Source organism: Pseudomonas sp. B35(2017), assembly GCF_002113645.1.
Lineage (GTDB): Bacteria > Pseudomonadota > Gammaproteobacteria > Pseudomonadales > Pseudomonadaceae > Aquipseudomonas > Aquipseudomonas ekonensis.
Genome location: NZ_NEIZ01000004.1, coordinates 279,139 through 336,809, shown reverse-complemented (window position 1 = coordinate 336,809; position 57,671 = coordinate 279,139). Strand labels below are relative to the sequence as shown.

The 57,671-nt window shown below is 66.3% G+C and carries 44 protein-coding genes (2 of these 44 only partly in view); 22 read left to right on the top strand and 22 right to left on the bottom strand.

Translation table 11 applies throughout. The features are described from left to right. Positions 1 to 2,129, bottom strand: the 5' portion of a protein-coding gene (locus tag CAG41_RS10540; RefSeq protein WP_085637783.1) for a PAS domain S-box protein. The gene continues 1,150 nt to the left of window position 1, outside the view; only the first 2,129 of its 3,279 coding nucleotides appear in the window; its start codon is at positions 2,127 to 2,129; the stop codon falls past the left edge of the window. 69 nt (positions 2,130 to 2,198) lie between these two features. Beyond that, positions 2,199 to 3,089, bottom strand: a complete 891-nt coding sequence (locus tag CAG41_RS10535) for a LysR family transcriptional regulator (RefSeq protein WP_085579547.1) — start codon at positions 3,087 to 3,089, stop codon at positions 2,199 to 2,201. Between the two features lie 141 nt (positions 3,090 to 3,230). On the opposite strand from CAG41_RS10535, the gene leuC reads away from it, so the two are divergent. The 5 genes from leuC (at position 3,231) to asd (ending at position 8,528) form a co-directional block, all read left to right on the top strand. Then, the gene (gene leuC, locus CAG41_RS10530) at positions 3,231 to 4,661 is read left to right on the top strand and encodes a 3-isopropylmalate dehydratase large subunit (RefSeq protein ID WP_085630661.1); all 1,431 of its coding nucleotides are present in this window, start codon (positions 3,231 to 3,233) and stop codon (positions 4,659 to 4,661) included. Between the two features lie 2 nt (positions 4,662 to 4,663). Next, positions 4,664 to 5,308 carry a 3-isopropylmalate dehydratase small subunit gene (gene leuD / locus CAG41_RS10525; protein WP_085579551.1) on the top strand — a complete coding sequence of 215 codons (645 nt, stop codon included), beginning with the start codon at positions 4,664 to 4,666 and terminating at the stop codon, positions 5,306 to 5,308. A gap of 133 nt (positions 5,309 to 5,441) precedes the next feature. Further along, complete coding sequence (locus tag CAG41_RS10520; protein ID WP_085706967.1) at positions 5,442 to 6,209, top strand: class I SAM-dependent methyltransferase; 768 nt, start codon at positions 5,442 to 5,444, stop codon at positions 6,207 to 6,209. Positions 6,210 to 6,266: 57 nt separating this feature from the next. Further along, positions 6,267 to 7,349 (top strand): 3-isopropylmalate dehydrogenase, encoded by a 1,083-nt coding sequence (gene leuB, locus CAG41_RS10515; protein WP_085579555.1) that lies wholly within the window; start codon positions 6,267 to 6,269, stop codon positions 7,347 to 7,349. A gap of 66 nt (positions 7,350 to 7,415) precedes the next feature. Then, positions 7,416 to 8,528: an aspartate-semialdehyde dehydrogenase gene (asd, locus tag CAG41_RS10510; protein ID WP_085579557.1), complete on the top strand. Its 1,113-nt coding sequence runs from the start codon at positions 7,416 to 7,418 to the stop codon at positions 8,526 to 8,528. 63 nt (positions 8,529 to 8,591) lie between these two features. On the opposite strand, the gene CAG41_RS10505 is transcribed toward asd, so the two are convergent. Both CAG41_RS10505 and CAG41_RS10500 read right to left on the bottom strand, forming a co-directional pair. Next, complete coding sequence (locus CAG41_RS10505) at positions 8,592 to 9,629, bottom strand: purine nucleoside permease (protein ID WP_085579559.1); 1,038 nt, start codon at positions 9,627 to 9,629, stop codon at positions 8,592 to 8,594. Between the two features lie 15 nt (positions 9,630 to 9,644). After that, positions 9,645 to 10,604 carry a nucleoside-specific channel-forming protein Tsx gene (locus CAG41_RS10500; RefSeq protein ID WP_085706966.1) on the bottom strand — a complete coding sequence of 320 codons (960 nt, stop codon included), beginning with the start codon at positions 10,602 to 10,604 and terminating at the stop codon, positions 9,645 to 9,647. A 688-nt stretch (positions 10,605 to 11,292) separates the two neighbouring features. Here CAG41_RS10500 and CAG41_RS10495 point away from each other — a divergent pair. The 3 genes from CAG41_RS10495 (at position 11,293) to mnmH (ending at position 24,140) form a co-directional block, all read left to right on the top strand. After that, the gene (locus tag CAG41_RS10495; RefSeq protein ID WP_085706965.1) at positions 11,293 to 21,807 is read left to right on the top strand and encodes an autotransporter-associated beta strand repeat-containing protein; all 10,515 of its coding nucleotides are present in this window, start codon (positions 11,293 to 11,295) and stop codon (positions 21,805 to 21,807) included. 195 nt (positions 21,808 to 22,002) lie between these two features. Continuing rightward, entirely contained in the window at positions 22,003 to 23,037 is a 1,035-nt protein-coding gene (gene selD, locus CAG41_RS10490; protein ID WP_085706964.1) for a selenide, water dikinase SelD, read from the top strand. After that, the gene (gene mnmH / locus CAG41_RS10485) at positions 23,037 to 24,140 is read left to right on the top strand and encodes a tRNA 2-selenouridine(34) synthase MnmH (protein WP_085637769.1); all 1,104 of its coding nucleotides are present in this window, start codon (positions 23,037 to 23,039) and stop codon (positions 24,138 to 24,140) included. The genes selD and mnmH overlap by 1 nt, the downstream gene beginning before the upstream one ends. Before the next feature lie 233 nt (positions 24,141 to 24,373). Here the strand turns inward: mnmH and CAG41_RS10480 are convergent, their stop codons facing one another. Further along, positions 24,374 to 25,048: a histidine phosphatase family protein gene (locus CAG41_RS10480; RefSeq protein ID WP_085630649.1), complete on the bottom strand. Its 675-nt coding sequence runs from the start codon at positions 25,046 to 25,048 to the stop codon at positions 24,374 to 24,376. A gap of 233 nt (positions 25,049 to 25,281) precedes the next feature. Between CAG41_RS10480 and CAG41_RS10475 the strand changes: the two genes are divergently transcribed. Together CAG41_RS10475 and hemB are read left to right on the top strand one after the other, a co-directional pair. After that, entirely contained in the window at positions 25,282 to 25,980 is a 699-nt protein-coding gene (locus CAG41_RS10475; protein WP_085579572.1) for a glutathione S-transferase family protein, read from the top strand. 194 nt (positions 25,981 to 26,174) lie between these two features. Continuing rightward, entirely contained in the window at positions 26,175 to 27,149 is a 975-nt protein-coding gene (gene hemB, locus CAG41_RS10470; RefSeq protein ID WP_085579574.1) for a porphobilinogen synthase, read from the top strand. Positions 27,150 to 27,368: 219 nt separating this feature from the next. On the opposite strand, the gene CAG41_RS10465 is transcribed toward hemB, so the two are convergent. After that, positions 27,369 to 28,898 (bottom strand): FAD-dependent oxidoreductase, encoded by a 1,530-nt coding sequence (locus CAG41_RS10465; RefSeq protein ID WP_085579576.1) that lies wholly within the window; start codon positions 28,896 to 28,898, stop codon positions 27,369 to 27,371. 151 nt (positions 28,899 to 29,049) lie between these two features. On the opposite strand from CAG41_RS10465, the gene CAG41_RS10460 reads away from it, so the two are divergent. After that, complete coding sequence (locus CAG41_RS10460; protein WP_085706963.1) at positions 29,050 to 30,138, top strand: DUF1615 domain-containing protein; 1,089 nt, start codon at positions 29,050 to 29,052, stop codon at positions 30,136 to 30,138. Between the two features lie 74 nt (positions 30,139 to 30,212). Here CAG41_RS10460 and CAG41_RS10455 read toward each other — a convergent pair whose 3' ends face one another. Continuing rightward, a complete protein-coding gene (locus CAG41_RS10455) occupies positions 30,213 to 30,653 on the bottom strand; it encodes a phage infection protein (RefSeq protein ID WP_085579580.1) in 441 nt (146 codons plus the stop codon). Between the two features lie 218 nt (positions 30,654 to 30,871). Between CAG41_RS10455 and CAG41_RS10450 the strand changes: the two genes are divergently transcribed. After that, entirely contained in the window at positions 30,872 to 31,495 is a 624-nt protein-coding gene (locus CAG41_RS10450) for a glutathione S-transferase N-terminal domain-containing protein (RefSeq protein ID WP_085579582.1), read from the top strand. A gap of 508 nt (positions 31,496 to 32,003) precedes the next feature. Here CAG41_RS10450 and CAG41_RS10445 read toward each other — a convergent pair. Beyond that, positions 32,004 to 32,444: a CBS domain-containing protein gene (locus CAG41_RS10445; RefSeq protein ID WP_085579584.1), complete on the bottom strand. Its 441-nt coding sequence runs from the start codon at positions 32,442 to 32,444 to the stop codon at positions 32,004 to 32,006. Between the two features lie 218 nt (positions 32,445 to 32,662). Between CAG41_RS10445 and CAG41_RS10440 the strand changes: the two genes are divergently transcribed. Continuing rightward, a complete protein-coding gene (locus CAG41_RS10440; RefSeq protein WP_170929994.1) occupies positions 32,663 to 35,023 on the top strand; it encodes a DNA polymerase II in 2,361 nt (786 codons plus the stop codon). Here the strand turns inward: CAG41_RS10440 and CAG41_RS10435 are convergent. From CAG41_RS10435 to CAG41_RS10425, 3 genes are all read right to left on the bottom strand, one after another. After that, complete coding sequence (locus tag CAG41_RS10435; protein ID WP_085579588.1) at positions 34,988 to 35,458, bottom strand: DUF1810 domain-containing protein; 471 nt, start codon at positions 35,456 to 35,458, stop codon at positions 34,988 to 34,990. The genes CAG41_RS10440 and CAG41_RS10435 overlap by 36 nt on opposite strands. A gap of 29 nt (positions 35,459 to 35,487) precedes the next feature. Then, a complete protein-coding gene (locus tag CAG41_RS10430; RefSeq protein ID WP_085637746.1) occupies positions 35,488 to 36,309 on the bottom strand; it encodes an aldo/keto reductase in 822 nt (273 codons plus the stop codon). A 92-nt stretch (positions 36,310 to 36,401) separates the two neighbouring features. Then, entirely contained in the window at positions 36,402 to 37,550 is a 1,149-nt protein-coding gene (locus CAG41_RS10425) for an aldose epimerase family protein (RefSeq protein ID WP_085637742.1), read from the bottom strand. Between the two features lie 273 nt (positions 37,551 to 37,823). Between CAG41_RS10425 and CAG41_RS10420 the strand changes: the two genes are divergently transcribed. Together CAG41_RS10420 and CAG41_RS10415 are read left to right on the top strand one after the other, a co-directional pair. Next, positions 37,824 to 38,561, top strand: coding sequence for a hypothetical protein (locus CAG41_RS10420; RefSeq protein WP_085579594.1), 738 nt, complete (start codon positions 37,824 to 37,826; stop codon positions 38,559 to 38,561). A gap of 196 nt (positions 38,562 to 38,757) precedes the next feature. Continuing rightward, entirely contained in the window at positions 38,758 to 39,543 is a 786-nt protein-coding gene (locus CAG41_RS10415; protein ID WP_085580081.1) for a sulfite exporter TauE/SafE family protein, read from the top strand. Positions 39,544 to 39,567: 24 nt separating this feature from the next. On the opposite strand, the gene CAG41_RS10410 is transcribed toward CAG41_RS10415, so the two are convergent. Next, a complete protein-coding gene (locus CAG41_RS10410) occupies positions 39,568 to 40,032 on the bottom strand; it encodes a GNAT family N-acetyltransferase (protein WP_085657047.1) in 465 nt (154 codons plus the stop codon). A gap of 211 nt (positions 40,033 to 40,243) precedes the next feature. On the opposite strand from CAG41_RS10410, the gene CAG41_RS10405 reads away from it, so the two are divergent. After that, positions 40,244 to 40,813, top strand: a complete 570-nt coding sequence (locus tag CAG41_RS10405) for a DUF4174 domain-containing protein (protein ID WP_085630635.1) — start codon at positions 40,244 to 40,246, stop codon at positions 40,811 to 40,813. A gap of 70 nt (positions 40,814 to 40,883) precedes the next feature. Here CAG41_RS10405 and ampC read toward each other — a convergent pair whose 3' ends face one another. Then, entirely contained in the window at positions 40,884 to 42,050 is a 1,167-nt protein-coding gene (gene ampC / locus CAG41_RS10400; RefSeq protein WP_085657046.1) for a class C beta-lactamase, read from the bottom strand. A gap of 160 nt (positions 42,051 to 42,210) precedes the next feature. Here ampC and CAG41_RS10395 point away from each other — a divergent pair, with 160 nt between their 5' ends. Then, complete coding sequence (locus tag CAG41_RS10395; RefSeq protein WP_085579602.1) at positions 42,211 to 43,083, top strand: LysR family transcriptional regulator; 873 nt, start codon at positions 42,211 to 42,213, stop codon at positions 43,081 to 43,083. 125 nt (positions 43,084 to 43,208) lie between these two features. Here CAG41_RS10395 and gudD read toward each other — a convergent pair whose 3' ends face one another. Both gudD and CAG41_RS10385 read right to left on the bottom strand, forming a co-directional pair. Further along, positions 43,209 to 44,552 (bottom strand): glucarate dehydratase, encoded by a 1,344-nt coding sequence (gudD, locus tag CAG41_RS10390; RefSeq protein ID WP_085706962.1) that lies wholly within the window; start codon positions 44,550 to 44,552, stop codon positions 43,209 to 43,211. A 24-nt stretch (positions 44,553 to 44,576) separates the two neighbouring features. Further along, complete coding sequence (locus CAG41_RS10385) at positions 44,577 to 45,923, bottom strand: MFS transporter (RefSeq protein WP_085630629.1); 1,347 nt, start codon at positions 45,921 to 45,923, stop codon at positions 44,577 to 44,579. Positions 45,924 to 46,278: 355 nt separating this feature from the next. Here CAG41_RS10385 and CAG41_RS10380 point away from each other — a divergent pair, with 355 nt between their 5' ends. Beyond that, entirely contained in the window at positions 46,279 to 46,992 is a 714-nt protein-coding gene (locus CAG41_RS10380) for a FadR/GntR family transcriptional regulator (RefSeq protein WP_085630627.1), read from the top strand. A 759-nt stretch (positions 46,993 to 47,751) separates the two neighbouring features. Here CAG41_RS10380 and yegQ read toward each other — a convergent pair. Then, complete coding sequence (gene yegQ, locus CAG41_RS10375) at positions 47,752 to 49,089, bottom strand: tRNA 5-hydroxyuridine modification protein YegQ (protein WP_085579610.1); 1,338 nt, start codon at positions 49,087 to 49,089, stop codon at positions 47,752 to 47,754. Between the two features lie 158 nt (positions 49,090 to 49,247). Here yegQ and CAG41_RS10370 point away from each other — a divergent pair, with 158 nt between their 5' ends. Continuing rightward, positions 49,248 to 50,309, top strand: coding sequence for an AI-2E family transporter (locus tag CAG41_RS10370; protein WP_085579612.1), 1,062 nt, complete (start codon positions 49,248 to 49,250; stop codon positions 50,307 to 50,309). Here the strand turns inward: CAG41_RS10370 and CAG41_RS10365 are convergent. The 3 genes from CAG41_RS10365 to CAG41_RS10355 form a co-directional block, all read right to left on the bottom strand. Next, the gene (locus CAG41_RS10365) at positions 50,306 to 50,488 is read right to left on the bottom strand and encodes a hypothetical protein (protein WP_085579614.1); all 183 of its coding nucleotides are present in this window, start codon (positions 50,486 to 50,488) and stop codon (positions 50,306 to 50,308) included. The two genes, CAG41_RS10370 and CAG41_RS10365, sit on opposite strands and share 4 nt — an antisense overlap. A 102-nt stretch (positions 50,489 to 50,590) precedes the next feature. Continuing rightward, positions 50,591 to 50,785 (bottom strand): hypothetical protein, encoded by a 195-nt coding sequence (locus CAG41_RS10360; RefSeq protein ID WP_085579616.1) that lies wholly within the window; start codon positions 50,783 to 50,785, stop codon positions 50,591 to 50,593. Positions 50,786 to 51,017: 232 nt separating this feature from the next. Next, complete coding sequence (locus CAG41_RS10355; protein ID WP_085579618.1) at positions 51,018 to 51,365, bottom strand: hypothetical protein; 348 nt, start codon at positions 51,363 to 51,365, stop codon at positions 51,018 to 51,020. 256 nt (positions 51,366 to 51,621) lie between these two features. Between CAG41_RS10355 and CAG41_RS10350 the strand changes: the two genes are divergently transcribed. Then, positions 51,622 to 52,440, top strand: a complete 819-nt coding sequence (locus CAG41_RS10350) for a shikimate 5-dehydrogenase (protein WP_085579620.1) — start codon at positions 51,622 to 51,624, stop codon at positions 52,438 to 52,440. A gap of 369 nt (positions 52,441 to 52,809) precedes the next feature. Here the strand turns inward: CAG41_RS10350 and CAG41_RS10345 are convergent, their stop codons facing one another. Beyond that, complete coding sequence (locus tag CAG41_RS10345; protein WP_085579622.1) at positions 52,810 to 53,457, bottom strand: YceH family protein; 648 nt, start codon at positions 53,455 to 53,457, stop codon at positions 52,810 to 52,812. Positions 53,458 to 53,582: 125 nt separating this feature from the next. On the opposite strand from CAG41_RS10345, the gene CAG41_RS10340 reads away from it, so the two are divergent. Further along, the gene (locus CAG41_RS10340; protein WP_085630622.1) at positions 53,583 to 54,092 is read left to right on the top strand and encodes a DUF1993 family protein; all 510 of its coding nucleotides are present in this window, start codon (positions 53,583 to 53,585) and stop codon (positions 54,090 to 54,092) included. Between the two features lie 156 nt (positions 54,093 to 54,248). On the opposite strand, the gene sstT is transcribed toward CAG41_RS10340, so the two are convergent. Further along, positions 54,249 to 55,481 carry a serine/threonine transporter SstT gene (sstT, locus tag CAG41_RS10335; RefSeq protein WP_085579626.1) on the bottom strand — a complete coding sequence of 411 codons (1,233 nt, stop codon included), beginning with the start codon at positions 55,479 to 55,481 and terminating at the stop codon, positions 54,249 to 54,251. Between the two features lie 336 nt (positions 55,482 to 55,817). On the opposite strand from sstT, the gene CAG41_RS10330 reads away from it, so the two are divergent. Next, a complete protein-coding gene (locus CAG41_RS10330) occupies positions 55,818 to 56,978 on the top strand; it encodes an MFS transporter (RefSeq protein ID WP_085579628.1) in 1,161 nt (386 codons plus the stop codon). On the opposite strand, the gene nhaR is transcribed toward CAG41_RS10330, so the two are convergent. After that, positions 56,975 to 57,671: the 3' portion of a transcriptional activator NhaR gene (gene nhaR / locus CAG41_RS10325; RefSeq protein ID WP_085579630.1), read on the bottom strand. 203 nt of this gene lie beyond the right edge of the window; only the last 697 of its 900 coding nucleotides appear in the window; its start codon lies beyond the right edge, outside the window; it ends in the stop codon at positions 56,975 to 56,977. The two genes, CAG41_RS10330 and nhaR, sit on opposite strands and share 4 nt — an antisense overlap.

Genomic DNA, 57,671 nt, shown 5'->3' with positions numbered 1-57,671 from the left:
AGGGAATCGTTGATGTGCTTGAAGTGGTCAAGGTCCAGGAACAGCAGCGCGCCGCGCAGGTTGTGGCGCTTGAGCAGGGCGATCTGCTGGCTCAGGCGATCCATCAGCAGCGCGCGGTTGGGCAGGTTGGTCAGCGGGTCGTGGTAGGCCAGGTGGCGGATCTGCGCCTCGGCGTTCTTGAGCAGGCTGACGTCCCGGGCGGTCAGCAGCAGGCAGGCGGTTTCGTTGAGGGTGATCGGCTCCACCGAGACCTCCACCGTCAGCAGTTCGCCGCGCTTGTTGCGCCCGAGCATTTCCTGGTGGTGCACGCGGCCCTTGATCTGCAGTTCGGCCAACAGGGCCGAGCGCTGTTTCTCTTCGGCCCAGATGCCCACCTGGTACATGGTCTTGCCGATCACTTCGTCGGCGCGGTAGCCGGTGAGGCGGCAGAAGCCGTCGTTGACCTCCAGGTAGCGCCCGGTGTCGCGCTCGCTGATGGTGATGGCGTCGGGGCTGGAGTGGAACGCCTTGGCGAATTTCTCTTCGCTGGCCTTGAGCGCCGCTTCAGAGCGCTGCTGCTGGGTGATGTCGCGCAGGGTGGTGACGATGCAGGGCTGGTTGCCGACGCTGATCTGGCGGCTGGAGATCACGCAGGTCAGGGACTGGCCGTCCTTGTGCTGGACGATGATCGCCACGTTGCTCAGGCCCTGCTCGCGGATCACCCGCTCGATGCGTTGCAGGCTTTTCGCCGAGGCGTCCCACAGGCCGATGTCCTCGGCGGTGCGGCCGATCACGTCGGCGGCGCTCCAGCCGAAGGTCTGGCTGAAGCTGGAGTTGATCTCGATGAATTCCCCGGTTTCCTGGCGGGTCACGCAGATCGGGTCGGGGCTGACCTGGAACAGCGTGGCGAATTTCTCCTCGGACGCCACCAGGCGCTGTTCCCGTTCGACCTGGTCGGTGATGTCCAGCAGGGTGCCGGCCATGCGCAGGGGCACGCCGTTCTCGTCGCGGTAGAGGCGGGCGCGGCTTTCCAGGTAGCGGGAGCTGCCGTCGGGCAACTGCACGCGGTAGGTCAGCTGGTAATTGCCGGCCGGGCCTTCGCGCAGGCTGCGGTAGGCGTCGCGCATGCTGTCGCGCTCTTCGCCGGGCACGCCTTCGAAGAACTCCTCGAACGATTCGTGGAAAGGCTTGGGCTCCAGGCCGTGCAGTTGCGCCGCCCGGGCGGAGCCGTAGAGCATGCCGGTGGGGATGTCCCAGTCCCAGGTGCCCAGCTGCGCGGAGTCCAGGGCCAGGTCCAGGCGTTCCTGGCTGTCCTTGAGGGCGTGCTCGGCGGCTTTGCGTTCGGTGGTGTCGAGGAAGGTGCTGAGCAGGTACGGCTGGCCTTCGAGCTCGACCTTCTGCGCGCTGAGGATGCCGTCGTGGATCTGGCCGTTGCTGGCGCGGAACTGCACCTCGCGGCTGACCAGCTCGCCCTTGGCCTTGGTGGCCTTGACCAGCTCCGCCCGCTGCTCCGGGTGCACCCACAGGCCCAGTTCCAGGGTGGTGCGGCCGATGGCGTCCTGCACCGGCCAGCCGAACAGGCTTTCGAAATACTGGTTGGCCTCGCTGATCAGGCCGTCTTCCTGGCGGGTCAGCAGCACCATGTTGGGGCACAGGTGAAACAGTGTGGCGAAACGTTTCTCGGAACTGGTGAGGGCCTGTTCCCGCTGGCGCTGGTGGGTGATTTCGCGGATCACCCCGATCATTCGGGGCCGGCCGTGCTTGTCCGGCAGCAGGCTGCCGTTGATCTCCAGCCAGTGCAGGCTGCCGTCGGGCCAGCGGATGCGGTGGTGCATGGCCTGTTCCAGCGGCGCGCCGGCGATCACGGCGTGGAAGGCGCGGACGGTCTTGGCCCGGTCCTCCGGCGGCAGCAGGTCGAGGTATTCCAGGTCTTCGGGCAGCGGTTGTCGCGGATCGAAGCCGAACAGCGCCTGGGTGCCGCGCGACCAGCTGATCTTGCCGCGCTCGATGTCCCAGTACCAGGCGCCCAGCCGCGCGCCGTTGAGCGCCGCCAACAGCTGCGGCGCGCTTTCCCAGCTCTGCTCGGAACGCCGCGGGTCAATGGCCTGAATGCGTGGCATTGGCGGAATACGGTCGACAGATTTCGGCATTGTTGACGGGCCTTGAGCTGATTTGGGCGTTAGGCACAGGGAAAGGCGGCTCTATAGGAGTAGCACAAGTTAGCCGTGAGTCCCTGGCAGATCGATTTGTGCATCCAGCAGGGCCATGAAGGCCCGCGCGGCGTTCGACAGCGTCCGTTCGGTGTGCAGGATATAGCCTAGCTGGCGACTGAGCTGTATGCCCGGCAAAGGTATGCGCGCCACCTGATCGTCGAGCATGGTGCGCGGCAGCACGCTCCAGGCCAGGCCGATGGAGACCATCATCTTGATGGTTTCCAGGTAGTTGGTGCTCATGGCGATGTTCGGCGTCAGGCCCTGGGCCTCGAACAGCTTCTGCACGATGTGGTGGGTGAAGGTGTTGCCGCCGGGGAACACCGCCGGATGGCCGGCGATGTCCGCCAGGTTGACGGCGCCGTTGCCGAGCAGCGAATGCTCCGGGGCGACCACGAAATCCAGGGGGTCGTCCCACACCGGCGTGGCCTTGACCAGCGCGTGGGGCTCCGGCGCCAGGGTGATGACTGCCAGTTCGGCCCGGCCGTGGAGGATTTCCTCGTAGGCCACTTCCGAATCCAGGAACTGAATGTCCAGCGCGACCTGCGGGTAGCGGCGGGTGAATTCGCGCAGCAGCGGCGGCAGGCGGTGCAGGCCGATGTGGTGACTGGTGGCCAGGGTCAGGCGGCCGCCGACCTCGCCGGTCAGGTTAGTCAGGGCCCGGCGGGTGTCGTCCAGCACATTGAGGATCTGGTAGGCCCGCGGCAGCAGGGCCCGGCCGGCCTCGGTCAGGCCGACTTCGCGGCCCAGCCGGTCGAACAGGCGCACCTTCAATTGCTGTTCAAGGCCGGCGATGCGTTTGCTGACCGCCGGTTGCGTCAGGTGCAGGCGTTCCCCGGCGCCGGAGAAGCTGCCGGTCTCGGCGATCGCGATAAAGGCGTTGAGGTTGGCCAGGTCCATTTTCGTATTCCAGTTGGTTATTCAAAGCATAAAAAATATGAATTTGAGTTATTCAATCTAACGCCATAGGATCGGCCTCACAAGCCAAAGGGTTATCGATAAGCCCAGGGCATAGAAACAAGCTGATGAGGAAACCGTCTGATGGCCGGCAAAACGCTCTACGACAAGCTCTGGGATTCGCATTTGGTCAAGCAGCGCGACGATGGTTCGGCGCTGATCTACATCGACCGTCACATCATCCATGAAGTGACCTCGCCGCAAGCCTTCGAAGGCCTGCGTCTGGCCGGGCGCAAGCCGTGGCGCATCGATGCCAACATCGCGACCCCGGACCACAACGTACCGACCACGCCGGAGCGCAAGGGCGGCATCGCCGCCATCGCCGACCAGGTCTCGCGCCTGCAGGTCCAGACCCTCGACGACAACTGCGACGAATATGGCATCGTCGAATTCAAGATGAATGACGTGCGTCAGGGCATCGTGCATGTGATCAGCCCCGAGCAGGGCGCGACCTTGCCGGGCATGACCGTGGTCTGCGGCGACTCCCACACCTCCACCCACGGCGCGTTCGGCGCGCTGGCCCACGGCATCGGCACCTCCGAGGTCGAGCATGTGCTCGCCACCCAGTGCCTGGTCGCCAAGAAAATGAAGAACATGCTGGTGCGCGTCGACGGCCGATTGCCGTTCGGCGTGACCGCCAAGGACATCGTCCTGGCCGTGATCGGCAAGATCGGCACCGCCGGCGGCAACGGCCACGCCATCGAGTTCGCCGGCAGCGCCATCCGCGACCTGTCCATCGAAGGCCGCATGACCATCTGCAACATGTCCATCGAAGCCGGCGCCCGCGTGGGCCTGGTGGCGGCGGACGAAAAGACCGTCGAATACGTCAAGGGCCGCCCGTTCGCGCCCAAGGGCGCGCAGTGGGAGCAGGCTGTCGAGGCGTGGAAGGACCTGGTGTCCGACGCCGACGCCCGTTTCGACACCGTGGTCGAGCTCGACGCCGCGCAGATCAAGCCGCAGGTCAGCTGGGGCACATCGCCGGAAATGGTGCTGGCCGTTGACCAGAACGTGCCGGACCCGGCCAAGGAAGCGGATCCTGTCAAGCGCGACTCCATCGTCCGCGCCTTGAAATACATGGGCTTGACCGCCAACCAGGCGATCACCGACATCCAGCTCGACCGCGTGTTCATCGGTTCCTGCACCAACTCGCGGATCGAAGACCTGCGCGCGGCGGCCGAGATCGCCAAGGGCCGCAAGGTGGCCTCGACCATCAAGCAGGCCATCGTGGTGCCGGGCTCGGGCCTGGTGAAGGCCCAGGCCGAAGCCGAAGGCCTGGACAAGATCTTCCTGGAGGCCGGTTTCGAATGGCGCGAGCCGGGCTGCTCGATGTGCCTGGCGATGAACCCGGACCGGCTGGAGTCCGGCGAGCACTGCGCTTCGACCTCCAACCGCAACTTCGAAGGCCGTCAGGGCGCCGGTGGCCGCACCCACCTCGTCAGCCCGGCCATGGCCGCTGCGGCGGCGGTGAACGGTCGTTTCATCGACGTTCGTGAATTGATCCAGGGAGCACAGTAACCATGAAGGCTTTCACTCAACACCAGGGACTCGTCGCGCCGCTGGACCGTGCCAACGTCGACACCGACCAGATCATCCCCAAGCAATTCCTCAAGTCGATCAAGCGCACCGGCTTCGGCCCGAACCTGTTCGACGAATGGCGCTACCTCGACGTGGGCCAGCCGTACCAGGACAACTCCAAGCGGCCGCTGAACAAGGACTTCGTGCTCAACGCCGAGCGCTACCAGGGCGCCAGCGTGCTGTTGGCCCGGGAGAACTTCGGCTGCGGCTCCAGCCGCGAGCACGCGCCATGGGCGCTGGACGAGTACGGTTTCCGCAGCATCATCGCGCCGAGCTACGCCGACATCTTCTTCAACAACAGCTTCAAGAACGGCTTGCTGCCGATCATCCTGAGCGAGGAAGAGGTCGATGAGCTGTTCAAGCAAGTCGAGGCCGAACCGGGCTACCAGCTGAAGATCGACCTGCAGGCGCAGACCGTGACCCGTCCGGACGGCAAGGTGCACCGCTTCGAGATCGACGCGTTCCGCAAGCATTGCCTGCTCAACGGTCTGGACGACATCGGCCTGACCCTGCAGGACGGAGACGCCATCGCCTCGTTCGAAGCGGCGCATCGCAAGAGCCAGCCGTGGTTGTTCCGCGACGCCTGATTTCGAACAGGGCGGATGACGCCATCGCGAGCAGGCTCGCTCCTACATTGAACCGCGTTCCCCTGTAGGAGCGAGCCTGCTCGCGATGGGGCCCAGAAGACAACACAAGGCTCACCCAAAAAGGAAGTCCACCATGAGCACCACCGCCCAGCACACCCAGGTCGTACAGAAGCAGTTCGGTGAACAGGCCGCCGCTTACCTGAGCAGCGCCGTTCACGCCCAAGGCGCCGAGTTCGCGCTGCTGCAGGCCGAACTGGCCGGGCAGGGCGGGGCGCGGGTGCTGGATCTGGGCTGCGGCGCGGGCCATGTGAGCTTTCACGTCGCCGCCCTGGCCAAAGAAGTGGTGGCCTACGACCTGTCGCAGCAGATGCTCGACGTGGTCGCGGCCGCCGCCGTCGACCGGGGCCTGGGCAACATCGTCACGGTGAACGGCGCCGCCGAGCGCCTGCCGTTCGCCGACGGCGAATTCGATTTCGTGTTCAGCCGCTATTCGGCGCACCATTGGAGCGACCTCGGGCTGGCCCTGCGCGAAGTCCGGCGGGTGCTCAAGCCCGGTGGCGTGGCGGCGTTCATCGATGTGCTGTCGCCCGGCAGTCCGCTGTTCGACACGTACCTGCAAAGCGTCGAAGTGCTGCGCGACACCAGCCATGTGCGCGACTATTCGGCCGGCGAGTGGCTGCGCCAGGTCAGCGAGGCCGGTCTGCACACCCGCAGCACCGTCCGTCAGCGCCTGCGTCTGGAATACAACAGCTGGGTCGAGCGCATGCGCACCCCTGAGGTGATGCGCGCCGCGATCCGCGAGCTGCAGCGCTCGATGGGCGACGAAGTGCGCGAATATTTTGAGATTGAGGCCGACGGTTCGTTCAGTACAGATGTACTGGTGCTGATGGCCGAACGCTGAATACATTTTTCCGGGCGCGCCGGTCAGCGGCGCACCGACTGAAGACATGAGGAAAGCATGAGCAAGCAGATTCTGATTCTCCCGGGTGACGGCATCGGTCCGGAAATCATGGCCGAGGCGGTCAAGGTGCTGGAACTGGCCAACGACAAGTACGGCCTGGGCTTCGAGCTGAGCCACGACGTGATCGGCGGCGCCGCCATCGACAAGCACGGCGTGCCGCTGGCCGACGAGACCCTGGAGCGCGCCCGTGCCGCCGACGCGGTGCTGCTGGGCGCCGTGGGCGGCCCGAAGTGGGACACCATCGAGCGTGACATCCGCCCTGAGCGCGGCCTGCTGAAGATCCGCGCGCAACTGGGCCTGTTCGGCAACCTGCGCCCGGCGATCCTCTACCCGCAACTGGCCGACGCGTCGAGCCTGAAGCCTGAGATCGTCGCCGGCCTGGACATCCTGATCGTCCGCGAGCTGACCGGCGGCATCTACTTCGGCGCTCCGCGTGGCACCCGTGAACTGGAGAACGGCGAGCGTCAGTCCTACGACACCCTGCCGTACAGCGAAAGCGAGATCCGCCGCATCGCCCGCGTCGGCTTCGACATGGCCCGCGTGCGCGGCAAGAAACTGTGCTCGGTGGACAAGGCCAACGTCCTGGCCTCCAGCCAGCTGTGGCGCGAAGTGGTCGAGCAGGTGGCCAAGGACTACCCGGACGTCGAGCTGAGCCACATGTACGTCGACAACGCCGCCATGCAACTGGTGCGCGCACCGAAGCAGTTCGACGTGATCGTCACCGACAACATGTTCGGCGACATCCTGTCCGACGAAGCGTCGATGCTCACCGGCTCCATCGGCATGCTGCCGTCGGCCTCGCTGGACGCCAACAACAAGGGCATGTACGAGCCTTGCCACGGTTCGGCGCCGGACATCGCGGGCAAGGGCATCGCCAACCCGCTGGCGACCATCCTGTCGGTGTCGATGATGCTGCGTTACAGCTTCAATCTGCAGGACGCGGCCGATGCGATCGAGAAGGCCGTCAGCGTGGTCCTGGACCAGGGCCTGCGCACCGGCGACATCTTTTCGACCGGTTGCACTAAAGTCGGTACGCAGGAAATGGGTGACGCAGTAGTCGCCGCGCTGCGGAATCTGTAATCTCTCGGGCCCGCTGCGAAATTCAATGCGAAGCAGCGGCCCACTTTTCAAGAAGGTGTAGTTGCGATGAAACGTGTAGGTCTGATCGGTTGGCGCGGCATGGTCGGTTCCGTGCTCATGCAGCGGATGCTGGAAGAGCAGGATTTCGATCTTATCGAGCCGGTGTTTTTCACCACTTCCAATGTCGGTGGCCAAGGCCCGTCCGTGGGCAAGGACATTGCTCCGCTCAAGGACGCTTACAGCATTGAAGAGCTCAAGACCCTCGACGTGATCCTGACCTGCCAGGGCGGCGACTACACCAACGAAGTCTTCCCCAAGCTGCGCGAAGCCGGCTGGCAGGGCTACTGGATCGACGCGGCGTCCAGCCTGCGGATGAACGACGACGCGGTGATCATCCTCGACCCGGTCAACCGCAAGGTCATCGACCAGCAGCTCGACGCGGGCACCAAGAACTACATCGGCGGCAACTGCACCGTCAGCCTGATGCTGATGGGCCTGGGCGGCCTGTTCGAGGCCGGCCTGGTGGAGTGGATGAGCGCCATGACCTATCAGGCGGCGTCCGGCGCCGGCGCGCAGAACATGCGTGAGCTGATCAAGCAGATGGGCGCGACCCACGCCGCCGTGGCCGACCAACTGGCCGACCCGGCCAGCGCGATCCTGGACATCGACCGCCGCGTGGCCGAAACCATGCGCAGCGAAGCCTACCCGACCGAGAACTTCGGCGTGCCGCTGGCCGGCAGCCTGATCCCTTGGATCGACAAGGAACTGCCGAACGGCCAGAGCCGCGAAGAGTGGAAGGCCCAGGCCGAGACCAACAAGATCCTGGGCCGCTTCAAGAGCCCGATCCCGGTCGACGGCATCTGCGTGCGCATCGGCGCCATGCGCTGCCACAGCCAGGCGTTGACCATCAAGCTGAACAAGGACGTGCCGATCGCCGACATCGAAGGGCTGATCAGCCAGCACAACCCTTGGGTCAAGCTGGTGCCGAACAACCGCGACATCAGCATGCAGGAGCTGAGCCCGACCAAGGTCACCGGCACCCTGAACATCCCGGTCGGCCGTCTGCGCAAGCTGAACATGGGTTCGCAGTTCGTCGGCGCGTTCACCGTCGGCGACCAGCTGCTGTGGGGCGCGGCCGAGCCGCTGCGCCGCATGCTGCGGATCCTGCTGGAGCGTTGATCCGACGCTGAAACGAACGAACCCGCACCTTGCCAAAGGTGCGGGTTTTTTCTTGCCCGGCGATCAAGCGTCCGGCACGCCCTTTTCCCATACCGGCCAGTGTTCGAGGATGTCCTGCACCAACGGATTGCCCGTGCGGTAGAGGTTTTCCAGGGCCGGCGCGAAACCGCCCTGATCGGCGTACTTGAGCAGGTTGTCCACTTCGCTGCCGCCCGGGGCGGGGCGGTCGAAGTCCGAGCCGGCCCGCACCACCGCCAGGCGCTGCACGTCCACCCGGCCTTCGCGGCTGGCGCGCAGCAGGGCCTCGTAGGTGGAGTTGTCCTCCTGCTGGGTGGTGCAGTATTCGCCCTTGCCGTCGGTCAGCAACCGCGTCCAGACCTCGGCCCGCTCGCTCAGGCGAGTGCCGGAGAACCACGTGTTGCCCGCCAGCGTGTCGCATTGCGTCACCGTCGGCGGCTGGTTGGCCGGGGCCTGCGGGTACTTCAGGCGCCAGGCCGCCGACTCTTTGCTTTCGCTGAGCGCGACGTGGCGGCTCAGGGCAAAGGCCTTGGCCTGGAGCCTCGGGTTGAGCTCGAACACTTCGGTCTTGTAGTCCAGCGGCGGCTTTTCGTTCGGGCCGCGGGTGTTGATGCCCAGGTAGCCGGTCGGCCAGTCCTTGGGCGCGTCACGGGCGTCCAGCTCCCACTGGGTGCCGAACTCCACCAGGTAGTGCGCCCACGCGGCGGTGCCGAGGGTGCCGTGCTTGGGGCTGATGCCGGCGATCCCGGCGATCAGGAAGTAGCTCTTGCGCAGGTCGAACTGCGGCGACAGCGCCAAGGCCAGGGTCGAGGCGGCGGCGTTGGTCTGGCCCATGCCGGTGACCATCAGGCACACCTGCCGGGCATTGCAGCGCACCGTCGGGTACTCGGCCGACAGCCCCGGCACGCGGACTTCCTGGGTCAGGTGCAGGCGGTCGATCCAGTGCTGCGCCTCGGGGGCGAACATGGTGATCAGCACCACCTTGGGCCGCAGCGGCTCGGGCTGGGCAGGCGCAGTCGCCGCCCAGGCGGTGGAAGAGAGCAGGGCCGCAGCGGCCAGGGAAACACGCGTCATTGCCTTCATGAAAACCTCCTGTGATCAGAACTGGTAACCGATGCCGGCGTAGTAGCCCCAGCCGTTTGAGCGTGCACGGAAGTCGCCGTCGCCGAAGTTCAGCTCGCTGCCGTCCTCCCAGTTGCCGCCGTTGTGGAAGTAACGGCCCACCAAGGTGAAGCGCAGGTGGGTGAACGAGTACAGCAGCACGTTGGTCGCCACCGTGGCGTTGGCGGTGCGGGCGGGGTTGTCCTTGTGCAGGTCCGAGCCGAAGTCGAAGTTGGTGAAGCCGATGTAGGTCAGCGACGCGCCGTTGCTGAAGCGGTCGATGGGCACGATGTACTTGAGCTGCGCACGGTAGCCGTCCCACGAGTACTCGTTGCTGGCGCCGTAGTTCTCCCACTGGTAGCGGCCGTACAGGTTGGCCGACAGGTTGACCCGCGAATGGGTGTCGATGTCGGTGCCCAGGCCGCTGTAGAGCGTGTTGGCGCGGTTGGCGCTGTTGCTGCCGTGGTCGTAGATCCAGTCGAAGGCCACGTACCACTCCTTGAACGGGCCGATGGCCAGGCTGCGGCCGGCCAGATAGTCGATGGAGATGCGCGGTTCGTGCTCCATGAACACCGGCGAGCCGTGATCCCACACGCCTTTGTCGTGGCTGTTGCCGATGTTGAAGATCTTCGGGATGTCGATGTAGCCGTACAGCTCGAACGGGCCCTTGCGGCCGAAGTACTCGTATTCCAGGTAGATGTCGTCGGCCGGGCGCGGGCCGAAGCTGATGTCCTTGCTGCCGATCAGGGTCAGGTTCTGGTTGTACCAGTCCGACAGGTAGGCGCCTTTTTTCGGCGGGCTGGCTTCGGGGCTGAGGGTTTCGCCCTGGGCCGACTCTTCGCCCTGCGCAGGCTGCGCCAGAAGGCTGTCGCTGAGAAGTCCGGTAACGCCGGCCAGTAGCAGGGAAACGGCAAACGTGCGCACGCCGCGGGAAGGGCGGCAGGAGGGAGCGTGCATTCAAAGTCCTTTTTTGCGGATCCAGGCCCGGAATTCCGGGCTTGTACGGTTCTGGGTCGAAATGGCCGGGATAAACGGCCCGCAAACGTTTGCACAAGCCGTACCAGTTTTCAAAGAGCCCGCAGATCTGGCATCCCAACCCGGCATCGCCGGTGCCTGATCCACCGCCATCGCTGGCAAGCCAGCTCCCACAGGTATCCTGGGTGTTTGCAGGATCTACGTTCACCACAAACCTTGTGGGAGCTGGCTTGCCTGCGATAGGGCCGGGACGGCCGACATCTCTGTTGCCTGACACGCCGCCATCGCCAGCAGGCTGGCTCCCACAGGTCTCCGGGGTGCTGGCAGGGTCTGTGCCCACCACAAAAAACCTGTGGGAGCCGGCTTGCCAGCGATGAGGCCGGGACGGCCGACATCTCTGTTGCCCGACATACCGCCATCGCCACCAGGCAGGCTCCCCAAAAAAGGCCCGAACCCCGCGCAGGCCGTGGATCTGGATCCATATTTCAAAAGCATCTAGCGCCAAAGTATTAACACCATTTGAAGAATGCCCCATCGCGGGGCATCAACTAGCGTGTGTCGGGAATGTCACGGTTTTGTGATGACCGTCGCAGTCTTGATTCGCGTGCGGAATAAGCGATGCGCCAGCACGCCCCTCAAGGAAGATTTTGGCCACGACAAGGAGTAGCCCGTGCACGCAAGGTCCGCTATCGCCCTCGTTTCGCGTTTTTCCCCACTGTCCCTTGCCGTGCACCTGAGCGTCGCCGGATTGCTGTTCGGCGGCGTCAGCCAACCGGCGCTCGCCACCTGTTCGGTGGCCGGCTCCACCGTGACCTGCACCGGCGTGCCGAGCCTGCCGCTGTTCCTCAACAACTACGCCAGCGCGGCCAACGGCCTGACGGTCAACGTCAACGCCGGCGCGCAGATGAACGCCACCCTCGGCGGCCGGGTGCTGGACCTGACCGGGGTCAACATCACCCTGAACAACTCCGGCACCCTGGACCCGGCGCTGCTGGGGCTGGTGTCGGTGCTCAGCGGCGGCGCGTTCATCGGCACCGGCGCGGCGAGCACGGTCAACGTCCTCAACAACGCCAGCGGCATCATCCGCGGCACCGGCATGTTGCTGGGCCTGAACCTGACCAGCATCGACGGCCTGGGCATCGGCGTGAACAACGCCGCCGCCGGCACCACCAGCATCACCAACAACGGCACCATCACCTCCACCGGCCTGTCGGTGGGCGGCATCAGCCTGGCCGACACCCCGGTGGTGGGCGTGTACGGCGGCTCGACGGTGAGCATGACCAACAACGGCAGCGTGCAGGGCCGGGTGGCGTTCGAGACGTCCGCCGCCGGCAACACGTTCACCAACGCCGGCAGCATCACCGGCAGCGTGTCGATGGGGGCGAACAGCACCAACACCTTCACCGCGGTGACCGGTTCCAGCGTCAACGTCGGCGACGGCGTGCAGGTCACCGTCGGCCTCGGCGGGCTGATCGGGGTCAACCTGACGTTCGCCCCGACCGGGCAGATCGACGGCGGCGCCGGCGGCACCAACGCCTTGGTGCTGCAGAACACCCTCGGCGTAGGCGGCGGCACCAGCGGCAGCGGCACGGTGTCCAGCGCCACCTACGTCAACTTCAACAACCTCACCGTCAACAGCGGCACCTGGACCTTGCAGGGGCCGGTGGTCAGCGGCAGTTCGACCCTCAACGGCGGGGTGGTGCAGTTCAACAACAACGCGGCGTTCGGCAGCGGCGTATTGACCTCGAACGGCGGGATCCTCCAGGCCAGCAGCGCCGGCCTGAGCCTGGGCAACCTGATCACCCTGGGCGCCGGCGGCCTGACGGTGCAGGGCGCCAACGACCTGAGCCTGACCAGCGTGCTGTCCGGCGCCGGCGGCCTGACCAAGTCCGGCGCCGGCCAATTGAGCCTGGGGGCGGCGAACACCTTCACCGGCAACACCACGATCAACGCCGGCAGCGTGCAGGTGGGCAACGATCAGGCGTTCAGCAGCGGCACCGTCACCATCGGCGGCGCAGCGACCCTGACAGCGCCCGGCACCGTCAACCTGGCCAACGCCATCACCCTCAACAGCACCCTGACCGCCAGCGGCGCCGGGGCGCTGACCCTGAGCGGCGCGCTCACCGGCGCCAGCGGCCTGACCAAGACCGGCAGCGGCAGCCTCACCCTCAGCGGCGTCAACACCGGCTACAGCGGCACCACCACCCTGAGCGCCGGCACGTTGCGGGTCGGCAACAACAACGCCTTGGGCAGCGGCACCCTGAACGCGGCCGCCGGCACCAGCCTGGACAGCACCGCCAACGTCACCCTGAACAACAACGTCGGCCTGACCGGCAGCCTCACCGTGCTGGGCAGCAACAACCTGACCCTGGGCGGCGTGCTCTCCGGCACGGGCGGCCTCACCAAGAGCGGCGCGGCCAGCCTGACCCTGACCGGCAACAACACCCAGAGCGGCGCGACCGCCCTCAACGCCGGCACGCTGTTCGTGGGCAGCAACACTGCCCTGGGCACCGGCGCACTGAACACGGCGGCCGGCACCACGCTGGACGCAACCACCGCCGTGAGCCTGGCCAACGCCGTCAACCTGGCGGCGAACCTGGTCATCGGCGGCACCCAGGCCCTGGCCCTCAACGGCGTGGTCAACGGTGCCGGCGGGCTGGTCAAGAACGGCACCGCCGCCCTGACCCTGGGCGGCAGCAACGGGTTCGCCGGCGGCATCTCGCTCAACGCCGGTACGCTGATCGTCGGCGCCAACACGGCGCTGGGCAGCGGTGGCCTGTCCACGGCGGCGGGCACCACGCTCGACGCCAACACGACGGTGTCGCTGGGCAACGCGGTCACCCTGGGCGGCAACCTGAACATCGGCGGCAGCGCCAACCTGACCCTCGGCGGGGTGGTCGGCGGCAGCGGCGGGCTGACCAAGAACGGCGCCGCCAACCTGATCCTCAACGGCGCCAACACCTTCCTGGCCGGCACCACCCTGAGCGCCGGCACCCTGACCGTCGGCAACGCCGGCGCGTTGGGCAGCGGCGATCTGACGGTCACCGGCGCCGCGACCCTGGACAGCAGCACCAGCGTGGCACTGGCCAACAACGTGGTGCTCAACGCCGACCTGAGCATCGGCGGCAGCAACGGGCTGACCCTGGACGGCGTGGTCAGCGGCGCCAACCGGCTGATCAAGAACGGCACGGCCAACCTGACCCTCAACGGCAGCAACACCTACGGCGGCGGCACCACCCTCAACGCCGGCAGCCTGACCGTCGGCAACGGGGCGGCGCTGGGCAGCGGCGCCCTGACCGTGGGCGGGGCGAGCACCCTCAACAGCAGCGGTGCGGTCACTCTGGGCAACGCCATCACCCTCAACGCCAACCTCTCGGCCGGCGGCAGCAACGCGCTCACCCTGGGCGGCGTCATCGACGGTGCCGGCGGGCTGATCAAGACCGGCACTTCCAGCCTGACCCTGACCGGCAACAACACCTACACCGGCTCCACCTCGCTCAACGCCGGCACGCTGATCGTCGGCTCCGCCACGGCGCTGGGCGTCGGCAACCTGAACGCGGCGGCCGGCACCACGCTGGACGCCAGCACGGCCACGAGCCTGGCCAACAACGTCAACCTGGGCGGCAACCTGACCGTCGCCGGCAGCAATGCGCTGACCCTCACCGGCACGGTGTCCGGCGTCGGCGGGCTGATCAAGAACGGCGCCGCCGACCTGATCCTCAACGGCGCCAACACCTACTTCGGCAACACCGCGCTCAACGCCGGCAAACTGATCGTCGGCAACAGCACCGCGCTGGGCAGCGGCACGCTGAACGCGGCGGCCAACACCACGCTGGACACCAACACCGCCGTCAGCCTGGGCAACGCCGTGAACGTGGCCGGCGCCCTGAACATCGGCGGCACCGCGGATCTGACCCTGGGCGGTGCGGTGAACGGTGTCGGCAGCCTGGTGAAGAACGGCGCGGCCAACCTGACCCTCAACGGCACCAACGCCTACGCGGGCGGCACCACGCTGAACGCCGGCACGCTCACCGTCGGCAACAGCTCGGCGCTGGGCAGCGGCGCGTTGACCGTCGCCGGGGCCGCGACCCTGGACAACAGTTCGGCGCTGGTCAACCTGAACAACGCCGTCACCCTCAACGCCGCCCTGACCGTGGCCGGTTCGCAGAACCTGGCCCTGGGCGGCGTGATCAGCGGCACGGGCTCGCTGGTGAAGAACGGCACGGCCAACCTGACGCTCAACGGCATCAACACCTACCAGGGCGGCACCACCCTCAATGCCGGCACGCTGACCCTCGGCACCCCGGCGGCGCTGGGCAGCGGAGCGCTCACCGTCGGCGGGGCGGCGACGCTGGACAACAGCTCGGCCCTGGTGCTGGGCAACGACATCACCCTCAACGCCGGGCTGACCGTGGCCGGCAACAACAGCCTGGTGCTCAGCGGCGTGGTCAGCGGCGCCGGCGACCTCATCAAGAGCGGCCTCGACGACCTGACGCTGATGGGCAGCAACACCTTCACCGGTGCGCTGAACATCCTCGCCGGCAGTGTCTCGACCCTGAGCAGCGGCGCGCTGGGCAACACCTCGGGCGCGGCCATCAGCGCCGGGGCCAGCCTCAACCTGGGCAGCGACGCGAGCGTGGGCGGCCTGAGCGGCAGCGGCAGCGTGCAGGTCGGCGCCGGCAGCACCCTGACCGTGGGCGGGGTGAGCACCACCAGCACCTTCGACGGCGACGTCAGCGGCAGCGGCGGCCTGACCAAGGTCGGCACCGGCAACCTGAACCTCACCGGGATCAGCGGGCTGACCGGCAACACCCTGGTGAGCGGCGGCACCCTGAACCTCAGCGGCTCGCTGGCCAGCGCCCAGGTGGATGTCGGCAGCGGCGCCACCTTCACCGGCAACGGCACAGTCCTCGGCCAGCTGAACGTCGCCAACGGCGGCCACCTGGCCCTGTCTTCGGGCAACCAGCTGTCGGCGAGCGGCTTGACCCTCGGCGCCAGCGGCAACCTCGACGTGGCCCTGGCCGCGCCGTCGACCACCTCGCTGATCGACGTCGGCGGCAACCTGACCCTGAACGGCAACCTCAACGTCACCGACGCCGGCGGTTTCGGCGTCGGCGTGTACCGCCTGATCAACTACACCGGCAGCCTGACGGACCTGGGCCTGGACGTGGCCAGCGTGCCGGTCGGCTTCGGCCTCGGCGACCTGGTGGTGCAGACCTCGGTCGGCAACCAGGTCAACCTGCTGGTGTCGGCGCCGAACGCCAACATCCGCTTCTGGGACGGCAGCCAGACCGTGCCCAACGGCTCGGTGGACGGCGGCAGCGGCACCTGGAACGCCGCCGGCTCCAACTGGACCAACGTCAACGGCACCCTGAACCAGGCCTGGGCCGGCGATTTCGGCGTGTTCCAGGGCACGGCCGGCACCGTGACGGTGGACGGCACGCAACTGTTCACCGGCCTGCAGTTCACCACCGACGGCTACAGCCTGGTCAACGGCACGGCGGGGCAACTGACCGCCGTCAACGGCACCGGCGGCACCACGGCGGTGCGGGTCGATCCGGGCGTGACCGCGACGGTCGGCGTCGGCATCAACGGCAGCGGCATCCTCAACAAGCTCGACAGCGGCACCCTCGTCCTCAACGGCGCCAACAGCTACAGCGGCGGCACCGCGCTGGACGGCGGCAAACTGGTGGTCGGCAGCAACACCGCGCTGGGCACCGGCACGCTGACGGCGGCGACCGGCACGCAGTTGGACAGCAACGCGGCGGTCACCTTGGGCAACGCCGTGACCCTCAACGGCAACCTGACCGTGGCGGGCAGCAACGCGCTGACGCTCAACGGCGTGATCGGCGGCACCGGCGGCCTGATCAAGAACGGCGCGGCCAACCTGACCCTCGGCGGCAACAACGCTTTCCTGGGGCCGGTGGCGCTGAACGCCGGGGGGCTGATCCTGGCGTCCAACGCGGCGCTCGGTTCCGCCACCCTCAACGCGGCCGGCGGCACCACGCTGGATGCGGCCAGCGCCGTTTCGGTGAACAACGCGGTGAACCTGGCCGGCAACCTCGCCGTCACCGGCAGCAACAACCTGACGCTGGCCGGGGCCATCAACGGCGCCGGCAGCCTGACCAAGAACGGCACGGCCAACCTGACGCTGTCCGGCGCCAACGGTTTCCTCGGCGGCACCACGCTCAACGCCGGCACCCTGACCGTCGGCAGCGCCACCGCCCTGGGCCTGGGCAACCTGACCGTGGCCGGCGCTTCGAGCCTCGACAGCAGCGGCGCGTTCGCCCTGGGCAACGCGTTGGTGCTCAACGCCAACCTGACGGTGGCCGGCAGCAACAACCTGACCCTGGGCGGCGCCGTCAGCGGCACGGGCGGGCTGGTGAAAAACGGCGCGGCCAACCTGACCCTCAACGGCACCGGCACCTACAGCGGCGGCACCACGCTCAACACCGGCACCCTGACCCTCGGCACCGCCAGCGCGCTGGGATCCGGTGCGTTGACCGTGGCGGGCGCCTCGACCCTCGACAACACCTCGACACTGGTGCTGGGCAACGACGTCAACGTCAACGCCAACCTGACCGTGGCCGGCAGCAACGACCTGACCCTGGGCGGCGTGCTCGCCGGGGCCGGCACGCTGACCAAGAACGGCGCGTCCGACCTGACCCTGACCGGCGCCAACACCTTCAGCGGCACTTTCGACGTGCAGGCCGGCAGCCTCACCACCGTCGGCAATGCGGCGCTGGGCAACAACGCCGGGGTCAACCTCGCGGGCGGCACCACCCTCAACCTCGGCGGCTCGGCGGCCATCGCCAGTCTCACCGGCAGCGGCACCGCCGACGTCGGCGCCGGCCAGTCGCTGAGCATCGGCGGCAACAACCTGAGCAGCACCTTCGACGGCCTCCTCACCGGCAGCGGCGCCCTGAACAAACTGGGCACCGGCACCCTGACCCTGAGCGGCGCCAGCACCCTGACCGGCGACACCACGGTCGGCGCCGGCACCCTGCGGGTCAACGGTTCACTGGACAGCGCCAACGTGCAGGTCAACAGCGGCGGCACCCTGGGCGGCTCCGGCAGCCTGGCGGGCGCGGTCACCGTGGCCGACGGCGGGCACCTGGCCCTGGCCACCGGCAGCGCACTGTCGTTGGGCTCGCTGGCGCTCAGCGGCAACTCGAACCTGGATGTCGGCCTCGGCGCGCCGGTGTCCGGCGGCGGCAGCGCGCTGCTCAACGTCAACGGCAACCTGACCCTGGACGGCACCCTCAACGTCAGCGACCTGGGCGGCTTCGGCAGCGGGGTCTACCGGATCATCAACTACACCGGCGGCCTGACCGACAACGGCCTGCTGTTCGGCACCTTGCCGGGCAGCGTCACCCCCGGCGACCTGCAATTGCAGACCAGCGTCGGCAACCAGATCAACCTGCTGGTCACCGCACCGGGCGTCACCGTGCAGTTCTGGGACGGCAGCCAGTTGACCGGCAACGGCACCATCGAAGGCGGCAGCGGCACCTGGGGCAGCGGCACCTCCAACTGGACCGACGTCAACGGCACCGTCAACCAGGCCTGGGGCAACAGCTTCGCGGTGTTCCAGGGCAGTGCGGGCACCGTGACGGTCAACGGCGCGCAGACCGTCACCGGCCTGCAGTTCGTCACCGATGGCTACAGCCTGCAGAACGGCACGGCGGGTTCGCTGAATCTGGTCAACGGTTCCTTGGGCAACGCCACCGTGCGGGTCGACCCGAACGCCACCGCCACCCTCGGCGTGGCGCTCAACGGCAGCGGCACCCTGGGCAAATACGACGCCGGCACCTTGGTGCTCAACGCCGCCAACGGCTACACCGGCGGCACCGCCCTCAACGGCGGCAAACTGGTGGTGGGCAACGACGCGGCCCTGGGCACGGGCACATTGACCGCCGCAGGCGGCACGGCGCTGGACAGCAACACCGCCGTCACCCTGGCCAACGCCGTGGTGCTCAACGGCGGGCTGGCCATTGCCGGCAGCAACGCCCTGACCCTCGACGGCACGGTGAGCGGCAGCGGCAGCCTGTCCAAGGCCGGCGCCGCCAGCCTGACCCTCAACGGCAACAACACCTACAGCGGCGGCACGCAACTGTCCGGCGGTTCGCTGATCCTGGGCAACAACAGCGCACTCGGCAGCGGCGCGCTCAGCGTCCTGGGCAACGCCACCCTCGACAGCGCCAGCGCACTGCAACTGGCCAACGCCATCGGCCTGGGCGCGCAGCTCACCCTGGCCGGCAACCAGAACACCAGCCTGATCGGCGCCATCAGCGGCAACGGCAGCCTGGTGAAGAACGGCAGCGGCGACCTGGTGCTCAGCGGCGCCAACAGCTACACCGGCGGCACCACGCTCAACGGCGGCAGCACCCGGGGCGACACCAGCAGCCTGCAAGGGGCCATCGTCAACAACGCGGCGCTGACCTTTGAGCAGAACAGCGACGGCACCTACACCGGCAACCTCACCGGTGCCGGCACCTTGACCAAGACCGGCACCGGCGCCTTGCTGCTGACCGGCACCAACGGCTTCACCGGCAACACCGACGTGCAGGCCGGCACGCTGCGGGTCAACGGCGTGCTCAACAGCGCCAGCGTGAATGTCGCCAGCGGGGCGAAGATCGGCGGCGGGCAGTTCGGCGGCAACGTGCAACTGGCCAACGGCGCGACCCTGCTGGGCGGCGGCGCGGCGACGCCGCTGTCGGTCGGATCGCTGGCGCTGTCCTCCGGCAGCGTGCTGGACTTCACCCTCGGCTCGGCCGCCAGTTCCACCACGGTGGTCAACGTCGCCGGCAACCTCACGCTGGACGGCACCCTCAACATCACCAACGCCGGCGGCTTCGGCACCGGGATCTATCAACTGTTCAGCTACGGTGGCACCCTCACCGACAACGGCCTGACCTACGGCAGCCTGCCGGTGCCGACGGGCAACCTGTCGCTGCAGACCGCCTTCGCCAACCAGATCAACCTGCTGGTGCAGGGCTCGCCGGGCGAAGTGCAGTTCTGGAACGGCGGCAAGACCAACCCCGACGGCAGCATCGGCGGCGGCAGCGGCGTGTGGGGCCCGGGCACCAACTGGACCGACCCCACCGGCACCCAGGCGCTGGGCGCCAACGGCCAGTTCGCGGTGTTCGGCGGGCAGGGCGGCACGGTCAGCGTGGTCGGCAACCAAGCCTTCACCGGCCTGCAGTTCCTGGTCGGCGGCTACAGCCTGACGCCGGGTGCCGGCGGCAGCCTGACCCCGGTCAACGGGCCGGACGGCAGCCTGGCGCCGGTGCGGGTCAATGCCGGGGGCAGCGCGGAAATCTCCGCGCCGCTGGTGGGCACCGGCGGCATCGAAAAACTCGACGCCGGCACGCTGGTGCTCAGCGGCGCCAACACCTACAGCGGTGGCACCACGGTCAGCGGCGGCACGTTGATCGGCAACAGCACCAGCCTGCAAGGCAACATCCTCGACAACGCTTCGCTGGTGTTCCAGCAGAACGTCGATGGCCAGTTCAGCGGCCGGCTCAGCGGCATCGGCGCGCTGGCCAAGCGCGGCACCGGCCGCTTGCTGCTGACCGGTGACCAGCCGTTCAGCGGCGCGGTGTCGGTGGATCAAGGCGTGCTGCAGGTCGGCAGCCGCGCGGCACGCGCCTCGCTGGCCGGGCAAGTCACCGTGGCCAACGGCGCAGCGCTGAGCGGCAACGGCAGCGTCGGCGCGATCGTGAACCATGGTGTGGTGGCTTCCGGCGGCACCGACGGCACCTTGAGCGTCACCGGCAACCTGACCAACGCCGCCGACGGCCTGCTGGCGCTGACGGTCAGCTCGCCGACCGCAACGCCCCTGGCCGTCGGCGGCACCGCGACCCTCGGCGGCGGCCTGCTGGTCAACAGCCTGGCGCCGTTCTCCGGCAGCACCGTGTATTCGCTGATCACGGCGGGCGGCGGCGTCACCGGCACCTTCAGCTCGGCGGACCTGCCGCAGTACGCGTTCCTCAACACCAGCCTGGTGTACAGCGCCAATGCGGTGAACCTGGCGGTCAGCCGCAACGGCAATTCGTTCGCCGATGTGGCGGCCACCGGCAACCAGCGCAGCACGGCAGCGGCCCTGTCGCGCAACGGTGCGGCGGGGGCGGCGTTGCAGAACGAGATCGTCAACCTCAGCGTGGCCGGTGCGCGCAACGCGTTCGACAGCCTGTCCGGGGAGATCCACGCCAGCACCGCCAGCGCCGTGCTGGAGGATTCGCGCTATGTGCGCGACGCGGTCAACGACCGCATGCGCCAGCCGTCGTGCAGCGCAGCGGACGATCCGCGCCGGGCCCTGGCGCCGAGCGACAACCAGTTGAGCAGCAACGGCTGCCACGGCGAGATGGTCGGCTGGATCCGCGCGCTCGGCGCGTGGGGCGAGTCGGACGGCGACAGCAACAGCGCCAAGCTCGACCGCAACCTCTCGGGCTTCCTGCTCGGCACCGACAAGCAGCTCGACGACCAGTGGCGCGCAGGCATGGCCGCCGGTTACACCCGCAGCGACCTCGACGCCCACGACCGGCGCTCGGACGCCACGGTCGAGAGCTACCACTTGGCGGCGTACCTGAGCTCGCAGTTCGATGCCCTGGCGGTGCGCCTCGGCGCGGCTTACAGCTGGCACGACATCGAAACCAAGCGCGACGTCAGCGTCGGCAACTACAACGACCGGTTGAAGGCCCATTACGACGCGCGCAGCGCCCAGGTGTTCGGCGAAGTCGGCTACACGCTCGAGGCCGCCGGCATTGCGCTGGAGCCGTTCGCCGGGCTGGCCTACGTCAACTACGACACCGACTCGGCCAAGGAAAAGGGCGGGGTGGGGCGGCTTAAGGCCGATGCCGACCAGGACATCACCTTCTCCACCCTTGGCGTGCGCGCCGGCAAACTGATCACCCTGGCCAACGGCGGGCAGTTCACGCCGCGGGCGGCCATCGGCTGGCGGCATGCCTTCGGCGACACCCAGCCCGACGCCGACCTGACCTTCATCGACGGCGGCGCCTCGTTCAGCACCCAGGGCGTGCCGATCGCCGAGGACAGCGCCATCGTCGAGGCCGGCGTGGACTTCCAGATCAGCCCGACCGGCAAACTGGGGATCGGCTACTCCGGGCAACTGTCCGGCGACGGCAACGATCATGCGATGACCATCAGCTTCAGCCTAGGCTTCTGACTTTCATGGCCGGAGCGCTTCAGCCGCCCGCAAGGGCGGCTTTTTTTTGCCTGTTTCTGGCTGATGTGGCGAGGGAGCTTGCTCCCGCCGGGGCGCGGAGCGGCCCTGAGCCGAGCACAGGTCGGGCAGCGCGTGAAACATTTGCGGCGGGCGCCTCTGCTAGAATCCGCCCCATCCACAGCCTGAGAATTGTCCATGAGCGAGCCGATTCGTCTGACCCAATACAGCCACGGCGCCGGTTGCGGCTGCAAGATTTCCCCCCAGGTGCTGGAGGTGATCCTGGCCGGCAGCGGGGCGCAGAACCTCGATCCGAAACTGTGGGTCGGCAACGCCTCGCGCGACGACGCGGCAGTGTATGAGATCGACGCCGAGCGCGGCGTGGTCTCGACCACCGACTTCTTCATGCCGATCGTCGACGACCCGTTCGACTTCGGCCGCATCGCCGCCACCAATGCCATCAGCGACATCTACGCCATGGGCGGCGACCCGCTGATGGCCATCGCCATCCTGGGCTGGCCGGTCAATGTGCTGGCGGCGGAAGTGGCGCGGGAAGTGATCCGCGGCGGGCGCGCGGTGTGCGACGCGGCGGGCATCCCGCTGGCCGGCGGGCACTCCATCGACGCGCCGGAGCCGATCTTCGGCCTGGCCGTCACCGGCCTGGTGGAAAAGCGCCACATGAAGCGCAACGACACCGCCACCGCCGGCTGCCGGCTGTACCTGACCAAACCCTTGGGCATCGGCATCCTCACCACGGCCGAGAAAAAGGGCAAGCTGCGCCATGCCGACATCGGCCTGGCCCGCGACTGGATGTGCACCCTGAACAAGCCCGGCAGCCGCTTCGGCAAACTGGCCGGCGTCACGGCCATGACCGACGTCACCGGTTTCGGCCTGCTCGGGCACCTGGTGGAAATGGCCGACGGCAGCCACCTGACGGCGCGCATCGCCTATGACCGGGTGCCGCGCCTGGCCGGCATCGAGCATTACCTGGAGCAGGGCTGCGTGCCCGGCGGCACCTTGCGCAACTTCGACAGCTATTCGAGCAAGATCGGCCGCTTGCAGGAGCTGCACAAGCGCGTGCTGTGCGATCCGCAGACCAGCGGTGGCCTGCTGATCGCCGTCACCCCCGAAGGCGACGCCGAGTTCCTCGCGGTGGCGGCCGAACTGGGCCTGAGCCTTGAGCCGATCGGCGAACTGGTCGAGCGACAGACCCACGCGGTCGAGGTGGTTTGATGCGCTTCGACTGCACCGATTACCGCGACATCTTCCTCAACGACCGGCCCCTGATGGATGCGCGCGCGCCGGTCGAGTTTCTCAAGGGCTCGTTCCCGGGCGCGGTCAACCGGCCGCTGATGAATGACCACGAGCGCCAACGGATCGGCACCTGCTACAAGCAGCACGGCCAGCAGGCCGCCATCGAACTGGGTTACCGCCTGGTCTCCGGCGCGGTCAAGGCCGAACGCATCCAGGGCTGGGCCGACTTCGCCCGGGCCCACCCCGACGGGCTCCTGTATTGCTTCCGCGGCGGCCTGCGTTCGCAGATCACCCAGCAATGGCTACGGGACGAGGCCGGCATCGACTACCCCCGGGTCGGCGGTGGCTACAAGGCGATGCGTACCTTTCTGATCGACACCCTCGAACAGGCCGTGGCCCAGTGCGATTTCGTGCTGCTGGGCGGCATGACCGGCACCGGCAAGACCGAAGCGCTGGCGCTGCTCGACAACGGCCTGGACCTGGAAGGCCACGCCAATCACCGGGGATCGAGCTTCGGCAAGCGCGCCACCGGCCAGCCGTCGAACATCGATTTCGAGAACCGCCTGGCCATCGACATCCTCAAGAAGCGCGACGCCGGCATCGGCCAGTTCGTGCTGGAGGACGAGAGCCGGGTGGTCGGCAGTTGCGCGCTGCCGTTGCCGCTGTACCAGGGCATGCAGCAGTACCCGATGGTCTGGCTGGAGGACCGTTTCGACCACCGCGTGGAGCGCATCCTGCGCGATTACGTGGTGGACCTGTCGGCGGAGTTCACGGCGGTGCACGGCGAGGCGGGGTTCGCGCTGTTCTCGCAACGCCTGCTGGACAGCCTCAACAACGTGCACAAACGCCTGGGCGGCGAGCGGCACCGGCGGATGCTGGAACTGATGGAGCAGGCCCTGGCCGAGCAGGGCCGCAGCGGCGCGGTGGAACTGCACCGGGGCTGGATCGAGGGCTTGCTGCGCGAGTACTACGATCCGATGTACGTGTTCCAGCGCGAGAAGAAGGGCGCACGGATCGAGTTCGCGGGGGAGCGGGAGGCGGTGGTTGAGTACTTGAAGGCGCGGGCGAGTCAGCGGCGCTGATGGTGTGGCCGCCCCATCGCCAGCAGGCTGGCTCCCACCCAGATCGGTGTCGCAGGCAAGAACTGTAGGAGCCAGCCTGCTGGCGATAGCGTCAGTGAGGGAACCGCAGAGCAAGATCAAGACAGCTGACCCCACAGGTTCTGGGGTGACTGCAGACCCTTCATTCACCCGGATCCCTGTGGGAGCCAGCCTGCTGGCGATGGCGTCAGTGGGGGCGCCGCAGATCCGCGAACTCAGGTCGGGCAGGTGGCCTTGCCGTTGTCCAGCCCCTGCTTGTAGCTGTGGCTCTGCAGGCTGGCCTTGCCGTTGTGCCAGGTCAGGGTCAGCACGTACAGCGAGTCGAAGTCCCCGGCGTCCCAGTCGTCGGTGATGGTCTGCCGCTCGCCCACGGCCTTGCCGGCCACCTTGTTGATCAGCTCCGGCAGGTAGCCGTGGGACCAGGCGGTGTAGATGGTCGCGTTGTGGTACTTGTCTTCGATCAGCTCCCGGGCCAGGTCGCTGGTGTCGTTGGCGGAAAACTCGATGTTCACCGGCAGGCCGAGCCGGATCGCGGCGGGGCTGATGGTCATCAGCGGGCGGATGTAGCTGTAGGTGTTGTCCAGCTCGCCTTCCTCGACGTTGCGCGTGGGGTTGGCGGCGAACACGTAGTCGGCCTTGCCGAACTTCTCCGGCAGCAGGGTCGACAGTTCGAGCGCCCGGTTCAGGCCCTGGCAGTTGAGCTGGCCCAGGCCGCCGGCGGGCTTTTCGGCGTGGCGCAGGAACACCAGCGTCTGTGTGCCGTCCACCGGTTGCGCACGGCTTTCGCTGGACTCAAGCGAAAGGAACAGCGCACTGGCCGCCAGCAGGGAGGGCAGGGCCACGTAGGGGCGGTGCTTGAAGCGTTTGGCGAAGCTCATCAGGTTCGTCATGGGCAAAGGATTCTTCAGCGGATTCGGTCAAGGCGGACAAGCCTGTGCACCTCGGGCTTCCAGCGCCGGGTGTGTTCCCTGTCTTCAATGGCGTTCCTTGCGAAGTGTGTGCGCTCAGAGTCCCCTGAGGCCCGGTTGGTTCGATCCGTGCCCCGGCAGCCTAACCACAAGATGTTACGGTTCGGCGGAGCCTCCATTATGATCGGGGCTTCAATTGTGACTGGATGCTTCCCATGACCGATCTGTCCGCGTTCCCGATCACCCGCAAATGGCCGGCGCAATGCCCCGACTGGATTCAGCTGTATTCCCTGCCGACCCCCAACGGCGTCAAGGTGTCGATCATGCTTGAAGAGATCGGCCTGCCTTACGAGCCGCACCGTGTGGGGTTCGACACCCAGGACCAGATGTCCCCGGAATTCCTGTCGCTGAACCCGAACAACAAGATCCCGGCGATCATCGACCCGCACGGGCCGGATGACCAGCCGCTGCCGCTGTTCGAGTCCGGGGCGATCCTGATCTACCTCGCCGACAAGAGCGGCCAGCTGCTGGCCCACGAAGGCGCGTTGCGTTACGAGACGATCCAGTGGCTGATGTTCCAGATGGGCGGCATCGGCCCGATGTTCGGCCAGCTCGGCTTCTTCAACAAATTCGCCGGCAAGGACTACGAGGACAAGCGCCCCCGCGACCGCTACGTCGAAGAGAGCCGGCGCCTGCTCAGCGTCCTCAATCAGCGGCTCGAAGGCCGCGACTGGATCATGGGCGAGCGCTACACCATCGCCGACATCGCCACGTTCCCGTGGGTGCGCAACCTGATCGGTTTCTACGAGGCGGGGGATCTGGTGGGCATCGGCAATTTCCCCAACGTCACCCGGGTGCTGGAGCGTTTCCTGGCGCGGCCGGCGGTAGTGCGGGGCCTCACGATTCCTTCTTGACGGTCGCCCTGTAGGAGCGAGCCTGCTCACGATGACGGCCCTGACGTCACCGCAACGGGTTCACTCCCACAGCCCATTGTTGCGCACGCGGTAACGCACTCTTGATTGATCCAGGTTTGTACGCCGCCCTGGGCAAGGCATAAGCTTCGCCCCCTACGACTTTCGTCTCATCCGCCGTTTTCAGGAAAGGCCCCATGTCCAGTCAGTTCCCCGAAGCACGTCCACGCCGTCTGCGCCGCAATGCGAGCCTGCGCAGCCTGTTCCAGGAAACCGAATTCACCCTCAACGATCTGGTGCTGCCGATTTTCGTCGAGGAAGAGATCGACGACTTCGTGCCGATCAAGAGCATGCCCGGCGTGATGCGCATTCCCGAGCGCAAGCTGGCCGGCGAGATCGAGCGTTACGCCCGCGCCGGGATCAAGTCGGTGATGACGTTCGGCGTGTCCCACCACCTGGACGCCAACGGCAGCGACACCTGGCGCGAGAACGGGCTGGTGTCGCGCATGTCGCGGATCGCCAAGGATGCCGTGCCGGAAATGATCGTGATGTCCGACACCTGCTTCTGCGAGTACACCGACCACGGCCATTGCGGCGTGATGCACAACCATGAGGTGGACAACGACCAGACCCTGATCAACCTCGGCAAGCAAGCCGTGGCCGCCGCCCGCGCCGGGGCCGACGTGATCGCGCCGTCGGCGGCGATGGACGGCCAGGTGCAGGCGATCCGCCGGGCGCTGGATGAGGCCGGGTTCGCCCAGACCGCGATCATGGCCTATTCGACCAAGTTCGCCTCGGCCCTCTACGGCCCGTTCCGCGAGGCCGGCGGCAGCGCGCTCAAGGGCGACCGCAAGAGCTACCAGATGAACCCGATGAACCGCCGCGAAGCCCTGCGCGAGTCGCTGCTGGACGAACAGGAAGGCGCCGATGCGCTGATGGTCAAGCCGGCCGGCGCGTACCTGGACATCATCCGCGACATCCGCCAAGCCTCGAACCTGCCGCTGTCGGCGTACCAGGTCAGCGGCGAGTACGCGATGATCAAGTTCGGCGCCCAGGCCGGCGCCATCGACGAAGACCGCGTGGTGCGCGAAAGCCTCGGCGCGATCAAACGGGCCGGTGCGGACCTGATCTTCACCTACTTCGCGATGGATCTGGCCCTGGCCGGGATCTGACCGACCCCTCCATCTTGGATGTGGGAGCCGGCCTGCGGGCGATGGCGGTAGGTCAGGCAACAGAGATGTCGGCTGAACTGGCCTCATCGCTGGCAAGCCAGCTCCCACAAGTTTTGTGGTGTACCTGGATCCTGCAAACACCCGGGGTACCTGTGGGAGCTGCGGTGCGACGATTCGACTTGCCAGCGATGGCGTCAGTCCGGGCGCCGCAAGGTCGGGTCAGTTGAAGAACGGCCGGATCCCGTGATCGCGCAGGTAGCGTTCGATCACTTTCGGGTCGGCGCTGTTGTCGGCAACCGCGACGTAGGTGTCCGGGCGCAGCAGGTAGAAGCCATTGCGCCCCAGGCCCGCCGCCTCGAAGGCCGGGCGCCAGTCGAACACGTGCAGCGGCAGGTTGTGGGCGTGGCACCAGGCGATCATCTCGTCGCTGGTGTCGCCGTACACATGCACCTGCCAGCCGGGGTGACGCAGCGGTTCGTAGTTGTCGCCTTCGCCGTCGTGGGCCCACGGCAGGCGGTCGCCGCCGTGCACATGGCCGGCCAGCCCTTCGCTCAGCGGCATGCCGCGGTAGTTGAGGGTGATCTGCGACACGGTGCGGAACAGGAACTCGCGGCTGGCCTCGAACGACGCCATTTTCGGGATCAGGAACGGCGCCAGCCGCGTGCGCAGCAAGTCGGCCATGCGCCCTTCGGCGGTGACGAAGCTGAACACCTTGTCGGTGGTCGACACCAGGCGCCGGGCGAAGGCGATGCGCTCGGTCTCGTAGCTGTCGAGCAGCTTGGGCGTGGCGCCGCCGCTGAGCACCGCCGCCAGTTTCCAGGCCAGGTTGATCGCATCGCCGATGCCGGTGTTCATGCCCTGGCCGCCGGCGGGGCTGTGCACGTGTGCCGCGTCGCCGAGCAGGAAGGCCCGGCCGCTGCGGAAAAACTCGGCCACCCGGTGGTGGACCCGGTAGGTGGAGAACCAGTGGACGTCGTCGATGTGCACCTTGAGGTGTTCGATGGCACGGCTGCTGACATCGGAGAACTGCAGGGTCTCGGCGCGCTCCGCACGCTCGTCGCGCACGGTGCCGATCAGCCGTGCACGGCCTTCGCCGGCCAGCGGGAACACGGCGAGGAAGTCCGCTTCGTCCAGGTCCAGGTGCAACTCACCATTGAGCGCAGGGCCGCTGGCCTGGACATCGGCGACATAGAAAATCTGCTGATAGGTGCCGCCGGGGAACCCGCTGTCCAGGTTCTTGCGCACCACCGAACGGGCGCCGTCGCACCCGGCCAGGTAGCAGGCCTGGCAGGTTTCCTGTTCGCCGTCGGGCAGGCGCAGGTGGGCGCTGATGCCGTCGCCGGTCTCCTCGAAGCTTTCCAGGGTGGTGTTGCGTTCGACGGTCACGCCGTAGTCTTCCAGGCGCTCGATCAGCAGCCGTTCGTGTTCGTCCTGCGGGTAGATCTCCAGGAACGCATACGGCGTCAGCCCTTCGCCGATGCGGTGCAGCGGCAACTGCGCCACGGGCTTGCCCTTGACCCAGAAATTGGCCGCCTGCACCCGGTGGCCGCTGCGCACCACGGCGTCGGCCAGGTCCAGTTGCCGGTACAGCTCCAGGGTGCGCGCCTGCACCGCCAGCGCCCGGGAGGTGGTGCCGGGGGCGGAGGCCTTGTCGATGATGCGCACGCGGATCGACAGCTTGCTCAGCCACAGGGCCAGCACCAGACCGGTGGGGCCGGCGCCGATGATCAGTACGTCGCTGCGGTTCATGGCGGTTCTCCCAGGCAGGTGCAACGGCAAGTATGGATCAGCCGGGGAGGGTGGCCAGTCGGGCTGCTCAACGGAATCCGGGCAGTCCCGCCACGGAACAGGGCAGAATGCCGGGAGTCATAGCCAGCACCGGATCCTTGGACAGAACCCTATGCCCACCTTTCGAATGCTCATCGGTCTTGCCGTCTTGGCGGTGCTCGCCGGTTGCGCCGGCCAGCGCGGCGAAGGGCCGGCCGCACGCACGCCGGCCGAGGTCAAGGCGCAGATCGTGCGGCTGCTGCCGGCCGGCACGGCCGACCGTCAGGGCTGGGCCACCGACATCTATGCTGCGTTCGCCGCCCAGAACCTTGACCCGAGCACCGCCAACCTGTGCTCGGTGCTGGCCGTGGCCGAGCAGGAGTCGACCTTCCAAGCGGATCCGCCGGTGCCGGGCCTGGGCAAGATCGCCCGTGACGAAATCGACCGCCGTGCCGCCAAGGCCCACATTCCGGGACTCTTGGTCAGCGGTGCGCTGGCGCTGCGTTCGCCCAACGGCAAGTCCTACAGCGACCGCTTGAGCGCCGCCCGCAGCGAAAAGGAACTGAGCGGGATCTTCGATGACTTCATCGGCATGGTGCCGATGGGCCGCACGCTGTTCGGCGGCTTCAACCCGGTGCACACCGGCGGGCCGATGCAGGTCAGCATCGAATTCGCCGAGCGGCACGCCAAGGACTATCCCTATCCGGTGGACGGGACGATCCGCCGCGAAGTGTTCAGTCGCCGGGGCGGCATGTATTTCGGCATCGCCCATTTGCTGGGGTATCCGGTGAGCTACCGCGAGCCGCTGTACCGCTTCGCCGATTTCAACGCCGGTTGGTACGCCAGCCGTAACGCGGCGTTCCAGAATGCGGTAAGCCGCGCGTCAGGCATCCCGCTGGCGCTGGACGGCGACCTGATCCGGCCGGGTGCGATCATGCCCGGCAGCACGGAGCTGGCCGTGCGGGCGTTGGGCAAGTCCCTGGGCCTGCGCAATCCGGCGATCCGCGAGCAACTGGAGAAGGGCGACACGCTGGCTTTTGAGGACACCCGGCTGTACCGAAAGGTGTTCGAGTTGGCGGAGCGGGCCGAGGGCAAGCCGCTGCCCCGTGCGGTGTTGCCGGGGATCGTGCTGCAGAGCCCGAAGATCACCCGCAAACTGACCACCGCCTGGTTCGCCAAACGGGTGGACGGGCGCTACCGGCGCTGCATGGCCAAGCAATGAAGAACTGAAAGGCATAAAAAAACCCGGCTGACGGGAGCCGGGTTTTTCCTGGGCTGTTGCGGTGAGGCGAGGCATCAGGCCACGCGACGTTCGATCAGACGGTCCGAGCCACCTTCGGCGACGCGGCGTTCCAGCAGACGGTCCGAGCCGCCTTCGGCGACGCGGCGCTCCAGCAGACGATCCGAGCCACCTTCGGCGACGCGGCGTTCCAGCAGACGGTCCGAGCCGCCTTCGGCGACGCGGCGTTCCAGCAGACGGTCCGAGCCGCCTTCGGCGACGCGGCGCTCCAGCAGACGGTCCGAGCCGCCTTCGGCGACGCGGCGCTCCAGCAGACGGTCCGAGCCACCTTCGGCGACGCGGCGTTCCATCAGACGGTCGGAACCGCCTTCGGCCAAACGGCTTTCGATCAGTTTGTCCGAGCCGCCTTCGGCGATCATCGTGTGGGCGGAAGGGGCTGCAAAAGCGTTCAGCGCAAGTACCGAGAAAGCGATGCCGAGGATGGTTTGGCGTTTCATGATCGTGTGCTCCAGAGGGTGTTGTCGGTTGGTATGGAGCAGATGTTACGCCCGGGATTTTTTAAGAGAACTTCATTGCCGTGATGGTGAACATCGACGCCGATGATGGTTTGGCGCACGGGCCGTCGGTCAGCGTGATGGGGCCGCGAGGGCGGCGTTATTCGCCTGGCCTTCTACACTGCAAGCGTGAAGCGGAACCGGCAGCCGGAGGAGGGCGCATGTATCAACTGTACGGGCACAGGAATTCGGGCGCGGCGGCCATCGAGGCGGCGCTGGAGCTGTGCCAGATCGCTTACCGTTTCATCGACGTGGAGGCCAGCAGCGAAGCGGCGCAGGAGCTGGCCCGGCTCAACCCGTTGAAGCAGATCCCGACCCTGCAACTGCCTGACGGTCGCGTCATCACCGAAAGCGCGGCGATCCTGGTGCACCTGGGCCTGAGCTTTCCGGAATCCGGCCTGCTGCCGGCCGATGCCGCCGACCGCGATCAGGCGATCCGCGGCATGGTGTACATCGTCAGCAATTGCTACGCGGCCATCGGCGTCATCGACTATCCGGAACGCTGGCTGGTGATGCCGGACGAGGCCTCGCGGCAGAACCTGATGGCCGGCGCCCGCGAACGGCTGCACTGGATGTGGGAAGTGTTCGCCGACCTGTTTTCCGCCGAGCTGTACCTGGACGACGAAAAGCCGGGGGCGCTGGACCTGCTGGCGGCGGTGGTGACCCGCTGGGCCGGCTCCCGCGAGCATCTGCGCCAGACCCGCCCCGGATTCCATGCCTGGCTGGCGCGCATCGACCGCCACCCCGTGCTGGCGCCGGTGTTTGCGCGGCACTGGCCGGCCTGAACGGGCGGGATTGCCTGCCGACGACTGCGGTGGCTGACCCAACGCCATCGCGGGCAAGCCCGCTCCCACAGGTATCCCGGGTGTTTGCTGGATCCAGGTACACCACAAAACCCTGTGGGAGCTGCGGTGCGACGATTCGACTTGCCAGCGATGAGGCCGGCACTGCCGGTATCAGTGGTGGCTGATCCACCGCCATCGCCAGCAGGCTGGCTCCCACAGGTATCCCGGGTGTTTGCAGGATCTAGGTACACCACAAAATCCTGTGGGAGCTGCGGTGCGACGATTCGACTTGCCAGCGATGAGGCCATCACAGCCGACATCTCTGTTGTCTAATCCACCGCCATCGCTGGCAAGCCAGCTCCCACAGGTATCGCCGGTGTCCCCAAGATGCAGGCACACCACAAAACCTGGTGGGAGCTTGCCTGCAAGCGATGAGGCCGGCACTGCCGGTATCAGTGGTGGCTGATCCACTGCCATCGCCAGCAGGCTGGCTCTCACAGTGGAGGGCTCATTCCCCGCGGATGTAGCTCTCCAGCTGCCGGATCAGGTCGGCCTGTTCGGCCAGGGCTTCCTTGACCAGGTCGCCGATCGACAGCAGGCCGATCAGTTGGCCGTTCTCCACCACGGGCAAGTGGCGCAGGCGCTTGTCGGACATGATGCCCAGGCAGGTGTCGACGGTCTGGTGGGTGTCCACCGTGATCACCGGCGACACCATGATGTCGCGCACCGGCGTGCCCACCGACGAGCGTCCCTTGAGCACCAGCTTGCGCGCGTAGTCGCGCTCGCTGATGATCCCCTCGACCCGGCCGTCCTTGACCACCAGCAACGCACCGACGTTCTTCGCGGCCATGTCCATCAGGGCCTGCAGCACCATGTCGTCCGGCGAGATGGTGTGCACTTTCTGGTTTTTCTCATCTTTGAGCTTGAGCAGCTGGGCGACGGTCTTCATGGCGGTTACTCAGGGGTTGTCGTTGTTCCTGAAGCATCGTAGACGCCGGCGCGCAGGGCAAGGCCGCAAAACGGCAGATAACACGCAAAAAACGTCATCCGGCAAAAAAACGGCCGGTTCTGCCGGTGTGACGGGGCCGTCCCGGGAAACGGGAGCAAGCTCCTGCGCCCCGGGCCGGGTAGAATGGCCGCCAGATTCCGTTTCCCGAGGTTGCAGTGGTGGATGTACAGCAGGGCTTCGTCCTGACCCGGCATTGGCGCGACACCCCGGCCGGCACCGAAGTCGAGTTCTGGCTGGCGACCGATGCCGGCCCGCGCCGCGTGCGCCTGCCGCACCAGCCGTCGGTGGCGTTCATCCCAGCCGAACAGCGGGGGCCGGCCGAGCGCGTGCTGGCGGACGAAAAGAACGTCGAACTGCGTCCCCTGGCCCTGCAGGATTTCGAGCACCGCCCGGTGCTGGGGCTGTACTGCCAGCAGCACGGCCAGCTGATGCGCCTGGAGACCGCGCTCAACCGCGCCGGCGTCGATGTGTTCGAAGCCGACGTGCGCCCGCCCGAACGCTACCTGATGGAGCGCTTCATCACCGCACCGGTGCGGTTCGGCGGCACGCCGGACGCCGATGGCGTGCTGACCGACGCCCACCTCAAACCCGCCCCCGGCTATCGGCCCACGCTGCGGTTGGTGTCGCTGGACATCGAGACCACCGAACAGGGCGAGCTGTATTCCATCGCCCTGGAAGGCTGCGGCGAACGGCAGGTGTACATGCTCGGCGCGCCGAACGGCGACGGCAGCGCCGTCGACTTCGACCTCGAATACTGCGACTCGCGCACCCTGATCCTGAAGAGACTCAACGACTGGTTCGCCCGCCACGACCCCGACGCGATCATCGGCTGGAACCTGGTGCAGTTCGACCTGCGCATCCTCCACGAACACGCGCGGCGCCTGGGCGTGCCGCTCAAGCTGGGGCGCGGCGGGGAAGAGATGCAATGGCGCGAGCACGGCAGCCGCACCCATTTCTTCGCCTCGGCGGCGGGGCGGCTGATCATCGACGGCATCGAGTCGTTGCGCTCGGCGACCTGGAGCTTTCCTTCGTTCAGCCTTGAGAACGTCGCCCAGACCCTGCTCGGCGAAGGCAAGTCCATCGACAACCCGTACCAACGCATGGACGAAATCAACCGCATGTTCGCCGAGGACAAGCCGTCGCTGGCCAAGTACAACCTCAAGGACTGCGAGCTGGTGACGCGGATCTTCGCCAAGACCGACCTGCTGGACTTTCTGCTGGAGCGCGCCAGCGTCACCGGCCTGCCGGCCGACCGCAGCGGCGGCTCGGTGGCGGCGTTCACCCATCTGTACATGCCGCTGATGCACCGCCAAGGCTTCGTGGCGCCGAACCTGGGCACCAACCCGCCCCAGGCCAGCCCCGGCGGATTCGTCATGGACTCGCGGCCGGGGCTGTACGAATCGGTGCTGGTGCTGGACTACAAGAGCCTGTACCCGTCGATCATCCGCACGTTCCTGATCGACCCGGTGGGCCTGATCGAAGGCCTGCGCCAGCCCGGCGACGCCGAGTCCGTGCCGGGCTTTCGCGGTGCGCGGTTTTCCCGTACGCGGCATTGCCTGCCGTCCATCGTGGCGCGTGTTGCCGAGGGCCGGGAACAGGCCAAGCGCGAACGCAACGCGCCGCTGTCCCAGGCGCTGAAGATCATCATGAACGCCTTCTACGGCGTGCTCGGCTCCAGCGGCTGCCGGTTCTTCGATACGCGGCTGGCGTCGTCGATCACCCTGCGCGGCCACGAAATCATGCTGCGCACCCGTCAGTTGATCGAAGCCCAAGGCCACGCGGTGATCTACGGCGACACCGATTCCACCTTCGTCTGGCTGCGCCGGCCCCACGGCCAGGAAGAGGCGGCGCAGATCGGCCGGGCGCTGGTGCAGTCGGTCAACGACTGGTGGCGCGGGCACGTGCGTGAGCAGTACGGGCTGGAGAGCGCCCTGGAGCTGCAGTTCGAGACCCATTACAAGCGCTTCCTGATGCCGACCATCCGCGGCGCCGAGGAGGGCAGCAAAAAGCGTTACGCCGGCCTGGTGACCCGGCCCGACGGCCGCGAGGAAATGGTCTACAAGGGCCTGGAGACCGTGCGCACCGACTGGTCGCCGCTGGCCCGGCAGTTCCAGCAGGAACTGTACGAACGGATCTTCCGGCGCGAGCCCTATCAGGATTACGTGCGCGAATACGTGCGCCAGACCCTGGCCGGCGCGTTCGACGACCGGCTGGTCTACCGCAAGCGCCTGCGCCGCACCCTCGACGACTACGAGCGCAACGTCCCGCCCCATGTGCGCGCCGCGCGCCTGGCCGACGACTACAACGCGCAGCACGGCCGGCCCCGGCAATACCAGAACGGCGGCTGGATCAGCTACGTCATCACCTTGGCCGGCCCCGAGCCGCTGGAGGCGCGCCGGGCGGCCATCGATTACGACCATTACCTCACCCGTCAGCTGCAACCGGTGGCGGATGCGATCCTGCCGTTTGTCGACGACGACTTCTCAACCCTGGTCGGGGGGCAGATGGGCCTGTTTTGAGTCCAGCAGCTGCAGCGTCCATTCGTCCTGGATGCCATGGAAATAGCGCTCCAAGGCCTGATGGAACACGCTGCCGGCGTCGGCGAACTGGGCGAAGAGGGTGGTCGAGGAATGGAACTTCAGGTCGTCCGGATGCCCGAAGATCTGCGCCACCGAGCGCTGCGGAACGTTGAGCACCAGTTGCGTGCAGGTGCGCAGCCGGGCGCCGAGCAGGTCATGGGCCAGATAGGCCCGGGCCTCGGCCGCTGAACCGATGGCGAAGCGCCGGGACATTTCGCTGCCGCCGAGCCCGGCGAACTGCGGGAAGACGAACCACATCCAGTGGCTGCGCTTGTGGCCGTCGTCGAGCTCGCGCTGCACCCGCTCGAACACCGGATCCTGGGCCTGGACGAAACGTTGCAGGTTGAACGGGTCGTACTGATCTGTGCTTCTCATGCCGAAGCCCTCGGCCAGTCGGCGGTGGCTCAGACCATGGCCAGCCGCCGCTTGCGGTGTGGCGCCTGAAACACCCGGTCCAGCGCCGCCAGATCCCCGGCGTCCAGTTGAAGCTGCGCCGCCTGTGCATTGAGTCGCACATGCTCGGGGCGCACGGCCTTGGGGATCGCAATCACGCCATCCTGACGCAGAATCCACGCCAGCGAAACCTGTGCGGGGGTGACGCCGTGACGAGCGGCGATCTCTTGCAGCGCGGGCGCCGCCAGCAGCGCGCCGCCCTGGCCGATCGGACAATACGCCATCAACGGCATGCGCTGATGCTGGCACCACGGCAGCAGATCGAATTCGATGCCGCGCTCCTCCAGGTTGTACAGCACCTGATTGGTGGCGCAGGCCGGCACCGACAGCTCTTCGAGGTCATCGACATCGAAGTTCGACACGCCCCAGCGGCCGATCTTGCCGTCCTCGCGCAGGCGCTCGAAGGCCTCGACGGTTTCCTCCAGCGGATACTGGCCGCGCCAATGCAGCAGATAGAGGTCGATGCGCTCGGTGCCGAGGCGGCGCAGGCTGCGTTCGCAGGCTTGGGGAATGCCTTGGCGGCTGGCGTTGTGCGGGTAGACCTTGCTGACCAGGAACACCTGGTCGCGCAGGCCGGCGATGGCTTCGCCGACCACGGTTTCGGCGCCGCCTTCGCCGTACATTTCGGCGGTGTCGATCAGGTTCATGCCCAGCTCGACCCCCAAACGCAGCGCCGCCACCTCGCTGCGGTGCGCCGAGCGGTCTTCGCCCATGCGCCAGGTGCCTTGGCCGATCACCGGCACCTGTACGCCGGCGAGTTCGAGTGTACGCATGCAAACCTCCTGTTCTTGAGCGGTCGGGACTTTGGTTGGTCAGCAGGATAGCCCAACCCGATCCGGCAGGAGGTCTGCGGCGGGGATCCGCCTTACTGCGCCGAGAACCGGAACACGACGGATTGGGTGTAGGTCTGGCCGGGATCCAGCCGCGTGCTGGGGAAGCCTTTCTGGTTCGGCGAGTCCGGATAGTGCTGGGTCTCCAGGGTGAAAGCGCCCCAGTGCGGGTACACCTTGCCGCCCTTGCCCTTGACGGTGCCGTCAAGGAAGTTGCCGGTGTAGAACTGCACCCCCGGCTCGCTGGTGTACAGCTGCAAGCGGCGGCCGGAGTGCGGGTCGCTGACTTCGGCCGCCGGTTTGGCCACATCGCCCTTGGCGTCCAGCACCCAGTTGAAATCGAAGCCGCCCTGCTTGGGTTCGGCGAACTTGAGCTGCGGATGATCGTCCTTGATGCGCTGGCCGATGGCGGTGGGCCGGGTGAAGTCCATGGGCGTGCCCGCCACCGGCGCCAGCTCGCCGGTGGGGATGAGCTTGGCGTCGATCGGGGTGTAATGGCCGGCATGCAGGGTGGCGAGTTGCTTGAGGACGTCGCCGTTGCCTGCGCCGGCCAGGTTGAAGTAGCTGTGGTTGGTCAGGTTGAGCACCGTGGGTTTGTCGGTGCTGGCCTTGTAGTCGATGCGCAGTTCGTTGGCGTCGGTGAGGCGGTAGGTCACCTCGGTGGTGAGGTTGCCGGGAAAGCCCATTTCGCCGTCCGCCGACAGGTAGGTCAGGGTCACGCCCACCGAATCCTTGTCTTTCGTCTCGCGGGCCTTCCAGACCTTCTTGTCGAACCCCTGGGGGCCGCCGTGGAGGGCGTTGGTCTTGTCGTTCTGCGGCACCTGGTAGCGCTGGCCGTCGAGCTCGAACGCACCGTCGGCCAAGCGATTGCCGAAGCGGCCGATGGTCGCGCCGAAGTACGCGGTGCCGCGCTGGTAGCCCTGCACGTCGTCGAAACCGAGCACGATGTCATCGAGCTTGCCGTGGCGGTCCGGCACCCGCAGCGCCTGCAGGGTGGCGCCGTAGGTGATCACCGTCGCCTGCATGCCGTGGCGGTTGCGCAGGATGTATTGCTCGACAGGGGTACCGTCATCGGTCTTGCCGAAGGCTTTGTGTTCGCCGGAAAGGCTGGCGGCGTGGGCGGGCAGGGTCGAGAGCATGAGGGACAGTCCGAGGCCGGGGAGCAGGTGACGGGATTGAAGCATGGTGACCTTCCTTTTTGTTGTTTTGGCGGTGGCGTCAAACGGTGAAGGTTTTCGGTGAACTCGCTTATTTAGTCATACTAAATAAGCGAGAAGTTAAATTTATAGCCGCAAAATTGCGTTAGTCCAATTAAAAGTCTGACTAGAATGTGTGGCGCGACATGCCAAAGGTCGGCTGGGCAATGCTGGCATCGCACTTTTGCCCGATCCCCGGCTCTATCCATGGTCAGGTTGCGGCGAGCCCCGTCGCGCAGGAATGAGACTGCCGAAGCATTGATGACCCGTTTGTTCGCCCATATTCAACGCCCGTGCCTGTTGCTGGCCTGCCTGGCGGCGCTGCCGCTCGGCGGTTGCAGCCACCAGGACGGCAACGGTTTCATCAGCCAGATCCGCGATGGCCAACCCCAGGAGTTCCTCCAGACCAGCGTCGACCGCATGGCCTCCCTGGCCATGCGCGACAACCTCAACAGCCTCTACCGGTTGATGGGCAAGCTGTACCTGCGCAACCCCGACGAGCTGCGCAAATCGGGATTCCTGAACATCGGCGTCGCCGTCAAACAGGTGCGCCTGGCCATCGAACAGCAACAACCGCTGCCGGTGCTCGGCGGCCGCAAGGATCTGGCGGCGCTGAGCTATGCCATGAGCCCGGAGTTTCTCGGCGACCGGGTCGGCGCGTTCATCTACGCCATCGGCAGCATGCTGGTCACCGCCCACGGCAACCGCACCGAGTTCTACATGACCGATGCGATCAACCCCACCTTCGTCCACAACGCCGCGCGCAACATCGAGAAAGCCACCTGGATCCTGGCCCAACGGCAGAACAAGGAAGGCCAGCCGCTGCTGTTCTCCAACGAGATCTCGGAGGAGGGCAGCAACCTGAGCTTCGCCACCGAGTTCGGCAAGATCGTGGCGCGCCTGGACCTGCTGACCCAGATGCTCGACGAGCGCTACCGGCGCATCGGCCTGAACTACGCCCAGAGCCTGTTGTTCCTGAACTTCCTGCCGGTGCAATAGGAACGCCTGCGCCCGCAGGCGCGAGCCTGCCCGGTCAGATGCGATGATTTGGCTGGCACGGCCTCATCGCGGGCAGGCTTGCTCCTTCGGGCAAAGGGTGAAATGGCATAACGATAGATCCCATCGATATAGGGAGTTATAAGAAAACTCGCTATGCTGCGGGCCATATTTTCCTGTGGCTTTTCTGGGCGTCTTCATGGAATTGGCAAATTTCGGCCTGGTGGTTGCCGGGCTGGTGGTGGGGTTCATCGTCGGCATGACCGGTGTCGGCGGCGGTTCGCTGATGACGCCGATCCTGCTGTGGTTCGGCATCAACCCGGCCACGGCGGTGGGCACCGACCTGCTGTACGCCGCCATCACCAAGTCCAGCGGCGTGCTGGTGCACAAGAAGAACAACAACATCGACTGGGCCATCACCGGATGGCTGACCCTCGGCAGCGTGCCGGCGGTGGCGATGACGCTGTGGTTCCTCAGCACCCTCCACGCCGCGCCGGACGCGATGAACGCCATCATCAAGCAGGCCCTGGGCTTCGTGCTGTTCGCCACGGCGCTGGCGATCCTGTTCAAGAAACGCCTGCTGGACTTCGCCCACAAGCGTGCCGGCGGCAACTACAACCCAAGCGGTGCGCGCCTCAATGCCATGACCGTGGTCACCGGGCTGATCCTCGGCACCATGGTCGCGCTGACCTCCATCGGCGCCGGCGCCCTGGGCACCGTCGCGCTGTTCATCCTCTATCCGCTGCTGCCGACCCGTCGCCTGGTCGGCACCGAAATCGCCCACGCCGTGCCGCTGACCCTGGTCGCGGGCCTGGGCCACGCCAGCATGGGCAACATGGACTGGGGCGTGCTGGGCTTTCTGCTGATGGGCTCGCTGCCGGGCATCTGGCTGGGCAGCCACCTGACCGGCCGCGTCTCCGATGAACTGCTGCGTCCGTGCCTGGCGACCATGCTGGTGCTGATCGGCTACAAGCTGGCGTTCTGACCCCGCCGCGAAGCCGCGGCGGGCTCAGCGGGTGAGGGCGTACTTCATCAGCGTCACCGGCAACCCCTCATAGTCCAGCTCCTCGACCACCTCCCAGCCCAGCCGCGCGTACAGCGATTGCGAGGCGTCGGTGTACAGGAACAGTTCCGGCACGCCCAGCGCGGCGGCCTCTTCGACGATGCGGTTGACCAGCAGCGAAGCGATGCCGCGGCCCCGGTGCTCGGCCTTCACGTAGACCCCGGCCAGCCAGGGCGTCAGGTGCGGGCGCAGGTCCAGGTCACTGTCGATCAGCAGGGCGCCGCCGAGCAATGTCCCGTCTTCGATGGCCACCACCACGCTGGGCACCGCGCCTTTGCCGCAGGCCGCCCGCATGCGTTCGGTGCGGGCTTCGAGCGTGTCGCCGGGCCGGTAATGGCCCCATTCCTTGAAATTGAGCTCGGCCAGTTCCCCGATCAGTTGGGGGTGGTCGCACAGGTAATCGATCTGCATGCCGCTTGAACTCCTTTTCGTTGGGGGCAGCGGACACCCTAATGGGGACACGCCCGGTAATCAAATTCGCATCGGGGCTGGCGCCGTGCGGTTGCGCAATGTCGGCCCTGTCCTAAGCTTGGGACATGGCGAAACACTTTTACCGGGGCCGACCCGGAACGATCGCCATGGTGCGCAATCAGTAGAGCGTGGATATCAAAAGGAGATGCGCATGCTCATCAGGTCACTGACCCTGACAACCTTGCTGGCGTTCGCCGGCCCCCTGTTCGCCGCCGCCGACAGCGATTCCCCGTTGGACATCGACAAGGGGCGCGCCCGGCCACTGATCGTGATCACTTCCAGCACCGTCGACTCCGAATGGCTGCGCCTGAAGAAGTCCCTGGAGGATCCGGCCAACAAGCAAGGCGTCAGCGACCGCAACATCCGCGTCTACACCGTGCTGAACATGTCCGGCCAGCTCGACGGCAAGGATCTCGGCCAGCAGGACACCATGGCCCTGATCCGCGCGCTCAAGCTAGGGGCCGGCGCGTTGCCCAAGGTGATCCTGGTGGGCAAGGACGGCGAAAAGAAGCTGGAGAGTTCGGGGGATGACACCAAGACGGTGGACCTGAAGAAGATCTTCGACACCATCGACGCCCTGCCGGCCGCCGAGAAGGAAATGACCGCGACGGTGGTCACCGCACCGACCGCCACGGAACCGGCCCCGGCCAAAGGCGCCAAGGGCGCCAAACCTGCGAAACCCGCCAAGCCGACGAAACCGCCGGAGCAGCCGGATGATTGAGGGGCATCCTGTGATGCCGAAACGAAAACGGGCGACCTTAAGAGGTCGCCCGTTTTTTTTGCCTGTGGCGTTACTCGGTCAGCGCACCAAGAATCTTGTGCGCCATTTTCACCCGCTCCGGAATCGGGTAGTTGCGGTTCGCCAGGATCACGATCCCGACCTTCTTCGACGGCACGAACGCGACATAGGCGCCGTAACCGCCGGTGGAGCCGGTCTTGTTGATCAGCACGTTTTCCGGTTCCGGCTGCGGCGGGTTGAGCCAGTTGACCTTGTGCGCCTCCATGGCCATCGGCGTCGAGTTGCCGGCCAGCAGGCGGTCGAGGCTGATCGGGTAGGCGTAGCGTTCCCAGCCCAGGCCCTGGGTCATGTCGCCGACGGTGTAGTAGCCGGTGTGGGTGAGGGCGATGGCCTTTTGCAGAGGCGTTTCGAGCTTGGCCGTGTCGAGGTTGGCTTCGACGTAGTGCAAAAGGTCCGCGGCGCTGGTTTTCACGCCGTAGGCTTCGGCGTCGAGCGCGCCGGGGGTGACCCGAACGGGTTGGTCGTTCTTGTCGTAGCCCTGGGCGTAGAGCTTCTGTTCAGACGCAGGCACCGAAAGGAAGGTGTGCTTGAGCCCGAGCTTGGGCAGCAGGGTATCGGTCATGAGCTGGTTGAACGGCTGGCCGAGGCTTTTCGCCGCCAGATAGCCGAACAGGCCGATGCTCGGGTTGGAGTACAGGCGATGGCTGCCGGCGGGATAGGTGGGTTTCCACTGTCGGTAATAGCCGAGCATCCTGTCGGAAGCGTCTGCGGCGGCGGGGAACTGCAGCGGCAGGCCGCCGGCGCTGTAGGTGCCCAGTTGCAGCAGGCTGATGGTGTCGAAGGCGCTGCCTTTGAGTTCCGGCCAGTGCTGGCTGGCCTTGTCGGAGAAGTCCAGTTTGCCGTTGGCCTGGGCGTAGGCGGCGAGGGTGGCGGTGAACGTCTTGCTCACCGATCCGACCTCGAACAGGGTGTTTTCGCTCACCGGTTGCCCGGTCTTCTTGTCGGCGACACCGTAGTTAAAGTAATGCGCCTTGCCATCGACGGTCACGGCGACGGCCAGACCCGCGATGTTCTCCAACTGCATGACCGGCGTCACGGTGGCCTTGACCAGCGACTGCAGCTGATCGTCGGTCTGAGGGGCTGCCAGGCAACTGGCGGCGCTGAAGAAAAGTCCGAAAGCGCTGAAAGACTTGAGTTTGTTCAGGTTGATCGAAAGCATGGTTGAACCACTCTCCATGAGTGCTGATGGTGTAATCCCGCTACACTGCGAGCGTTTTCCGTCGCGCCGGCTGATCGGCGCCGCCAAATCTAGGCAGTCCGGCGGTATTCGGCAAACGATGAAAACTCGGACGAGCCATTAGAAAAATTTGGGACATGGCATGATTCGACCTCAATTGCCTTTGAATGCGCTGCGCGCCTTCGAAGCCTCCGCGCGTCATTTGAGCTTCACCCGCGCCGCCGTGGAGCTGTGCGTGACCCAGGCCGCCGTCAGCCATCAGGTGAAAAGCCTGGAGGCGCAGCTCGGCGTGATCCTGTTCAAGCGTCTGCCCCGTGGTTTGATGCTGACCGGCGAAGGCGAAACCCTGCTGCCGGTGTTGACCACGTCTTTCGATCATATCGCGCAGATGCTGGAGCGTCTGGCGGGCGGACAGTACCGGGAGACGCTGACGGTCGGGGCGGTGGGCACCTTCGCCGTGGGCTGGCTGCTGCCCAGGCTGGCGGACTTTCAGGCGAAGCATCCGCTGATCGATCTGCGCCTGTCGACCCACAACAACCGGGTGGACGTGGCCGCCGAAGGGCTGGATTACGCGATCCGCTTCGGCGCGGGGGCGTGGCACGGGATCGAAGCGACCCGTCTGCTGGAGGCGCCGCTGTCGGTGCTGTGCGTGCCGGAGATCGCCCGGCAACTGCACGCGCCGGGGGATTTGCTGCAACAGCGTCTGCTGCGTTCCTACCGCAGCGATGAATGGCCGCAATGGTTCCAGGCGGCGGGTCTGGCGACTCACGCGGCACCGCCCCAAAGCATCGTGTTCGACTCATCGCTGGCGATGATGGACGCGGCCTTGCAGGGGAGCGGGGTGGCGCTGGCGCCGCCGTTGATGTTTGCCCGGCAATTGGCGACGGAGGCGATCTGTCAGCCGTTCGCGATCGAGATCACCACGGGGAGCTACTGGCTGACGCGGTTGCAGTCGAAGCCGCAAACCCCGGCGATGGCGGCGTTCAGGCACTGGTTGCTGCAGATGTCCGCCTGACGCTCATCCCATGTAGGAGCCAGCCTGCTGGCGATGGCGGTCTGCCCGACACCTCGATGCCGGACGTGCCGCCGTCATCGCGAGCAGGCTCGCTCCCACAGAGGGGCTGTGGTCCGGTCAGGGATTCAGCGCACCAGGCACGGCTTCTTGTTATCGAACGCCCAGCCGGGGATCAGGTACTGCATCGCCACGCTGTCGTCCCGCGCGCCCAGCCCCATGCCTTTGTACAGTTCATGGGCCTTGGCCACCTGATCCATGTCCAGTTCCACGCCCAGCCCCGGCTTGTGCGGCACCTTCACGCAACCGTCGACGATCTGCAGCGGTGCTTTGGTCAGGCGCTGGCCGTCCTGCCAGATCCAGTGGGTGTCGATGGCGGTGATGTCGCCCGGCGCGGCGGCGGCCACGTGGGTGAACATCGCCAGGGAAATGTCGAAGTGGTTGTTGGAGTGCGAGCCCCAGGTCAGCCCCCATTCGTGGCACATCTGCGCCACGCGCACCGAGCCCTGCATCGTCCAGAAATGCGGGTCGGCCAGGGGGATGTCCACCGACTGCAACTGGATCGCGTGGCCCATTTCGCGCCAGTCGGTGGCGATCATGTTGGTGGCGGTCTTGAGTCCCGTGGCGCGGCGGAATTCGGCCATCACTTCGCGGCCCGAGTAGCCGTTCTCCGCGCCGCACGGGTCTTCCGCGTAGGCCAGCACATGATGCTGGTCACGGCACAGGCGGATGGCTTCCTTGAGCGACCAGGCACCGTTCGGGTCGAGGGTGATGCGCGCCTCGGGGAAGCGTTCGGCCAGGGCGGTCACGGCCTCGATTTCCGCATCGCCGCTCAGCACGCCGCCCTTGAGCTTGAAGTCCTGGAAGCCGTAGCGGGCGTGGGCGGCTTCGGCCAGGCGCACCACGGCGTCGGCGGTCATGGCTTGCTCATGGCGCACGCGGAACCAGTCGTTGTCGGCGTCCGGTTCGCTGCGGTAGGCCAGGTCGGTCTGCCGACGGTCGCCGACGTAGAACAGGTAACCGAGCATCTTCACTTCGTCGCGCTGTTGGCCTTCGCCGAGCAATGCGGCCACCGGCACGTCGAGGTGCTGGCCGAGGAGGTCGAGCAGGGCGGCTTCCAGGGCGGTGACCGCGTGGATGGTGATGCGCAGGTCGAAGGTCTGTAGGCCGCGTCCGCCGGCGTCGCGTTCGGCGAAGGTCTGGCGCACCTGGTTGAGGATCTTCTGGTAGGTGCCGATCGGGCTGCCGACCACCAGGCTGCGGGCGTCTTCAAGGGTCTGGCGGATGCGTTCGCCGCCGGGCACTTCGCCGACGCCGGTGTGGCCGGCGTTGTCCTTGAGGATGACGATGTTGCGGGTGAAGAACGGCCCGTGGGCGCCGCTCAGGTTGAGCAGCATGCCGTCGTGGCCGGCCACCGGGATGACCTGCATGTCAGTGATGATCGGGGCTTTGGCGGTGTCGTGTACGGTCATTTCGGTTGTCCTTTGAGGCGCGGTTCAGGCGTGTTTCGGCGCAGCGTCGGCGGTGACGGCGTCGGGCGAGGATTGGGGGGCGGTGCGGGCGGCGAACACGATGACGGCAGCGATGATCGACGTCGCGGCCAGGCCGTAGAGCCCGCCCTGGATGGAACCGGTGTGTTCTTCCAGCAGGCCGAAGGTGGTCGGCGCCACGAAGCCGCCCAGGTTGCCCACCGAGTTGATCAGGGCGATCACGGCTGCGGCGATGCGTGCGTCCAGGTACGCCTGGGGAATCGGCCAGAACAGCGACGACGCGGACTTGAACCCCAGCGCGGCGAAGCAGATCGCGACGAAGGCGAAGACCGGCCCGCCGGTGGTGGACAGGAACATCCCCGCCGCCGCGATCAGCAGGGCTGCGGCGACCCAGGCCTGCTGGTGTTTCCACTTGGCCGAGAACGAAGCGAACGCGTACATGCCGATGATCGACAGCAACCACGGGATCGAGTTGAACAGGCCGACCTGGAAGTCGCTCATTTCGCCCATCTTCTTGATGATGCTCGGCAGCCAGAAGGTCGCGGCGTAGATGGTCAGCTGGATGAAGAAGTAGATCAGGCAGAACAGGATGATCTGGCGGTCCTTGAGCAGTTTGCCCAGCGACGGCCTGACGGTGGTCGCCGCTTCCCGCGCCCGTTGCTCGTCGTCGATGGCCTTGACCAGCGCGTCCTGCTCGGCGCGGCTCAGCCACTTGGCGTCGTGGGGCTTGGCGTCGAGCCAGAACCAGACGAAGACGCACAGGCCCACCGAGAACATCCCTTCGATGAAGTACATCCATTGCCAGCCGTGCAGGCCCAGGCCGCTGATCTGCAGGAGCAGGCCGGACAGCGGGCCGGATATCAACGAGGCCACCGCCGAACCGCTGAGGAAGATCGCGATGGCCTTGCCCCGTTCGGCGGCCGGCAGCCAGCGGGTGAAGTAGTAGATCACCCCCGGAAAGAACCCGGCCTCGGCGACGCCGAGCAGGAAACGCAGGATGTAGAAGTGGGTTTCGTTCTGGATGAACGCCATGCCGGCGGCCACTAGGCCCCAGGTGAGCATGATGCGGGTCAGCCAGATCCGTGCGCCGACCCTTTGCAGCAGCAGGTTGGAGGGGACTTCGAACAGCGCGTAGCCGATGAAGAACAGGCCGGCGCCGAACCCGTAGGCTGCGGCGCCGATGCCCAGGTCGTGTTCCATGTGGGTGCGGACGAAGCCGATGTTCACCCGGTCGATGTAGTTGACGATGAACATGATCACGAACAGCGGCAGGACGTGGCGTTTGACTTTGGCGATGGCCGAGGACAGCGCCGTATCGGCGCCCTCGTTCATCCCGGCGATGGATGGTTTCACTTGGTTTTCTCCCACTCGTTATTTTTATGCGGGGTATGTCTGGGTGTTGCGTTGTTGATAGACATCATACAACTAGATTTTTTTGTCCGACAAGCTGTGAGTACCAACGAAATGATTTGATGCAGGCGTGCCTTTATTCGATTTGTGGGTTTTGTGCTGTGGTTGCTGGGTTTTTTGTGGCTTTGCGGCCGGTTTTGTCTGGTGGATTGTGGGAGGTGGGGAGTGAGGGTTTGGCTCGGATGAATGAATTATTTGAGTGTTGTCATACAAGTTTGGTCGTGTGGTGAGCTAAAATTCGCTCAATGCCCCTCCATGGCAGTGCTACGATCCGCAAGCCCCGCCACCGGAACCGACCATGCAAGACGAACTCGACGCCCCCGCCCGCAAGCGCGCCCATAACCTGGCCCATGACCTGGTCGAAAAGCTGACCCAGGGCATCCTGCTCGGCCAGATGCTGCCCGGCGACAAGCTGCCGTCCGAGAATTCCATCGTCCGGGAGCATGGCGTCAGCCGCACGGTGGTGCGCGAGGCCATTTCCAAGTTGCAGGCGTCGGGGTTGGTGGAGACGCGTCACGGCATCGGCACGTTCGTGATCGAGCGGGCGCCGGAGCAGGGCTTGCGACTCAATGTCGAAACCGCGCTGGGGGTACGCGGCATCCTCGAACTGCGCATGGGCCTGGAGACCCAGGCTGCGGCGCTGGCGGCGCAGCGCCGCAGCGAGCAGCAACTGGCGCAGATGCGTCAGTCCCTGGACGATTACCGGCGCCTGCTGGCCAACAACGACAGTTGCGTCGAGGCCGACCGGCGCTTCCACCTGCTGATCGCCGAGGCCACCGGCAACGTGTGCTTCACCGAAATCATGCAGCAGCTGGGGAGCGCGATGATCCCGCGCACCCGGGTCAACGCCGCCGAACGCGGCGCGGTGGACCTGAGCAAGCTGGGGGAACTGGCCAGCCAGGAGCATGAGGCGATCCTCAATGCAATCAGGCGCCAGGATCCGGACGCGGCCCGGGCGGCGATGTGGCTGCACCTGACCAACAGCCGGGACCGGTTTTTGGCTCAGGGCTGAACCGGGGAAGAGGTCGGTACGGCTGACATCTTCGTTGCCCGACATACCGCCATCGCTGGCAAGTCGCATCGTCGCACCGCAGCTCCCACCGGGTTCGGCGGTGTTCGCAGAAATGGCAGGCCACCGCAGATTCTGTGGGAGCTAGCATGCTAGCGATGAGGCCGGTCCAGTCGACATCTCTGTTGTCTGTTCCGCCGCCATCGCTGGCAAGTCGCATCGTCGCACCGCAGCTCCCACCGGGTTCGGCGGTGTTCGCAGAAATGGCAGGCCACCGCAGATTCTGTGGGAGCTAGCATGCTAGCGATGAGGCCGGTCCAGTCGACATCTCTGTTGTCTGTTCCGCCGCCATCGCTGGCAAGTCGCATCGTCGCACCGCAGCTCCCACCGGGTTCGGCGGTGTTCGCAGAAATGGCAGGCCACCGCAGATTCTGTGGGAGCTAGCATGCTAGCGATGAGGCCGGGCCAGTCGACATCTCTGTTGTCTGTTCCGCCGCCATCGCTGGCAAGTCGAATCGTCGCACCGCAGCTCCCACAGGGTTCGGCGTTGTTCGCGGAAATGGCGGGCCACCGCAGATTCTGTGGGAGCTAGCTTGCTAGCGATGAGGCCGGTCCAGTCGACATCTCTGTTGTCTGTTCCGCCGCCATCGCTGGCAAGCCAGCTCCCACAGGGCTCAGTGGCGTTCGCAGAAATGGCCGGCCACCGCAGCTCCTGTGGGAGCCAGCCTGCTGGCGATGGCGTCGGTGAGGGCGCCGTCAGGCTCAGGCCGTGCCGATGTCCCGCATCAACAGCCCGAAGCGCAGGTCCACCGCATCCGGAATCGGCAGGTAAACGGTGTGCCCGTCCCCCGGCGCCACGTCGATGGCTTCGTCCTTGAGGTTGTGCAACTGGTGCAGGTCGAAATGGAAGTTGCCCTTGGGCGTCATCAGTTCCAGGTGATCGCCCAGGGCAAAGCGGTTCTTCACCTTGACTTCGGCCAGCCGGCCCCGGCGTTCGCCGGTCAGTTCGCCCACGAACTGCTGGCGCTCGGAGACCGAGCTGCCGTTCTGGTAGTTCTGGTACTCGTCATGCACATGGCGGCGCAGGAAACCCTCGGTGTAGCCGCGTTGGGCCAACGACTCCAAGTCGTTCATCAGGCTGCGGTCGAACTCGCGGCCGGCCACCGCGTCGTCGATGGCCCGGCGATAGACCTGGGTGGTGCGCGCGCAGTAGAAGTGCGACTTGGTGCGCCCCTCGATCTTCAGCGAATGCACGCCCATGCGGGTCAGGCGCTCGACGTGCTGCACCGCGCGCAGGTCCTTGGCGTTCATGATGTAGGTGCCGTGTTCGTCTTCGAACGCTGGCATCAGTTCGCCGGGACGGTTGGCCTCCTGCAGCAGGAACACCTGTTCGGTGGGGGCACCCAGGCCGAGGGTCGGCTGCGGTTCGCAGGTCTGCACGATTTCGCCCAGTTGGTTTTGCGTGGCCTCCTGTGCCGAGTACTTCCAGCGGCAGGCGTTGGTGCAGGTGCCTTGGTTGGCGTCGCGTTTGTTCATGTACCCCGAGAGCAGGCAGCGGCCGGAGTAGGCCATGCACAGGGCGCCGTGGACGAACACCTCCAACTCCATGCCCGGCACCTGTTCGCGGATTTCGCCGATCTCCTCCAGGGAAAGTTCGCGGGACAGGATGATCCGGCTCAGGCCCTGCTGCTGCCAGAACTCCACGCTCGCCCAGTTCACCGTGTTGGCCTGCACCGACAGGTGGATGGGCATCTGCGGGAAGTGCCGGCGCACCAGCATGATCAGGCCCGGGTCGGACATGATCAGCGCGTCCGGCGCCATTTCGATCACCGGCGCCAGATCCTTGAGGAAGGTCTTGAGCTTGGCGTTGTGCGGGGCGATGTTGACCACCACATAGAAGCGCTTGCCCATGGCCTGGGCCTCGCGGATGCCGAGGGCGAGGTTGGCGTGGTCGAATTCGTTGTTGCGCACCCGCAGGCTGTAGCGCGGCTGGCCGGCGTACACCGCGTCGGCGCCGTAGGCGAAGGCGTAGCGCATGTTCTTCAGGGTGCCGGCGGGGGCCAGCAGTTCCGGGGCGGTAAGGGGCAGGGTGGCGGTCATGGCGGCATCGCTGGCAAAAGCGCGGGAGGGTAAGGCAACGGCGGCGAGGATTCATTGATCTGGATCTATGCTCCATGAACAAAAAGGGCACTTGTGCCGCAGCGGGCTGACCAAGTCCGGGTGGGCGCACGGGGCGCCCCGGCCGACGTGGATCGCACATGAACCGAAAGAGCCTGCAATTCAAATCCCTCACGGTGCTGCTGGCGCTGGTGACCGTCGCCTTCATCTGGATCCTGCTGCCGTTCTACGGCGCGGTGTTCTGGGCGGTGATCCTCGGCATCCTGTTCGCACCGATGCAGCGGCGCCTGCAGTTGCGGTTCGCCTGGCCGCGCAACCTGACGGCGTTGTGCACCTTGGGCATCTGCCTGGTCGTCGCGATTTTGCCGGTGATCGTCATCGGGGGGCTGCTGGTGCAGGAAGGGGCGATGCTCTACAAGGGCATCGACAGCGGCGAGATCGACATCGGCGCCTACCTTGCACAGTTCAAGCACAGCCTGCCGCCGTACTTCCAGCACCTGCTCGACCGCTTGGGCGTCGGTGAGCTCAACGCCTTGCGCGAGAAGATCGTCAAGGCCGCGCTGCAAGGCAGCCAGGCGCTGGCGACACAGGCGTTCAGTGTCGGTCAGGGCACGTTCGAGTTCGTGGCGGGTTTTTTCATCATGCTGTACTTGCTGTTCTTCTTTTTGCGCGACGGCGCCGAACTGGCGCGCAAGGTACGCGCGGCGGTGCCGCTGGAGGAGCAGCACAAGCGCCGTCTGCAACTGAAGTTCAACCGCGTGGTGCGCGCCACGGTGAAGGGCAATCTGCTGGTGGCGATCACGCAAGGGGCGCTGGGCGGGGCGATCTTCTGGTTCCTGGACATCCCCAGCGCGTTGCTGTGGGCGGTGCTGATGGCGTTCCTTTCGCTGTTGCCGGCGGTAGGGGCGGGCCTCGTCTGGGCACCGGTGGCGCTGTATTTCCTGTTGAGCGGAATGATCTGGCAGGGCGTGGTGCTGGGGTTGTTCGGCGTGTTCGTGATCGGGCTGGTGGACAACCTCATGCGTCCGCTGCTGGTGGGCAAGGACACGCGCATGCCGGACTACATGATCCTGATCTCGACGTTAGGCGGCCTGGCGGTCTTCGGGCTCAACGGCTTTGTGATCGGTCCGCTGATCGCGGCGCTGTTCATGTCGAGCTGGGCGCTGTACCTCGAGACCCGGCCCAAGGTGCAATTGCCTTAGGCGCCGAGCGGGCCGTCGAGCATGGCCCGGGACAGCGCCTGGGCGTCCGGCAGCGAGCGCAGCGGGCCGCTCACCGGTTCGCCGTCGCGCACCACGTACCAGCAAGCGAGCAACCCCAAGGCGCGGAGCGAGGCGGGGACGGCGCTGCCGATGACAGACATGATTTGAACCTGAGCCATTGCCGATACCTCCATCAATCGATGGGGCTACCTTATGCAATCGTCGGCCCGGCGGAAAATCAACGCTTTCGATAGTGGACATCGACGCCGGCGGGGGGCTGTTCAGTCGACCACTTGATCGAGCATGTGCACCACTTCCCGCTCGTTGAGCAAGCCCTTGCGCACCAGGTTTTCGGTCAGCAGCGAAAGGAACTTGGCGCTGCGGTGGCCTTCCAGGTGCTTGAGCTCGGTCAGGGCGCTGTAGACCTTGCTTGAGGTGCATAGACCGACGATGCGGTGCGGGTTCTGTGTGGGCATGGCTGTCGTCCTTGTTGTTTTCAACCTTGTTGTTTGCGGACGGATTCAGAGTGCGGCTCCGTCATGACAAAGGGATGACCGTCGGATGACCGGGCGCTCCGGGTCTTGTCCATCATGCCGACTTTAACGGCCGGGACTGTCTTCGGAGCGACCTTGACGCGGTGTATCCAGACGCGGCCGACGGACGGTCATAAAAAAGCCCCGCTCAAAAGCGGGGCTCCTTGCAGGGCGGTTACCAGCGCGGGCCGCCGTAGTAGTGCGGGCGACCGTAGTAGCCGCGGGGCGGGCCGTAGTACACAGGGCCCGGCACGTACACCGGCTGTTGCACATACACCGGTGCCGGCTGGTAGTAGACCGGTGGCGGCGGTTGCTGGACGTACACCGGCGCCGGCTGAGCGTAAACAGGCTGTTGGACGTAGACCGGCCGGTCCTGGTTGATGAGCGCCGAGCCGATGATGGCCGAGCCGACGATCGCACCGAACACCGCCGGGCCCTGCCAGCCACCGCCGTGGGCTTCTGCCTGACCTGTGACAGCGAATGCACCAATCAACAAGGCCACGATGGGGAGTTTACGAATCATGATAATTCCTCGGTTCTTCGACCCGGCGTCCGGGCCTGCAGCAGGCACGGGATGGCGCGGGGATACCTCTATGACAACGAATTTCTGAAAATCGGCACGGCCGCTGGGTAAATTTTGTGTAAGGTCTGTACCGGCTCGGTTACCCGGTTTCGCGGCATCGGCTGCGGTGCCCGGAACAGACCGGCCCATGATCGTTCAGAACCCGATGGCCTGGCTAATCCCGTCCATCCGAAAGTGCATTCCGAGGAGATTCTTCATGCAGATGAACCCCAACAAAGACACCCAACTGTGCATGTCCCTGTCTGGGCGTCCCGGGAACTTCGGCCTGCGTTTTCATAACCACCTGTACGAGCAGTTGGGCCTGAACTTCTATTACAAGGCGTTCAGCAGCCAGGACCTGCCGGGCGCCGTAGGCGGGATCCGCGCGCTGGGCATCCGCGGCTGCGGCGTGTCGATGCCGTTCAAGGAGGCCTGCATCGAACTGGTCGACGAACTGGACGCGTCGGCGGCGGCGATCCAGTCGATCAACACCATTGTCAACACCCAGGGCCACCTCAAGGCCTACAACACCGACTACATCGCCGTCGCGCAACTGTTGCAGACCCATGCGGTGCCCAAGGACTCGACCTTCGCCCTGCGCGGCAGCGGCGGCATGGCCAAGGCCGTGGCCAGCGCCCTGCGCGACGGCGGTTACCGCAACGGCCTGATCGTCGCCCGTAACGAACGCGCCGGGCGGGCGCTGGCCGACTCCCTGGGCTACCGCTGGACGGCGGAGCTGGGCGATGAGCGGCCGCAGATGCTGATCAACGTCACCCCCATCGGCATGACCGGCGGGCCTGAAGCCGATCAACTGGCGTTCGCGCCGCAGGTGATCCAGGCAGCGGACACTGTGTTCGATGTGGTGGCGATCCCGTCGGAAACGCCGCTGATCGTGCGTGGCCGGGCCGAAGGCAAGCGAGTGATCACGGGCCTAGAAGTGATCGCCATTCAGGCGCTGGAACAGTTCGTGCTCTACACCGGCGTGCGGCCGACGACGGAGCAGTTCGAGGCGGCGGTGGCGTTCGCCCGCAGTTGAGATCGGCAGGGATCTTCATCGCCTGACATGCCGCCATCGCTTGCAGGCAAGCTCTCACAGGGTTCGGTGGCGTTCGCGGAAATGGCAGGCCACCGAAGATCCTGTGGGAGCCAGCCTGCTGGCGATGAGGTCGGTACAGCCGACATTTCTGTTGTCTGTACCTCCGTCATCGCTGGCAAGTCGAATCGTCGCACCGCAGCTCCCACAGGGTTCGGCGGTGATCGCGGAAATGTCAGGCCACCGCAGATCCTGTGGGAGCTAGCTTGCTAGCGATGAGGCCGGTACAGCCAACCTCTTCATCGCCTGACCCATCGCCATCGCTGGCAAGTCGAATCGTCGCACCGCAGCTCCCACATGGGCTGGCGGTGTTTATTCGAGGCGGGCCAGGCGTTCTTCCAGTGCGGCGATCCGTGCTTCCAGCTCCTCGATCCGCTCGACCGACACGCCGCCGCCAGAACTGCGCTCGCCGGCGTTCTGCCGCGCCGCGATGATGGCCTCGATGTCCGCCGGGTCGCCCAGGGCATGGGTGTAGCGGTCTTCGCGCTGGCCGGCCTGGCGCGGAATCAGTACCGCCAACCCGCGGGCGATCAGGCGTTCCAGCTGATGCACCACCTGTTCGGCGTCTTCGAAGTCATGCATGCGGCCGCTGCGGGTCAGCAGTTCGTTGACGGTCTGCGGGCCGCGCAGAAACATCAGCCCCGTCAGCACCAGCTGCGCCGGCACCAGTTCCAGCGCCTTGTCGACCTTGTGCTCCCAGCGGTCGGCGCGGCTGCCCATCACCAGTCGGGCCATGCCCTGGCTTTCGAGGGCGCGCAGGCTCTGGCCGATCTGGCCTTGGGTCAGGTTCATCACCGGTTCGCGGCTGGTCTTCTGGTTGCAGGCCAGCACCAGCGCGTTGAGGGTCAGCGGGTAGGTTTCCGGGCTGGTGGCCTGCTTCTCGATCAGCGAGCCCAGAATGCGGATTTCCGTGGCGTTGAGCCGCGGTTCGTCGAAAGTGGTCTCTGATTCGGTGGTCATTGCGGGCTCCCTGTGCAGTCGAAGGCGCCTAGCCTAATCCTTGCGCGACAAAAGACAAGCCGCGCCGGCGCAAGGCATGGCTATAATCGCCCACGTTTGACCACCCGCCACCACGCGAGACTGCCATGACCATTTCCCTGTACGCCGCATCCGTCCCGGTTTTCCAGCAGATGCTCAACGCCCTGAGCGATGTGCTGAAAAAGGCCGAAGCCCACGCCACCGAGAAAAACATCGACCCGAACGCCTTCCTCCAGGCGCGCCTGTACCCGGACATGTTCCCGCTGGTGCGCCAGGTGCAGATCGCCGTGGACTTCGCCAAGGGCGTGTCGGCCCGCCTGGCCGAAGTCGAGCTGCCGAAGTACGACGACAGCGAAACCACCTTCGCCGAGCTGCAAGCCCTGCTGAGCAAAGTCCTGGCCTTCATCGGCGAGATCAAGCCGGAGCAGATCAACGGCAAGGAAGGCATCGAGATCGTGACCCGTCCGGGCACGCCGAAAGAGAAGCGCTTCACCGGCCAGGCCTACCTGCTGACCTACGGCCTGCCGCAGTTCTTCTTCCACGTCACCACCGCCTACGCGCTGCTGCGCCACAACGGCGTGGAAGTGGGCAAGCGCGATTACATGGGCGCGTTCTAAGCCGCCCGGCTTCGCAAAACCATTGAAAAAGCCCGCCAAGGCGTCAACCTTGGCGGGCTTTTTCATGCCGTTCTTCTGTAGGAGCGAGCCTGCTCGCGATGTGGCCGTACTGGCCGGAACGCCATCGCGAGCAGGCTTGCTCCTACAGGTTTGGCGTCAGGCCGGGCGCTGGGCCTTCTGTTCTTCGCCCAGGCACGCGGCGGCGGTGAACAGCACGTCGGTGGAAGAGTTCAGCGCGGTCTCGGCCGAGTCCTGCAGCACGCCGATGATGAAGCCCACGGCCACCACCTGCATGGCGATCTCGCTCGGGATGCCGAACAGGCTGCACGCCAGCGGAATCAGCAGCAGCGAACCACCGGCCACGCCCGAGGCGCCGCAGGCGCAGATCGCCGCGACGACGCTGAGCAGGATCGCGGTCGGGATGTCCACGGCGATGCCCAGGGTGTGCACGGCGGCCAAGGTCAGCACGGTGATGGTGATCGACGCGCCGGCCATGTTGATGGTGGCGCCGAGCGGGATCGACACCGAATAGGTGTCTTCGTGCAGGCCCAGGCGCTTGCTCAGTTCCAGGTTGACCGGAATGTTGGCCGCCGAGCTGCGGGTGAAGAACGCGGTGATGCCGCTTTCGCGCAGGCACTTGAGCGTCAGCGGATACGGGTTGCGGCGCAGCTTCCAGAACACGATCAGCGGGTTCATCACCAGCGCCACGAACAGCATGCAGCCCAGCAGCACGGCCAGCAGGTGCGCATAGCCGATCAGCGCGCCGAAGCCCGAGGTGGCCAGGGTCGAGGCCACCAGGCCGAAAATGCCCAGCGCGGCGAAGCGGATCACCACCCGCACGATCAGGGTCACGCCGTTGGACAGGTCGTCCAGCACCTGGCGGGTGGTGTCGCCGGCATGGCGGATCGCCACGCCCATGCCGATGGCCCAGGCCAGGATGCCGATGAAGTTGGCGTTCATCAGGGCGCTGACCGGGTTGTCGACCACGCTCAGCAGCAGGCTCTGCAGCACTTCGCCGATGCCGCCGGGCGCGGTCACCGCGACGTTGTCGGTGGACAGCACCAGGTGGGACGGGAACAGCGTGCTGGCGATCACCGCCACCACGGCGGCGCCGAACGTCCCCAACAGGTACAGGAACAGGATCGGCCGGATGTGGGTTTCCTGGCCGTGCTTGTGGTTGGCGATCGAGGCCATGACCAGCACGAACACCAGAATCGGCGCCACGGCCTTGAGGGCCGAGACGAACACCTTGCCGATGAACGCAGTGCCTTTGGCCGCTTCCGGCGCGAACAGCGCCAGGGCGATGCCGGCCACCAGACCGATCAGGATCTGCGTGACCAGGCTGAGGTTTTTCAGGCGCTGCAATAGAGAAGGGGATGAAGCGGTCATAACGGCATCTCTGAATTTTTATGGGGAGCAGGTCGCGTGCGCGGACGACAAGGCGGGGGCAGGCCCGGCGCACGAACCGAAAGTGTCGGCGAGCCAACGACGCCGACAAACGGGTCGCTGAACAGGGTGTACGTTTTGCAGGGCGCGGACTTTACCACAGCACAGGCGCGTTCCTTCAGGCCTGTGACGATCCGCCGCCCGAACGGCCGGCAAGATCGGCAGCTTTGTGCAAGCCTGGGCGCAAACACTTCTGTTAAGATCCGCCATCCTCATTTTCAGATTTGCCGGCGGGCCTTCGGGTCGAACGCCGGTGCCGTCGTTTCGCTGGAGTTTCCCATGCTGTTTCCGATCCTTCTGTTGTCCGCCGCCGGCTTCACGGTGCTGACCACGGAATTCATCATCGTCGGCCTGTTGCCGGCGATCGCCCGAGACCTTGACGTCACCATCCCGCAGGCCGGGTTGCTGGTGACCCTGTTCGCCTTCACCGTGGCGATGTTCGGGCCGTTCCTGACGGCGTTCTTCGCACGGTTCGAGCGGCGCCGGCTGTTCATCACCATCCTGATCATGTTCGGTCTGGCCAACACCCTCGCGGCCCTGGCGCCGAACATCTGGGTGATGGCCGTCGCCCGGCTGATCCCGGCGCTCGGGCTGCCGGTGTTCTGGGCCCTGGCCAGCGAAACGGCGGTGGACATCGTCGGCCCCGACCACGCCGGCCGCGCCATCGCCAAGATCGGCTTCGGCATCGTCTGCGCCACCGTGTTCGGCATTCCGGTCGGCACGCTGATTTCCGACGCGTTCGGCTGGCGCAGCGCGTTCGCCATCCTGGCGGTGATCGCGTTCGCCAAGGCGTTGCTGCTGTTCGTCTACCTGCCCAAGACCCACCTGCACCAGCATCAGGTCAGCTTCGCCTCGCAGTTCAAGATTCTGCGCAGCCCGCTGATGCTGGGCCATGTGCTGCTGTCGATCGTGGTGTTCAGCGGCATGTTCACCGCCTACACCTACCTGGCGGACATCCTGGAACGGCTGGCCGGGTTCAACGGCACCGTGGTCGGCTGGTGCCTGATGGGCTTCGGCGCGGTGGGGCTGATCGGCAACTCGCTGGGTGGCCGCGCGGTGGACCGTCATCCGCTGGTGGCGTCGATCATGTTCTGCACCTTCATGATCGCCGGCATGGTGGCACTGGTGCCGAACATCCATTCGCCGGTCGGGCTGGCGGCGGCGATGGGCATCTGGGGCGTGACCCAGGCGGCGCTGTTCCTGGTCAGCCACGTGCGCCTGATGAAGGCGGCGCCCGAGGCGCCGGCGTTCGCCGCGTCGCTGAACATCGCCGGGGCCAACCTGGGCATCGGCCTGGGCGCGATGGTCGGCGGCCGGGTGATCGACAGCGCCGGCCTGGGCTTCGTGGGCTTCGCCGCCGCCGGCTTCATCCTGCTGTCGATCGTCCTGGCCATGGTACTGATGGCGCTCAAGCCGCGGGTGGCCTGCGCCGAGGCCTAAAGGGCGGTGAACAGCTCGCGTCGGGCACCTTCGGTGATCGCAACGATGCCGGGGTGCTTGACCTTGCGCTCCACGGAAATCGCGTAGAACGATTCGCTCACCGCGTCGGTCTGGCCGATCGCTTCGACGCCGCACTGACGCTTCACCTCATCGGCGATCACGCTGGGGCCGATGAAGATCCCGCTGCCGGACTGGCCGAACGCCTGCATCAGCGCGCTGTCATCGAACTCGCCGACGATCCTCGGCTGGATCTGCTGTTCGGCGAACCAGCGCTGCAAGCGGCTGCGCACCACGGTTTCCGCGCCGGGAATCAACAGCGGCGCACCGTGCAGGCTGCGCGGGAAGTCGTTTCCGTATTGCGCCGCCAGTTCGGCGGTGGCGAAAAAGCTGATCCCGCATTCCCCCAGTTTCTGGCTGTAGCCCTTGATGTCCAGGTGCGACGGCATCGGGCTGTCGGAAATCACCATGTCCAGCCGCTGGATCGCCAGGTCCGCCAGCAACCGTTCCAGTTTGTCTTCGCGGCAGGTGATGCGCAGCGGCTCGCTCAGTTCCATGGTCGGCGCGATCAGGCGGTAGACGATGGATTTGGGCACCACATCGGCCACGCCGACGCGGAACAGGATCTGCTGCTCGTTGGGCTGGGTGCGCAGCATCCGTTCCAGCTCGCCGCCCAACTGAAACATCTGTTCGGCA

Bases quoted from the DNA above. Each gene is read 5' to 3' on its own strand.
- CAG41_RS10415 (WP_085580081.1), top strand. From the start codon at position 38,758: ATGGAATTGGCAAATTTCGGCCTGGTGGTTGCCGGGCTGGTGGTGGGG.
- yegQ (WP_085579610.1), bottom strand. From the start codon at position 49,089: ATGACCGCCACCCTGCCCCTTACCGCCCCGGAACTGCTGGCCCCCGCC.
- CAG41_RS10455 (WP_085579580.1), bottom strand. From the start codon at position 30,653: ATGAAACGCCAAACCATCCTCGGCATCGCTTTCTCGGTACTTGCGCTG.
- CAG41_RS10460 (WP_085706963.1), top strand. From the start codon at position 29,050: ATGCCCACCTTTCGAATGCTCATCGGTCTTGCCGTCTTGGCGGTGCTC.
- CAG41_RS10380 (WP_085630627.1), top strand. From the start codon at position 46,279: ATGCAAGACGAACTCGACGCCCCCGCCCGCAAGCGCGCCCATAACCTG.
- CAG41_RS10395 (WP_085579602.1), top strand. From the start codon at position 42,211: ATGATTCGACCTCAATTGCCTTTGAATGCGCTGCGCGCCTTCGAAGCC.
- CAG41_RS10420 (WP_085579594.1), top strand. From the start codon at position 37,824: ATGACCCGTTTGTTCGCCCATATTCAACGCCCGTGCCTGTTGCTGGCC.
- gudD (WP_085706962.1), bottom strand. From the start codon at position 44,552: ATGACCGTACACGACACCGCCAAAGCCCCGATCATCACTGACATGCAG.
- leuC (WP_085630661.1), top strand. From the start codon at position 3,231: ATGGCCGGCAAAACGCTCTACGACAAGCTCTGGGATTCGCATTTGGTC.
- CAG41_RS10365 (WP_085579614.1), bottom strand. From the start codon at position 50,488: ATGGCTCAGGTTCAAATCATGTCTGTCATCGGCAGCGCCGTCCCCGCC.
- leuD (WP_085579551.1), top strand. From the start codon at position 4,664: ATGAAGGCTTTCACTCAACACCAGGGACTCGTCGCGCCGCTGGACCGT.
- CAG41_RS10425 (WP_085637742.1), bottom strand. From the start codon at position 37,550: ATGCTTCAATCCCGTCACCTGCTCCCCGGCCTCGGACTGTCCCTCATG.
- selD (WP_085706964.1), top strand. From the start codon at position 22,003: ATGAGCGAGCCGATTCGTCTGACCCAATACAGCCACGGCGCCGGTTGC.
- CAG41_RS10500 (WP_085706966.1), bottom strand. From the start codon at position 10,604: ATGCACGCTCCCTCCTGCCGCCCTTCCCGCGGCGTGCGCACGTTTGCC.
- CAG41_RS10465 (WP_085579576.1), bottom strand. From the start codon at position 28,898: ATGAACCGCAGCGACGTACTGATCATCGGCGCCGGCCCCACCGGTCTG.
- CAG41_RS10475 (WP_085579572.1), top strand. From the start codon at position 25,282: ATGACCGATCTGTCCGCGTTCCCGATCACCCGCAAATGGCCGGCGCAA.
- CAG41_RS10535 (WP_085579547.1), bottom strand. From the start codon at position 3,089: ATGGACCTGGCCAACCTCAACGCCTTTATCGCGATCGCCGAGACCGGC.
- CAG41_RS10435 (WP_085579588.1), bottom strand. From the start codon at position 35,458: ATGAGAAGCACAGATCAGTACGACCCGTTCAACCTGCAACGTTTCGTC.
- CAG41_RS10405 (WP_085630635.1), top strand. From the start codon at position 40,244: ATGCTCATCAGGTCACTGACCCTGACAACCTTGCTGGCGTTCGCCGGC.
- asd (WP_085579557.1), top strand. From the start codon at position 7,416: ATGAAACGTGTAGGTCTGATCGGTTGGCGCGGCATGGTCGGTTCCGTG.
- CAG41_RS10350 (WP_085579620.1), top strand. From the start codon at position 51,622: ATGCAGATGAACCCCAACAAAGACACCCAACTGTGCATGTCCCTGTCT.
- CAG41_RS10480 (WP_085630649.1), bottom strand. From the start codon at position 25,048: ATGACGAACCTGATGAGCTTCGCCAAACGCTTCAAGCACCGCCCCTAC.
- CAG41_RS10330 (WP_085579628.1), top strand. From the start codon at position 55,818: ATGCTGTTTCCGATCCTTCTGTTGTCCGCCGCCGGCTTCACGGTGCTG.
- sstT (WP_085579626.1), bottom strand. From the start codon at position 55,481: ATGACCGCTTCATCCCCTTCTCTATTGCAGCGCCTGAAAAACCTCAGC.
- hemB (WP_085579574.1), top strand. From the start codon at position 26,175: ATGTCCAGTCAGTTCCCCGAAGCACGTCCACGCCGTCTGCGCCGCAAT.
- CAG41_RS10370 (WP_085579612.1), top strand. From the start codon at position 49,248: ATGAACCGAAAGAGCCTGCAATTCAAATCCCTCACGGTGCTGCTGGCG.
- CAG41_RS10450 (WP_085579582.1), top strand. From the start codon at position 30,872: ATGTATCAACTGTACGGGCACAGGAATTCGGGCGCGGCGGCCATCGAG.
- ampC (WP_085657046.1), bottom strand. From the start codon at position 42,050: ATGCTTTCGATCAACCTGAACAAACTCAAGTCTTTCAGCGCTTTCGGA.
- CAG41_RS10355 (WP_085579618.1), bottom strand. From the start codon at position 51,365: ATGATTCGTAAACTCCCCATCGTGGCCTTGTTGATTGGTGCATTCGCT.
- CAG41_RS10505 (WP_085579559.1), bottom strand. From the start codon at position 9,629: ATGAAGGCAATGACGCGTGTTTCCCTGGCCGCTGCGGCCCTGCTCTCT.
- CAG41_RS10345 (WP_085579622.1), bottom strand. From the start codon at position 53,457: ATGACCACCGAATCAGAGACCACTTTCGACGAACCGCGGCTCAACGCC.
- mnmH (WP_085637769.1), top strand. From the start codon at position 23,037: ATGCGCTTCGACTGCACCGATTACCGCGACATCTTCCTCAACGACCGG.
- CAG41_RS10410 (WP_085657047.1), bottom strand. From the start codon at position 40,032: ATGCAGATCGATTACCTGTGCGACCACCCCCAACTGATCGGGGAACTG.
- leuB (WP_085579555.1), top strand. From the start codon at position 6,267: ATGAGCAAGCAGATTCTGATTCTCCCGGGTGACGGCATCGGTCCGGAA.
- CAG41_RS10520 (WP_085706967.1), top strand. From the start codon at position 5,442: ATGAGCACCACCGCCCAGCACACCCAGGTCGTACAGAAGCAGTTCGGT.
- CAG41_RS10445 (WP_085579584.1), bottom strand. From the start codon at position 32,444: ATGAAGACCGTCGCCCAGCTGCTCAAGCTCAAAGATGAGAAAAACCAG.
- CAG41_RS10430 (WP_085637746.1), bottom strand. From the start codon at position 36,309: ATGCGTACACTCGAACTCGCCGGCGTACAGGTGCCGGTGATCGGCCAA.
- CAG41_RS10360 (WP_085579616.1), bottom strand. From the start codon at position 50,785: ATGCCCACACAGAACCCGCACCGCATCGTCGGTCTATGCACCTCAAGC.
- CAG41_RS10340 (WP_085630622.1), top strand. From the start codon at position 53,583: ATGACCATTTCCCTGTACGCCGCATCCGTCCCGGTTTTCCAGCAGATG.